Raw genomic sequence first — 53,054 nt, forward strand, 5'->3', positions numbered from 1 at the left:
TCGAACGGGATCCCGAGGGCGGCGAACTCCTGCCGAGCCCAGCCCACCCCCACCCCGAGGACGAACCGCCCGCTGCTGAGCTGGTCCAGATTGGCCGCCATCCGGGCGGTGAGCAGCGGGTGCCGGTACGGGGCGATGAGCACGGTCGTGCCGAGCCGGATCCTGCTCGTCAGGCCGGCGAGCCAGGACAGCGTGGTGAAGGGCTCGTAGAAGGGGGCGGGATAGCGTTCGGCGACGTCGGGCGTGACGGCGATGTGGTCCGAGACCATCAGCAGGTCGAAGCCCAGACCTTCGACGGTCAGGGCCGCTTCCCGAAGGGCTCCGGGGCCGGCACCCGGGCCGAAGTTGAGGATGTTGACTCCGATCTTCACACCGTCGAGCCTAGCCAGCGGGCCCGTCCCGCCTGAAGGGATTCCTCCCTGTTCAGAGCCGGTTCGGCCGTGGATCCCCCGGTAATCTCGCCGGATGACCGAGAATCTCGACGCGACGGACTGGGCGATCCTGAACGAGCTCCAGCAGGACGGCCGGATCGCCTTCACGGAGCTGGCGCGCCGGGTCAACCTGAGCCCGTCGGCGACGACGGAGCGGGTACGCCGTCTGGAGGCGGCCCAGGTGATCACCGGCTACCGCGCGGAGGTCGATCTGGAGCGCACCGGCTACATGGCACTGGCCGTGGTCCGCCTGAAGTACCCGGGAACCCGCCACGAGCCGCTGCACCGGCTGCTCGCGGAACGCCCGGAGATCCTGGAGTGCCTGCGCACCACCGGGGACGACTGCTACGTCCTGAAGGTGGCGGCGACCTCGATGGGCCAACTGGAGCAGATCGTCGACGCCCTGGCCCAGTTCGGCAGCACCACCACCAACCTCGTCCTCAGCCGCCCCCTCCCCTTCCGCGGCCCGAGCGCCGTTCCCGGTCCCGGGCTGGTCCGATCGGTCGGATCTGCTGGTGGGTCGCGCCGGGACACCCCGTAGGGAAGCAGAGCCGAGGCTATGCATGGGTCATCTGACCATCCGTGAGTCTCAACCTCTGGAGCCACACGATGCGCCCCATCAGAGCGGCCTGTCTCGGCACGGCCACTGCCCTGGTTGCCCTGCTCGCCTGCGCCCCCATCGTGTCCGCCGTCGCGACGGACGCCGATTCCGCCGGCGACAAGGGCAAGGGCAAGGGCCAGGTCATCACCCTGACCGGCAGGCTCGCGGAGCAGTCGCGCTTCCCCGTCAACCCGGGTGGCGCCGCGGCCCAGGGCGACCGGACCGTCTTCCGCTCGATCCTCTTCGGCAAGGACGGCCAGCAGGTCGGCGAGACCGGCGGCACCTGCACGACCACCCGGGTCGACAACGGCGGAGCGGAGACGTGCGCCGTGACCTACACCCTCCCGGGCGGCCAGATCACCGCACAGGGAATGGTCTTCGGCCACCTCGTCCCGGGCCCTCCCCCCGCTTTCGACAACGCGATCACCGGCGGCACCGGGAAGTACGACCGTGCCCGCGGCTCGATCCACGCCGAGACGACCGCTCCGGGCGAGAGGCGCTTCACGATCGACCTGGAGCGCTGACGCGCGTGCCCTGACGGCTCGGTTCGCGCGCGAGGACGTCGCGAACCGGGCCGAGGCCGCGCATCGCCGCAGGTCAGGCGGGGGCAGCAGCCGCGCTCGCCCCCGGCGGGCGGACCATGAAGACGTCGATCGGGTCCTGGGCTTCCACGACGAATCCGTGACGCTCGTAGAGCCGACGGGCAGCACTGCCTTGCAGGACGTTCAGGCCCACGGTCAGGCCCCGAGCGTCCGTCCGCTCCAGCACCGTGCGCAACACGGCGGAGCCGAGCCCCCGTCCCTGACAGTGCGGAGCCAGGTAGAAGTGCTCCAGCCACTGCCTTCCTTCGGCGGGCCGGACCGTGACGCACCCTGCCGTTGCGCCGTCGATCTCGATGACCGACGTGTGCTGCAGGGAGAAGGAATCCCGCAGCCGCTGCCGCACCCGGTGCTCGTCGTAGCGCCCGAGACGTTCCAGATCCTCCCGCATGACCGTGGCCCGCAACTCCGCGATCGTCTCGACGTCCGCCGTCACCGCGGAACGCAGCACCCAGCCCGCCGTGTCCACCCGCGTACCGCTCATCCCCCTGGCATCCATGGCCGGAGTATCTCAACCCACCCCCTCCGACCAGGCACACGGGCCCCGGTCCGATCCCGACCTCAGCCTCTCTCCGGGCCGGAAGGGGAGCTACAGCCCTTGCACTTGCCGGGCGTCGGGCAGCGGAAGGCGCGCTCGCACTCCGGGCAGATCACGAAGGGATCCGGAGCCACGAAGGCGGGCGCGCGGGGCAGCGGCGCCAGTGGCGGTGGCAACTGGGCCGTGAGCCGATGGGCGATCAGCCCGGCCGGATTGCGCAGCCCTTCCGGCAGCCGGGCGGACAACGCGCCGACCAGCGCCTGCACCCCCGCCCCGCGCTCCAGCCAGGCTTCGACCCCACCCGCGAGGTACCGGATGTCCCGCTCCCCGAGCAACAGCCGCGGATCGACCCGCCGCAACTCCGCGAGCACGTCACGGGCGAGCCGCCGCCGCCCGGGGTCGTCGGGGTCCCGGGGCCGGGGCAGCCCACTGGTGGGTACGGGGGCCGCCTCGGGCTCGTGGTCCGGTTCCGGTTCCGGTACTGCCTCCGGCGGTGCCGCGACGGGCGCCGGCTCGACCGGATCACTGGCCTGAGGGACAGGAGGCGCCTCATCCGAGGGAACCGCCGGTACGGACTGAGCAGCAGGGGCGCGATCGGTACGGCAACGCGCCATGGCGGCGGCCCGGGGATGGTTGAAGGACACCGTACGGGTGGCGATCCGCCCACCCGGCAGGCTCTCCAAGGACCGCTCCAGGTACCCGAACCGCACCAGTTCCCGAAGTGCCTTGCCGATCGAGATCTCCCCGATCGAAAGCCGTTTGGCCAGGTCCTTGATGCCGATGGGAGTCCCGGGGGGCATCGACTGGATGAAAATCCCCAACATCCGTGCGATGAAGGACATTTCGGGATGCTGAATGAGATCGTTGCTCACGACGGTGAACCGGCCGGTGAGCCGGATGTTGGAGTGCCGAACGCCGTATGCCGCGCGCGAGGGCGCGGTAAAGTGCACCGAAGCCATAGGGAAGCGTCTACTTCCTCGTTGGTCAGGCCCTCGATCGGGATTCGTAGTCCCGGCGGGGGCCGTCTCATGTCCAAGTCGTCGGGCCGAGCATATGCCAGACAACCACGGTGAAATCCAACCCAGTTGGCCGATTCACCCGTGTGAGTGAGTGCCTGCGCAGCGGGAGGCTGGTGGGGTTTGGAAAGAGGTCTTTCCCCAGGTACTCAAGCCAAAAGAAGCATCGCGCCCCACCGGGACGCGCCCGGCCGCGACCCGGTGATCATCCGCTCCCGCACCCGCGTTCAAATAGGGTGAACCCATGGTGACCATTGGAGAAGAGTCCGCATTCGACCCGCAGGAGATGTTCGAGCTCTACGACTCGGTCGACTGGGCGGGTTACACCAGCGACGTCGACAAGCTCTGCCGCGGTCTGGCGAACTCGCACTTGGTGATCACCGCGAGGGACGAGTCGGGCACGCTCCTCGGACTGGCCAGAACGATTTCCGACGACGAAAGCGTCTGCTACGTCCAGGACTTGCTCGTCAACCCCAAGTTCCATCGGCAAGGTATAGGCCGGCGGCTGTTGGAGCACCTGAAGCAGCGGTACGCGCACTGCCGCTTCTTCCTCCTCTCGACCGACCACGAGTCGACCCCCGAAGGCCGCCGCAATCACGCCTTCTACCGCTCCCTCGGATTCCTCTCCTACGAGGAGAAGCAGATGTCCGCCTTCGGCCTGCCCAGGGTCCGCTGAGCCACCTCGCCGGAGTCACCGAACGACAGGCCCGCGCCCGGCCCGCCAGTCGTCGATGCGCTTGCGGATGCTCGGCACCATCGGAAGGCCGTCCACGGCTTCCGGCGCGAACCACGCGACCTCGGTCGACTCGTCCGACACGCGCAGAGTGCCGCCAATGGGCCGGGCGAGGAGACAGATCGAGAACTCCTGCCGCACCTCGCCGTCGTCGTAGGAGAAGACGTGGCCGGGGTTGCTGTACGTCCCGACGATCCCGGTGATCTCGACCGTCACGCCCGTCTCCTCGAACGTCTCCCGGACGGCACACTCCCCGAGGGACTCACCCACCTCCATCTTCCCGCCGGGCAGCGCCCACATCCCGTTGTCGGTCCGGCGCTGCAGGAGGACCCGTCCGGCCTCGTCCACGACCACGGCAGATGCGGCCGGTACGAGGCTGTTCGCCTTGGGGGCTTGCGGGTCGTCCTCGTAGTCACGCCTGGGCATCGCGGCCCACCTCCCGAATGTCGCGTCCCCGACCCCACAACTCCTCGACGTGTACCCAACTCGGCGAGCCGGAACCGGGGTCAGCCCGTGAAGGGCTCCGGGACGAAGCGGCCCCAGGCTACGAAGGCGGCCAGGAGGACGTAGGCCAGGTCCACCGCCATGTATGCGGGCTCGTGGCGGCGGTAGCGGGTGAGGGTGGCGCCCAGCATGAGGAGGACCAGGCCGACCGCGGCCAGGGGGACCAGGACCGGGGCGGTGTGCAGGACGGCCGGGAGGATCAGGCCTGCCGCGGCCAGCATCTCCACGGCGCCTATCGCCTTCACCGCACCGGCGCCGAAGTCCTCGACCCACTTCGCGCTGGCGCCGCTGGCGGCGATCTTCTCCTTCGGCGTGAACACCTTGAAGGCGCCGCCGAGCAGGTAGGCGACGGCTAGCAGTCCGGTGACGATCCACAGCGCGATGTTCATGGGGGGTACTCCTCGGTCCTTGGAGGGGGAGGGGCGGGGAGGGGGCCGGGCGCCGGCTCCGGCGTGGGGGCCGGAGCCGTGCTGCGCGTGGGGTCAGTGCTGGAGCTGGCCGGGCTGGTAGTCGCCCGCCGGGGTCTGGACCATGACGTTGCCGCGGTTGAAGGCGTTGATCAGCGCGATCTGGGTGACCAGGGCGGCCAGCTGCTCGTCGTCGAAGTGCTTGGCGGCGTTCGCCCAGACCTCGTCGCTGACCCCGCCGGCCGCGTCCGCGATGCGGGTGGCCTCCTCGGTCAGGAGCAGGGCCGCGCGCTCGGCGTCGGTGTACACGGTGGCCTCGCGCCAGGCCGCGACCAGGTTGAGGCGCACCGCGGTCTCCCCGGCCGCCGCCGCGTCCTTGGTGTGCATGTCGATGCATCCGGCGCAGCCGTTGATCTGGCTGGCACGGAGCATCACCAGTTCGCGGGTCGAGGCCGGCAGGGTCGAGTCCCCGAGCGCCTTGCTCGCGGCGATGATGTGCTTCCACGCCTTGACGGCGACCGGGTCGGCGAAGAGGTTCAGGCGAGCGGTCATGGCGGATTCCTTTGCTGTGATGGAGCGTTCGGTGTGTGTCTTGGTGTTCTCCCTCTAAGACACGGCGCCCCCGCGCCCTGTGACAGATGGTGGATGTGACCTGGGTCACTGATGCATTTCATGATCGATAAGGTGGATGCCCTCCGATAACCTGCCGGACGGCGCGCAGCGAATCGGGGGAGGGTTTCGTGCAGGGATCAACGGCGCAGGGATCAACGGCGCAGGGATCGACGGGCGTGGCGGACGCCGTGGTGTACCGGCCGCTGCTGTTCTCCATCGCCTACGGGATGACCGGGTCGGTGGGTGACGCGGAGGACATCGTCCAGGACGCGTTCCTCGGGCTCACCAAGGCCCATCGGGCCGGGACCGAGATAGCGGCGCCGAAGGCGTACCTGACCACGTCGGTGACGCGGCTCGGGATCAACCACCTGAGCTCGGCGCGCGTGCGGCGGGAGACGTACGTGGGGGAGTGGCTGCCCGAGCCCGTCGTGGTGTCCGGCGAACGGCCGGGGCCGGTCGAGCACGCCGAGCTGGCCGACTCCCTGTCGATGGCGTTCCTCGTCCTGCTGGAGGCCCTGTCCCCGGTGGAGCGCGCGGTGTTCATGCTCCGCGAGGTGTTCGGGTACGAGTACCCGCAGGTGGCCCGGAGCACCGGCAAGTCCGAGGCGAACTGCCGCCAGATCTTCGCCCGCGCCAGGAAGCGCATCGCCGCCGGAGGGTGGGCGGATGGAGCGGGGCCCGCCGCCGACGGTCCGCCGCCCCCGGCCCGGCGTGCGGAGGGCGAGGAGCTGGCCCGTACGTTCTTCGAGGCCGCGGCGGGCGGCGAGATGGACGCACTGCTCGACATGCTCGCGCCCGACGTCGTCTACCACGGGGACGGCGGCGGCAAGGCGCGGGCGGTCGCGAAGTCGGTGACCGAGCCGCACCGCGTCGGACAGCTGCTCATCGGCGGACTCCGCCGGCTGCGCTCCCTCGGCGCCTCGCTGCGCCCGGCCCTGATCAACGGCCGGCCGGGCGCACTGATCGTCGACGCCGAGGGGCGGGTGGCCAGCGTGGTCGAGCTCGACATCGCCGACGGCGTGGTCCGGGCGGTCCACACCGTGTCCAACCCCGACAAGCTCGGCCACCTCGGCCCGGTCTCCGACATCGGCCGCCTGCCGGAGAAGTAGGAGAGGGGGCCCTGGGGCTCAGCCCTCCTTGCGCGCCAGCACCAGCCGCCACCTCGGCGTCCCGTCCGGCCGGCGGCCGAAGTGGTCCAGGGGGAGCGTCTCCACCGTGAAGCCGGCCGCGCGCAGGTCCGTACGGACTCCGCCCAGCGGGAAGGTGCGGTAGTACATGACGAACGGCGGGCGCCAGACGGCATTGCGCACGCGCATCGCCGCGTCGAAGCCGGACACGACCCACCACGCCGGGCGGCTCGGCGGGATCGGAGCCCCGATCGGGAAGGCGAACACCCCGCCGGGGCGCAGGGCCGCGTGGACCCCGGAGAAGACCGCGGGCCGCTCCTCCGGGAGGAAGTGGCCGAAGGCGCCGAAGCTGACCGCCAGGTCGTACGAGTCCTCGAGCGCGGCGGGAAGGTGCCGCGCGTCGGCCCGCAGCAGGTCCGCCTCGGGGTGGGCGAGCCCGGCCTCGGCGAGCATGCCCGAGCTCAGGTCGACCCCGGTCACCCGCCCCGTGCACAGCCGGCGCAGCATGCCGAGGCCCGCGCCCGTACCGCAGCACACGTCGAGCCCGGCATCGAAGGGGGCCTCGTGGCGGGCGAGCGTCTCCTCCACCGCGTCGAGCATCCGGTCGGGGGTGCGGAAAGGGGTCTGGTCGAACTTCGGGGCCAGCAGGTCGTAGCCCCGCTCGATGGAGGACATGCCCTGTACGGCAAGTTCGCGGAGGGTCGGGCCCTGGGAGGTGAACACACGGTCAGCCTAGTCAGCGCGGGCGCGGGCGCCCGGCATTTCGGGCCCTTCGGCCCCGGGCAAAACGGGCATCGCGTGACGTAGGGTGAAGCGATGTGTTTTGCCAACCCTTGGGGATTCCGTGGTCAATGCCATACGAAGTGAGGTGCCGGGCCAGCGCGTGGGCCGGAGCTCCACGAGCGGCAGCGCCCTGGAGAAGACCCTGCGGATCACGGAGGCGCTGACCGCGTTCGGCGGCCCGCACCGGCTCGCGGAACTGTCGGCCGCCGCCGGGGTCCCCAAGTCCAGCACGTACCGGATCCTGGTCTCCCTCGTCGAGCAGGGCTACGCCGTCACCGACGGGGAGGGCAGCTACGGCGTCGGCCTGCGGCTGCGCACCCTCGCCGCCGAGATCGGCGCCGACCGGCCCGAGGGCATCGTCGAGCTGCTCGAATTCCTCCAGAAGTGCACCGGCCAGACCGTCCACCTGGCCCTGCGCGGCGGCAACGCGCTCACGTACATCCGCAAGATCGAGGGCGCCGTCCGGTCCCACCCGACCTCTTCGCGCGTCGGCCTGCGCATCCCCCTGCACGCCACCGCGATGGGCAAGGCCGTCCTCGCGCACCTGCCGCCCGAGGAGACCGAGGGCATCCTGCGCGCCACCGGGATGCCGGCCCTGACCCGGCGGACCCTCACCGACCGGGAGGGCCTCGCGGACGAACTGCGCACGGTCCGGGAGCGCGGCTACGCCGTCGACGACGAGGAGCACGAGCCCTCGGTCCGCTGCCTGGGCGTGCCCGTCTTCGACCGGGCGGGCGTGCCGGTGGGCGGGGTCGGTCTGACCGCCTCCGCCTTCCTGACCACGCGGGCGGAACTGGAGCGGTTCGCGCCGGCGCTGCTGGAAGCCGCGCGGGGCGTACAGCGGCGGCTTCAGCTCGGCGGGTGAGGCGTCCCGCCGACCCGCCGCCCCCACATGCACGTACGGCGGCCGCGGTGGTCCCCCTCCTGGCCACCGCGGCCGCCGTTCCCCCGTGCACCTCCGGTGGTCCCCCCGCGACCCCCGGTCCCCCCGTGGTACGTCGTGCCGTACGACCCGGGCCCCTGGCCCCCCGGCCCCCCCCGGTCCGGGTCGTACGCGTCTCAGTGGTCCGGCTTACGGGCGCGGCGGCCCGGACACGTGGTTGTCCAGCGTCACGATGTCCTCGTCGGAGACGTGGTTGTCGAGCGGCTTGGCCGGCGTGCCCGAGGTGAGGTTGTCGGCCGGCTTGGGCGCCGTGGCCGGGACGGCCGGGTCGTCGAGCGACGCGAGGTCGGCGGCGGTCGGCAGGGTGTTGTCGTTCGTCGTCATCGGATCTCCTGATGGGTGGGTCGGGCCCGTTCGGCGATTCCCCCGCGGACCGCCGAACGGGTGTCTCCAGCCGACCCGGTCTGCCCCCCGACACGCCGAGTCGATGAACACCATCCTGGCCGGTGGCGATAAACGAACGATGAACGTGCCGTTCAGCTGATGAGGAGCCCTACGCGGCGATCTCCGCCGCCAGCAGCGCCCGTACCTCGTCCAGCTCCGGCGAGCCCAGCTGCGTGAACACCACCTCGGCGTCCCGCCAGCACACCCGCGCCCGGTCCCGCTGCCCCAACTGGCGCAGCGCCCGGCCCAGTACGGTCAGCACGGTGGCGCGGCGCCACTCGCCGCCGATGCCGCGCAGCGCGATGGCCTGTTCGGCGTGCGAGGCGGCCAGCGTCGGGCGGCGCGCGGCCAAGTGGACCTTGGCGAGCCGGAAGTGCGTCACTCCCTCCCACAGCGGCTGCCGGTTCTCGTGGAACAACGAGAGCGCCTTGCTGAGCTGGGAGTGCGCCTCGGAGAGCCGGTCGGCCTGGGTGAGGGCGATGCCCAGCGCGTAGCGGCCGTTGGCCAGGCGCAGGGTGAGCCCCATCCGGTCGTAGATGTCGATGCCCTGCTGCGCGAGCTCTATGGCACTGCCCAGCCGGCCCTGCTCCACGTGGATGCGGGACAGGTTGCACAGGGCGCTCGCCTCGCCCACGTGGTTGGAGTCGGCCCGGAAGTTGTCGATCGCCTCCAGGAGGTACCGTTCGCCGTCCTCGTAGCGTCCCTCGTAAATGGCCGCGATGCCGCGGTCGTTCGGTGCCCAGCAGCTGGACAGCGGGTCTCCGGCGGCGCGGGCCAGCACGGTGGCCTGGCGGGCCTCGTCATCGGCCTCGGCGAACCGGCCCGCGACCAGGTGGGTGTTGGTCAGCGTGGTGCGGGCCCGGCCCTCGGCGTACAGGTCCTGCGCGGCGTGCGCGGCGTCCCGGACGGCGGTGGCGGCCGACTCGTACTGCTTGGAGTTGGCCCCCGACTCCGCGAGGTCCTTGGCGGCGAGCAGCAGGTCGACGGCCCGGCGCAGCAGGTCCTCCCGGCCGGGGCTGCGCACGGCGGCCTGCCGGACGCACGCGAGCAGCGGGTCGGCCTCCGCGTAGAGCCAGTCCTGCGCGGTGCGCGACTCGGTGAAGACCAGCCCCGGGTGGCGGGTGGCCGACAGGTGGGCCACGAGCCGGTCGCCCGGCCGCTCCAGGCCGTACACCCCGGTGGCGGTGGCCAGGTAGAAGTCCAGCACCCGGTCGAGGGCGGCGTCGCGCGCGCTCGGCGGCTGCTCGTCGCGCTCGGCGCAGGCACGCGCGTAGAGGCGTACGAGGTCGTGGAAGCGGTAGCGGCCGGGCGCGGCCGATTCGAGGAGCGAGCAGTCGACTAAGGCTTCGAGCAGGTCCTCGGTGTCGTGCTCGGCCCGGTCGAGTACGGCGGCTGCCGCCGCGAGGGAGATGTCCGGCCCGTCGGCGAGCCCCAGGAGCCGGAACGCCCGCTGCTGCGCGGGCTCCAGCTGCCCGTACCCGAGCTCGAAGGTGGCCTTGACGGCGAGGTCGCCGGCCTGGAGCTCGTCCAGGCGGCGGCGCTCGTCGGCGAGCTTCGCGGCGAGCACGGAGACGGTCCAGGTGCGGCGGGCGGCGAGCCGGGAGGCGGCGATGCGGATGGCGAGCGGCAGGAAACCGCAGGCGCCGACCACGTCGAGGGCGGCCTGGCGCTCGGCGCCGACCCGCTCGGCCCCGACGATCCGGGTGAACAGCTGGAGCGCCTCCTCGGGGCTCATCACGTCGAGGTCGACGAGGTGCGCGCCGGCCAGGCCCGCCATCCGGACCCGGCTGGTGACGAGGGCGGCGCAGCCCGCGGTGCCCGGCAGCAGCGGGCGGACCTGGGCCGCGTCGCGGGCGTTGTCGAGGAGGACCAGGACGCGGCGCCCGTCGAGGGTGGAGCGGTAGAGCGCGGCCCGTTCGGCGGGGGAGTCGGGGATCGAGGCGTCGGGTGTTCCGAGGGCGCGCAGGAAGGAGCCGAGGACGGCTTCGGGCTCGGCGGGGCGGGCCTCGGTGCCCTGGAGGTCCACGTAGAGCTGACCGTCGGGGAAGTGCGGGCGGGCGGCGTGCGCGACGTGCACGGCGAGCGTGGTCTTGCCGACGCCGCCGATGCCGGCGAGGGCGGAGACCGCCATCACCTGGCCCTCGGCGCCGGAGAGGATCTCCCCGAGGTCCCGGACGAAGCTGGAGCGGCCGGTGAAGTCGGAGACGGTGGCGGGCAATTGGGCGGGCCTCACGTGGACGGGCGCGGCGGCCGGTGCCGGGTCCTCGGCGCGGGCCAGCTCGGAGTCGGCCCGCAGGATGCGCTGTTGGAGCTCGGAGAGTTCGGGGCGCGGGTCGACGCCGAGTTCGTCGGCGAGGAGCCGGCGGGTGTCGGCGTAGACGGCGAGGGCCTCGGCCTGGCGGCCGCTGCGGTAGAGGGCGAGCATCAGCAGCTCGCGCAGCCGCTCCCGCAGCGGGTGGGCGGCGGTGAGGGCGGTGAGCTCGGAGACGGCCTCGGCGTGGTGGCCGAGCTCCAGGTCCAGGTCGAGGCGGGTCTCCAGGAGCTGGAGGCGCCATTCGGCGAGCCGGGTGCGCTCGGTGTCGGCGTGCGGCCCGGGTACGCCGGCCAGCGGTTCGCCGTCCCAGACGTCCAGGGCGCGGGCCAGCAGGGTGCGGGCGAGCTCGCGGTCGCCCTTGTCCGCGGGGGCGGCGGGGGCGCCGGGGGTACCGGGGGCACCCTTCCCGGTGGTGTCGTCGCCCTGCGCGGGGTCGTGTGGCCGGCCGTGTGCCCGGACTTGTGCCCGGCCGTGTGCCTGCGCCCGGGCCTGCGTCCGCCCCTGCGGCTTGGGCTTCCCGGCGCGCGCGGCCTCGGCGTCGGCGGCGAGGGCCCGGGCGATGCCGAGGTCGAGGGCCTCGGGGTGGGGCAGGCGGATCGCGTAGCCGCCGGACTCGCTGACGAGGAGCCCGGGTTCGAGGATCTTGCGCAGGCGGGAGGCGTACGTACGGATGGTCGCGAGGGCCTGCTGCGGCGGGTCCTCGCCCCAGATGGCGTCGATGAGCTCGGGCGCGGTGGCGGTGCGGCCCTCGCGGAGCAGGAGCACGGCGAGCAGGGCTCGCTGCTGCGGGGTCCCGGAGCTCAGGGCCTCGCCGCCGCGCCAGGCCCGGATGGGGCCGAGCACGGCGAACCGGTTGCCTCCGGCGGAGGAGGGGGTCGGGGTCCCGTTGACGGCTTCGCCGGCTCTGGCTTCCGCGGCGGGCGCTGCGTCGACTCCGGGTCCGGGGGCTGCGGCCATGGCGGTGTCACCGGACTCGGGGTGGTTCCGCTGGTGCGGGATGGCCGGTGTGCCGTCCATCTGGTCTCCCCCCTGCCTTCCATAGGTGTAAGGGTCAGTCTGCCCTGTGTTGCGCGTACACGTCAGTCCGTAACGGACCCAGTCCTTACGGATCCGACGCCCGGTCCGTACGGATCAGGCGGCCGATCACCGCGGATCCGGTATCCGGCAGCGCTCAACTAGCTGACGGTTCGTCAGATTGACGCTACCGTGAGGGCATGGAGACCTTCCCGAAGATCATCTCGGTGGACGACCACACGGTTGAGCCCCCCAACGTCTGGCGGGACCGGCTCCCGTCCAAGTACCACGACGTCGGCCCCCGCGTCGTCCGCGCCCCCCTGAAGGAAATGACCTTCCTCGGAGGCAAGTTCGCCCCCGTGATGGGAGCCAAGGGCGACGACGGACCGATAGGCGACTGGTGGGTGTACGAGGACCTGCATCGACCCCTCACCCGACTCGACACGGCCGTCGGCTACGACCGCGACGAGATCAAGCTCGAAGTCATCACGTACGAGCAGATGCGCCCGGGCTCCTTCTCGGTTCCCGACCGGCTCGCCGACATGGACGTCAACCACGTCCAGTCGGCCCTCTGCTTCCCGACCTTCCCGCGCTTCTGCGGCCAGACCTTCACCGAGGCCAAGGACCGCGAACTCGGCCTGCTCGGCGTGCGCGCGTACAACGACTGGATGGTGGAGGAGTGGTGCGGCCCCGACGCCGCCGGCCGCCTCATCCCGCTCACCCTCATCCCGCTCTGGGACGCCCGGCTGGCCGCCGCCGAGGTCCGCCGCAACGCCGCGCGCGGGGTCCGCGCGGTCGCCTTCTCGGAGATCCCGCCCCACCTCGGGCTCCCCTCCATCCACACGGACGAGTGGGACCCCTTCCTCGAGGCGTGCAACGAGACCGGCACGGTCATCGCCATGCACATCGGCTCCTCCTCGCGCATGCCCTCCACCTCGGCGGACGCCCCGCCGGCCGTCGGCTCCACCATCACCTTCGCCAACTGCTGCTTCTCGATGGTGGACTGGCTGATGAGCGGCAAGTTCGAGCGCTTCCCGAACCTCAAGATCATGTACGCGGAGGGCCAGATCGGCTGGATCCCGTACATCCTGGAGCGCGCGAACGTGGTCTGGGAGGAGAACCGCGGCTGGGGCGGCGTCGCCGACAAGGTGCTGCGCCCGCCGTCGGAGCTCTTCGCGGAGCACGTCTTCGGCTGCTTCTTCGACGACGCCTTCGGCCTGAAGAACCTGGACTCCATCGGCGTCGCCAACGTCCTCTACGAGACGGACTACCCCCACTCCGACTCCACCTGGCCCAAGTCGCGCGAGGTCGGCGAGGCCCAGATGGGCCACCTGGCCCCGGACGTGGTGGACCGCATCGTCCGCGGCAACGCGATCGACCTGCTGGGCCTGACCCCGGAAGGCCTCTGGCCGGGGGCGTAGCGGGCAGTGGCCGACGGCCCCGGGGGAGTTCCCCCGGGGCCGCCGCGTGAATATGCCCGCAGAAACGATATCTCTTGACGTCGATCTTGATATCGTTTAAGTGGACAGGGGGCGAGCGGCCCCCGCTGAGGAGGCTCACGATGGCCAGAACCGTGATCGACGTCGATGACGCCCTGCTGGCGGAGGCCGCCGAGCTCTTCGGTACGAAGACGAAGGTGGCGACGGTGAACGCCGCCCTTCAGGACGTGGTCAACCGGCGCAAGCGGGAAGACTTCCTGAACTGGATCGCCGAGGGCGGGCTGCCCGACCTGACGGGCCCGGTCGATCCAGCCGAGGAGACCTTCGCGGATGCCGAGCACGTGAGGGACAGGGCGGCATGACCGAGCGCTTCCTGATCGACAAGTCCGCGCTGGCGCGCTACCCCAAGCCGACTGTGCACAAGGTCGTCTTCCCCCTCCACGTGGCGGGAGTCCTCGCCGTGTGCGGCGCCGTGGAGCTGGAGGTCATGTACAGCGCCCGCTCGAAGGCCGATGCGGACCGGGTCCGCAAGGGCATGGGCGCCTTCGACTGGCTCCCCACTCCCGATGAGACGTGGGACCGGGCTTTGGATGTGCAGAGGAAGCTCATCGAGGGGGGGCAACTGGAAGGCGCTCTCCCTTCCGGACCTGATCATCGCGGCGACCGCGGAACGGCACGGAGCCACCGTCCTGCACTACGACGGCGACTACGACATGATCGCCGAGGTCACGGGCCAGCCGATGCGCTGGGTCGTTCCCCGGGGTACGGCCGACTGAGGGCGGACCGCCCCCCCCCCGTCAGGCGTCCGCGCCGCGCTTGCCCGCGACCACCGGGCGGACGTGGGTCTGGAGGAGTTCCAGGAAGCGGTCCGGGCGGGCGAACGAGGCGAAGTGGCTGCAGTCCTCGATGAGGGCGAACCGCTTCACCGGGGCCTCGACCTCGTCGAAGAAGGCCTTGGCGGAGGCCGTCGGGGTGAGGACGTCGTGCTCGCCCTGGAAGAGGAAGAACGGGATCTCGAAGCGGGTGCCGTCCGCCCGGTCGTCGAGCCCCGCGGTCCCTTCGGTGATCCGCTCGGAGAAGGACTGCCCCCGGAAGTAGTCCCGCAGATCGCGCAGCGAGTGCAGCGGTGACAGCCACATCGAGCACATGACCACCTTCTTGAGCGTGGCCAGCGTCAACGGGTCGCTCTGCGCGCTGAGTTTGGCGTACGTCGCCCGCTGCTGCGGCGTCCACGCGTGCGGGTCGGCCCCGATCGCCTCGACCTGGGCGAGCCGCTTCGCCTTCCCGGCGGTGCGCAGCCGCTCCCGCAGGGCGTCGTGGGCGGAGGTGTCGCGGCCGCCGGTGTGGATGTTCTGGTCGGTGCCCACGTAGGCGGAGTAGAGCTCGGGGTGGTTGCGGGCCAGGCGCAGCCCGAAGACGCTGCCGTAGGAGTTGGCCAGGAGGATCACCCGCTCGGCGCGCAGCAGGTCCCGGGCGTACCGGGTGACCTCCAGGGCGTCCTCGTAGAGCCGCTCGAAGGTCGCCTCGCCCTGGCCCTCCGGGCCGCCGCGTCCGAAGGTCTTGCCGGCGCCGCGCATGTCCCAGCGGACGATCGTGAAGTGCCGCTCCCAACTGCGGGTGCGGGCCGTGTAGACGGAGTTGGCGGCGCCGGGGCCGCCGTGGATCTCGACGAGGACCGGGTTGGTCCGGTCCTCGCCGCGGACCGAGATCCACTGGTCGATGCCGCCGATGCGGACGAAGCCCTGCTCGTCGATGCCGTGCGGGGAGTCGATCCGCAGGGTCTTGGCGGCCTGCGCGCGGCGCAGGGCGCGGTGGGTGAGGAGGGTGAGGAGGGCGGCCGTGGGGGTGGCCAGGACGGTGATGGCAGCGGCGGCGATCATTTTCGTGTCCTCCGTAAACTGTTTCCAGTGGATGCAGATGAGTGTGGAGGGTGATCGGGGCGCTGTCAACGGCTGCGGGCGGGGGTCCCCCTTGCGAGGGTCGCTGCGCGCGAGGCATGCTTCGCCGGAGCAAATCGGGGAGGGTTGTCGGTGATGGACAAGCGGGCCGTGGTGACAGCGGTGCTGTGTGTGATGGCGGCGCTGGGTGCGTCCGCTGCCATGACGAAGGTGGTTCCGGCCGACGACGGCAAGGCCCCGGGGCAGGCGAAGGCGGGACCTCGTGGGGCATCGCCCACTGCAACTCCGTCGCAATCGCAAGCACAGTCGCGTTCGCAGTCGCAGGCGCCGGAAGGGTCTCGGTCGTCCGCCGCTCAGACCCCCGGCGCGCCGGCTTCGCCCTCCGCGAAGGGCGGGCCCACCGCCTTCGCCGGGGCGCTGTTCGAGGGCGATGTGACGGGCGACCACTTCTGTACGGCGACCGTCGTGCACAGCCCCGGGCGGAACCTGATCGTCACCGCCGGCCACTGCCTGCGCGCCGGCCGGGCCGGGGAGGGTGGAGCCTCCTTCGCACCCGCGTACGCGGACGGGCGGGCCCCGTACGGCACCTGGAAGCTCGCGGAGGTCTTCGAGGACCCGCGGTGGTCGGACGGGACGAACGACGACTACGACCTGGCCTTCGCCCGCCTCGCCCCCGACGCCTCGGGCCGCAACATCGAGGACGTCACCGGCGCCGCCGTCCTGGACACCACGGGCCGCACGGACGAGCAGGTCACGGTGACGGGCTACCCGTCGGACCGCAAGGTCCCGCGCACCTGCCTGTCCCGCGCGGTGCGGCTCAGCGCCACGGAACAGCGCTTCGACTGCGCGGACTTCCCCGGGGGCACGAGCGGCAGCGCGTGGATCGCCGCCGACGGGAAGATCATCGGCATCCTGACCGGCGGGGACACGGACGACGTCTCGACGAGCACGATCCTGACCGGCTACGCGGCGGAGCTGTACGCGCGCGCGACGGCCGCGGGGACCGGGGCGGCCGGCGGCGGCCGGTGAGCCAGTACTACGACGTCGGGGAGGAGACCCTCTGGAACCCCTCCAACGGCGCCGCCCGGCTCTTCCACCGCCAAGTGGCCCTCTTCGAGGCGGAACTCGGCCTCCCGTCGGGCATCGGCCCGATGGAGATGGACGAGTGCCAGATCGACCCGGCCGCTCTCTGCGTCTTCACCGAAGCCCTCGTGGCCCGCCACGGCCACGCCGGCCACGCCGTCATCCGCGCCCTCTCGGAGGGCTTCGTCGCCACCGTGCTGGTCCTGGCGGAGCGGGCGGGGGTGGGCGACCTTCGGGTAGCGCCGCTCCCGGGCTCTTACGAGGCCTTCGCGGAGGACGCGCTGCGCGCGGCCGCCCGGGAGCTTTCCGGGAGGATGCCGCGCTGAGATCAGGCGAGCAGGCCCAGGTGCACGGGCTCGGCGGGGGCCTCGTCGAGCAGCTCCGCCAGGCGCGGGGGCCACAGCGGCTCGCCGAGGGTGGCGAGGTTCCGCGGCGACAGCCACCGCCAGTGGGCCTCGGGGTACTCCGGGACGGGATCGCGGTGCGGGCCGCTGGTCACGTAGATGTGCTCGTACTGGCGTACCGGGATGCCCTGGTGGGTGAAGTCGTGCTCCCAGGTGCAGAGCAGCCGCTCCGGCTCCAGGTCGGTCCACCCCGTCTCTTCCCGCAACTCCCGCCGCACGCACTCCTCGGGCGTCTCCCCGGGATCGATGCCACCGCCGGGCGGCAGCCAGTGGATGCCGACTTCCACGTTGTTCTCGCGGAAGAGGAACACGGATCCGGCGGGGTTGAGGACGACGATTCTGGCTGCCTGCCGAGGAGTTCGCGGTGAAGTGTGCATCAGACCAGCGTACGACGGGGGGTCCGGGGGCGGGAGAGGTCGGAGGGATCAGGGCCGGCGGAACGCAGGAGCTCCGTCCCAGGCGGGGGAGCGTTTCCGGGTGAAGGCCCGGGCGCCTTCCGTGGCGGCGGAGGTGGTGAACGCGGTTGCGCTGAGAGGGTCTTGGACGGCGTGGGGGAGTGGGCGCGGGCGCTCAGGGCGAGGGCCGCTCCCAGGGCCCCGCCCTCGGGGGCGAGGCGGTTGACCGGTCCGTAGCGGGCCGCATCGGCGGCGGACAGGGTCCGCGGTCGGGGAATGCCCCATCACGGATGTTCTGCAACAACCTTCAGGTCCGGTTCGTGGGGCCGTCTGTCGTGGGGGCGGGTCTCAGGGCGGTGTCGAGTGCGCGGATGAGCTCTCCCACGCGGCCGCCTCCGGCGGGTGGGGCGGGCATGCGGGCCAGGACGCGGGAGACGGCCGGGGGTGCGTGACGGCTCGCCCACGCGAGGGTGCGCGCGGCGGTCCGGGTGGTCCCTTCCGCTGCGGGTTCCTCCGCTGCCCGTGCTTCCGCCGACAGTTCTTCCGCGCGTGCCGCGTGCGCTGCCGCGCCCAGGATGTGCTTGATCTGATGGGCGCTCGCCTTCGGGTGGAGGTAGGCGGCGCCGGCCGCGTGGCTCGCCGCGCGTGCCGCGTCGATCGCCGCGGGCGAACCGGTTTCCTGCGCCGCCTTGTAGGCCGTCCACGCGCACTGCCGCAGAGCGGCCGTGCGCCGGCCGCCCCCGGCGAACGCCTCTGCCGCCTCGATGGCCTCGCGAGGGCGGGCATCGCCGGGGCGGTCCTGCTCGAAGACCGGCAGGACCCTGCGCGCACAGTCGGCCGCGTAGCCCGTGATCTCCCGCAGCTCGTCCTCGCTCAGTTCGATCGTGTCCGACGTGCTCGCCATGCCCCGATCCTCCCGTCTCGTGTGTCGGCGCGCGCCCGGTGCCCGGTGCTGCGCCCCCCGGCACCGCCCAGGCCCGGAGCCGCCTACCCCGCCTGCAGTGCCAGTGTCGGGGACAGCTTCGCTGCGCGGACCGCCGGGTAGAGGCCTGCCACCGTGCCGATGGCGAGGGTGGCTGCGAAGCCGCCGGTGACGGCCCAGAGGGGGACCACCCAGGGGAGGTCGCCGGCTCGGGCGTACACCGCCGTGGCCGCGCCGCCCAGGGCGATGCCGGCCAGGCCGCCCAGGCCCGACAGGAGCAGGGACTCCGTGACGAACTGGATGCGGATCTGGCCCTTGGTGGCGCCCAGGGAGCGGCGCAGGCCGATCTCGTGGCGGCGTTCCAGGACCGAGATGATCATCGTGTTGGCCACGCCGACCCCGCCCACCAGCAGGGCGATGCCGCCCAGGCCGAGGAGGAGGGTGCTGAAGGCGCCCTCGGTGGCGGCCTTCGCCTGCAGGGCCGCCGAGGGGTCCGTGACCGAGACCGTGGTGGGGCTCTCGGGGTTGGCCGTCTTGGCGATGAGGTTGCGGACCTGCTGGACGCGGTCGTCGGCGGAGCGCTCGTAGACGGACGTGGGATGGCCGTCGAAGCCCAGGAGGCTCTGCGCGGCGTCCCAGCCGATGAGTGCCGAGCGTTCGATCTCCGGCGCGAGGGGGATCGGGTCGAGGATGCCGATGACCGTGAAGTACTGGCCGGCGATGAACACCTGCCCGCCCGGTCCCGTGATGCCCAGGCGCTCGGCGGAGACGTGGCCGAGGACCACGGACGGGTAGCGGCCCGTCGCGTCGTTGAGCCAGGTACCGCTCCGCATCCGGGCGCGGAGGGTCTTCAGGAGCTCGTCCTTCGCCGCCTTGAGGGCGATGCCGCCCGTCTCCTCCTTGGGGATGTTCTCGCTGCGGCGGATGGACTCCTTCACGTCGCCCGTCGTGCCGACCGATTCGACCCCGTCGATCCGGGCGATCATGCCGGGGGCGTCCTTGGGGAGCGTGGTGTCCTGCCCCGAGAACATCGACTGGCCGGGCGTCGCGACCAGCATGTTCGTGCCGAGCTTGTCGAGCTCCTGGAGCAGCTTGGCCTGGCTGGACGAGGAGATCCCGACGACCGCGATCATCGTCGCGATGCCGATCGCGATCCCGAGCGCGGACAGGAACACGCGCATGGGCCGCGAGCGCAGCCCCGCCGATCCCACGTGGAACACGTCCCGGGGGCCGAGCCGGGGAGGGGACAGCTTGCGCGCCTGCTTGCCGGCCGCGCGGGACTTCGTACGGGCACCCATTACGCGCCCACCCCCAGCGCGTCCGCGTTCCACACGTCGGCCACGATCTCGCCGTCGCGGATGCGGACCTGCCGGGGCAGGCTCGCCGCGATCTCGTTGTCGTGGGTGATCACGGCGATGGTGGCCCCGTCCTGGTTGAGCTCGTGCAGCAGTTCCATCACCGACTCGCCGGACGCCGTGTCGAGGGCGCCCGTCGGCTCGTCGGCGAGCAGCAGGTCCGGTTCGCCCGCCACCGCGCGGGCGATCGCCACGCGCTGCTTCTGCCCGCCGGACAGTTCGTGGGGACGGTGGTCCATGCGGTCGCCGAGGCCGACGCGCTCCAGGGCGCGTTCCGCCCGGCGTCCGCGTTCGGCGCGGGAGAGGCCGGAGTAGAGGAGGCCCTCGGCGACGTTGGCGCGGGCGCTGAGGCCGGGGACGAGGTGGAAGGACTGGAAGACGAAGCCGACGTGGCGGGAGCGCAGGGCGGAGAGGGAGCGGTCGGAGAGGCTCGCGATGTCGTACCCGGCGATGGCGACGCGCCCGGCGGTGGGCCGGTCGAGGGTTCCGACGATGTGCAGGAGCGTGGACTTTCCGGAGCCGGACGGGCCGACGATGGCGAGGAGTTCGCCGTTCAGGACGGTGAGGTCGACTCCGCGCAGGGCCGCGACCCCGCCGGGGTACTCCTTGGTGACGCCGGTCAGTTCGACGACCGCGTGGGCGTGTTGGTTCATGACGCGGGGACTCCTACGAGCATGCCCTCCTTGAGGGCGTCCCCCTTCACTTCCACCCGGCCCTGGCCGAACATGCCGAGTTCCACCTTGGCCTCGCGGACCTTGCCGTCCTCGACGACCTGGACTCCGAAGCCGCCTTCGGCGAGGGCGAGGAGCGCGTTGACCGGTACGGAGAGCACTCCCTTGCGGACCTCGCCCGTCAGGCCCACCGAGACCGGGGACTGGTCGGGGCCCGTGGCCTCGGCGGGGTTGTCGAGGGTGATCTCGACGTCGACCTTCGGCTTCTTGTCGCCGCCACCGCCACCGCCACCGCCTCCGCCTCCCGAGGACGGGTCGTCGCCGTTGGCGGTGGTTCCTATCGAGCTGATCTTGCCCTTGGCGGTGCCGCCGCCGGGCAGGCTCACGGTCACCGGGTCGCCGGTCTTGACCTTGCCCGCCTTGGCCACGTCGAGCTGCAGGCGGACCATGCGCTCGGTGCCGGTCAGGGTCATGACGGGCTTGCCGGCGGCCGCCTCGTCGCCGACCGCCATGTCGCTCTTCTGGATCCGCTGGGGTCCGGAGGCGAAGGCGATGTCGCCCTTGCCGACCTCGCCGGTCTCCTTCACCTTGTGGGACTTCTGCCAGCGCTTGACGGCGGTGGCCGTGCCGTCGGTGAAGGTGCCGTCCGAGGTGTCCAGACCGGTGCCGAAGCCGAGGGCCTGGAGGTTCTGCTTGAGCTGTTTGACGTCCTCGCCCTTGTCCCCGGACTTCAGGGACCGGTACATGGGGGTCGAGCCGTACATCAGGCGCACCGGCTTGCCGTTGACCTCGTAGAGCTTGCCGTCGCGTTCGACGGAGGAGCCGGCGGGCGCCACCCAGGTCAGGGTCGCGGAGCCGGAGCCGGAGCCGGCCCCCGCCCCGCCGCCTCCCGGGGCGCCTCCCGCGCCGCCGGCCCCTCCCGTCCCGCCCGCCCCGCCGGGCGCGTCCGCGCCCACCGCGTTGAGCTTGCGTTCCTTCGCGAAGCCGAGCGTTCCGTCGGCCTTGAACCCGGAGCTCAGGTCGCCGCGCGTGACCGGCGAGGTGGCACCCGGCAGCCCGTCCGAGCGGTCCTGCTTCGAGCCGCTGCCGTCGGTCGCAGGCTGGGCCACGACCGCGTACCCGCCGCCGGTGACGGCGAGTACGACGAACAGCGAGCCCAGGACCCATTTCCTGCGCTTGCTCACTTGTCCGCGCCGCACTTGTTGAGCTGGTCCATGAACTTGTCCTTGTCGGCCCCCTCGGGCAGGGAGAACCCGGTCCGCGCGTTCCCGTTGAACTCCGGGTCCGGCATGTCGAAGCCGTGGTCCCGCATGCACTTCGCCTGGGCGAGGGCCTTGTCCTTCTCGGCCTGCGGTACCTCGCCACCGCCGCCGGGCGCCGACATCCCGCACTTCTCCATGGCCTTCTTCAGCGCCTCCTGGTCCGCACCCGCACCCACCGTCATGCCGCGCGGGTCCTCGCCGGGCTTCGGGTCGGGGGCGTCCACGCCGTTGTCGCGCAGGCACTTGCGCAGCTTGAGGGCGTTGTCGGCGTCCGTGCCGCCGCCCGAGCCGCCGGATCCGCCGGACTGCGAGGAGCCGTCCTCCTTCTTGTCCGATCCGCCGGTGCCGCCCGTGCACGCGGTGACGAAGAGGGTCAGGCCGGTGAGGAGCGCGGCCGCGGTCATGGTCGTAGATCGCTTCATGGGCCGGATCCTGCGCGAACAGCGGGTTTCGCTTCTCTAACGGCTCGTGCTTACAACGGCGAAATGCGCCGCTCCGGTAAAGAGGACGCCATGCGAGTTCTGGTGGTGGAGGACGAGGCGTTCCTGCGGGAGATGATCGCCGAGGGGCTGCGCGGCGACGCGCTGGCCGTCGACGAGGCGAGCGACGGCCTGGAGGCCCTGCGCCGCCTGCGCCTGGGCGCGTACGACGTCCTCGTACTGGACCGCGACCTGCCGGGCCTGCACGGCGACGAGGTCTGCCGCCAGGTGGTGCGCGAGCGGCTGCTGACCCGCGTCCTGATGCTGACGGCCTCCGGGACCGTACGGGACCGGGTGGAGGGCCTCGGCCTCGGCGCCGACGACTACCTCACCAAGCCCTTCGCCTACGACGAGCTGCTCGCCCGGGTCCTGGCGCTCGGCCGGCGCGCCCAGCCGGCCCTGCCGCCGGTGCTGGAGCGGGCGGGGGTGGCCGTGGACGTCGCGCGGCGCACCGCCACCCGGGAGGGGCGCCGGCTGGCGCTCTCGCGCAAGGAGTTCGCCGTCCTGGAGTCGCTGCTGCGCGCGGAGGGCGCGGTCCTCAGCAGTGACGACCTGATCGAGCAGGTGTGGGAGGAGGACACCTCGTACAGCACCAATGCGGTACGGGTGACCCTGAGCAAGCTGCGCGCCAAGCTGGGGGAGCCGCCGCTGATCGAGACGGTCCCGGGTGCCGGATACCGGATCGGTGATCCGCGATGAGAGCAGTGCTCCATTCCGAGCGCGCCCGTCTCACCGTCCTCTACGGCTCCCTGCTGCTCCTCGCGGGCGGCGGCCTCATCGCACTGATCAACATCCTGCTCCGCAACGGCCTCTACACCCGCATCAGCGGGGCCGTCACCACCACCGTCCCGGCCTTCGAAGGCACCCCGCCGCCCGCGGTCCCGGGCCAGCGCGTGCCGGTCCCCGCCGAAAGGCTCGACCCCGGAGCCACGCCCTCCCCCGAGCAGCTCGCTCAGTGGCAGGCCACCAAGAACCTCACCACCGCCGTCGAGCAGGCCACCTTCCACGAGCTGCTGGTCGTCTCCCTCGTCGCCCTCGCCGTCTTCGCCGTCCTGTCCATCTGGCTGGCCTGGTGGATGGCCGGCCGCGTCCTGCGCCCCCTCGGCGTGATCACCGAGACGGCCCGTCGGCTGTCCGGAGCCAACCTCCACGAGCGGATCGGCCTCCAGGCCCCGCCCGGCGAACTCAAGCGGCTGGCGGACACCTTCGACGGGATGCTCGACCGGATGGAGGAGCTGGTCGGGGCGCAGCGCCGGTTCGCCGCGAACGCCGCCCACGAGCTGCGCACCCCCCTCGCCGTCCAGCGGGCTGCCGCCGAGATCGGGCTGGCGGGTGACCCGCCGCCGGAGAAGGTGGCCCGGATCCGCTCCAAGCTGATCGAGGTCGCCGACTCCAGTCAGCACCTCGTCGAGTCGCTGCTCCTGCTCGCCGTCTCGGAGGAGGGCTTGGAGGCGACGGAGCCGGTGGACCTGACGGGGCTCGCGGAGGCGGAGCTGGCAGGACTCGAGAGGACGGAGGGGACGGCCCCTCAGGACCTGGTGGTGGTACGGGACCTCGCGCCGCTGACCGTCGCGGGCGACCGGACCCTCCTGGGACACCTCGTACGGAACCTGCTGGCCAATGCCGTACGTCACAACCGCGCGGGCGGCCGCCTGGAGGTGGCGACCTCCCGGGAGGGGGTGCTGACGGTCTCCAACACCGGTCCGGTGATCGAGCCGGGGGACGTGCCGCGGCTGCTGGAGCCCTTCCGGCGGCGGGCGGAGCGGCAGCATACGGCGGGCGAGGGGGCCGGGTTGGGGCTTTCGATCGTCGCGTCGATCGCGCGGGCGCACGGCGCGGAACTGACGGCGCGGGCCAACCCGGCGCCGGGCGGCGGGCTGATGGTCCGGGTCTGGTTCCCGGCCGGGTCACCGGCTGCGCCACCCGCCGGGGAAACGCCGGGCGCTTGACCGGTCAACCAAAATGAAGATCGGCTGTGTACGGTCGGGTCAATGAGCAAGCACGCCCGAGCCGGCTCCCGCGCGACCCGCCCGTCCCGCACACCCGGTACGACCCGCCCGTCCCGACGCTCCCGCGCCGGCGGTACGCGGCGCGCCGACGGGGGCTCCCGGGGATCTCGGGGCTCCCGCGGCTCGCGCCCGCTCGCCTTCGCGGCCGCCCTGGGGCTGCTCGGTTTCGGCGCGGGCTGGGTGTACCTGGCCCACGACCCGCCGGCCAACGCCGCGGCCCGCGTGGCGGCCGACGCCCGGCCGCCGGCGCAGGAGCGGGCCGCGCGGGCGGCCGAGCGCGACCCCCTCCAGGGCCTGCCCGAGGTCAGCGAGCAGACCCGGGCGAAGATCCCCGCGGACGCCCGCCAGCTCATCCTGGTCACCGGCAAGGCGAAGGACTCCTCGGAGTCCACCGCGGCCCTGTACACCCGCCCGGCGGCCGGCGCCGACTGGGCGAAGAGCGACAGCTGGCCCGCGCGCAACGGAGCCAAGGGCTGGTCCACGGAGCGTACGTACGGGGACCTGACCTCCCCCGAGGGCGTGTTCGCGCTCACCGACGCGGGCGGGCTGCTGGCGAAGCCGCCGGGCACGAAGTTCCCGTACGACCAGGACCGCTCCTTCGTGGCGACGGGCCGCGGGGTCAACGGGGAGTCGCTGCGCGGCTCCTTCGACTATGTCGTCGCCATCGACTTCAACCGCAAGACGGGGGTGAGTCCGCTCGATCCGACGAAGCCCGAGGGCGAGGAGAAGGGCGGCAACATCTGGCTCCACGTGGACCACGACGGCCCCTCGCAGGGCTGCGTGGGCATCCCGAAGGCCGCGATGCAGAAGGTCCTGGAGACCCTCGACCCGGCGGCCAAGCCGGTCATCGTGATGGGGCCGAAGGGCTTCTGACGGGCTCGCTCGCGGCAGGCACCTCGCCCGCCGTCGCCTTCCCGCCCGCCGGGTCGCGGGCCAGCAGGGCGATGTACGCCAGGTCGAACACGGCGCACAGCAGCCCCAGCCCGAGGATGAACGGTGCGTCCTCGATGACTCCGAAGAGCAAGGTCGGCGCGAGCGTGCCCAGCCACTTGGCGACGGCCATCACGAGCGACTGCCCGTGCCGGCCGCCCCGGCTCGCGTAGAGGGCGATGAACAGGCCGGACATCAGCAGGTTCTGCAGGAACGCCGAGTACCGGCTCGAGTCGTGCGTGCCGAAGTGGGCGACGAAGAGCCACTGCACGGCGAAGGCGCTCGCGAAGACGAGCACGCTCCAGACGGCGAACAGCGGCCGGGTCACGAAGCCGGGCAACTCGGCCCGCCCGTAGCGCAGGTACGTGTACACGATGACGATGTCGGCGACCGCCCACACCACGTTGACGACGGCCTGCGCCGTGACTCCGGAGTTGTGGAACTCGTAGTAGGCGTAGGTGGTTTCCCACGCGAAGTTCAACGCGAGCGCCGCGACCGGCATCGCGTACGTCCGGTCGCGCAGCCCCACCCGGATCGCCTCGACGTACACGAGGGTCCAGGCCAGCCCGCTGATCAGCGTCAGAAAAAGATCCACGGGCGGCACCCTAGCGGGGTACCCGGGATTCAGACATCCCTTCGGGCTCGGCCGCGGTCACCCGGCTGCAGTCCTGCCGCGCAAGACGGCTCGCTTCGCCTCGACCGCAGCCGGGTCGGCCGGCCCGTTCACGGCCTCGGAATCCTGGATCGGTTCGCGGAGACGCTCACGCTCCAGCTGCCTCTGGCGCGTGTCCTCGGACGCCGTCATACGCGCACCCACTGGACCGGAGACGGTCGCCCGAGGGAGGCCGCGGTGCAGAGTTTCGGGACGTGGGACCCGTCGGAGGACGCCACCTTCGCCGGACCGGTCGAGAGCGCTGCGGTGGCCACGACGAGCGCGTCCACCACGCACTCGTGTCCGTCGAGCCCGGCCGCCTCAAGTAGCTCGGCGGCCTTGTCGGCGATCTGCTCCGTGACGGGAATGACCGTGAGCCGGGACCTGAGCCAGGCCAGGCGCTGGCCCGCCTGGCCGTGGCGGCGTACCTCCACGAGGGTGGCGGCGCTGATGGCCGGGGCGTAGCCGTCACGGCGCGCCACCTCGATCAGCACCGTCGTGCGGGGGTCTTTCTCGGCGAGCAGGGACAGTGGCTGGGCGTCGAGAATGAGCGTGGCGCTGACGCTCAGGGGCTCAGGCCTCGGTACTACTCGCCGTGCCATTCGCGACGGACCTCCTCCAGGAGATCCTCGGGCAGCGGCCCGTTCGCCTGCTCGTAGTCCTCGACGATCTCCCGCGCCTTCAGGAGCGCCAGCCAGTGCTCGGCGGCCGCGTCCACGAAGCTCGAAAACCCGCCGGCGCCCGCCCGCTCTTCGATCTGCTCGGCGATGGAGCGCCGTATGGTCACCGACTTCTTCACCGTGATCTCGGACATGCGGGCCTCCGTGGGTGTGAGCGCTCTGGTTCCCATGCACCTACGATCCCACTATTGGTAGTACCCCGCAACACCCGATCGGGTGCATCGCACCCACCCCTTGCCTGACGACCCGTCAGCTACGACGATGGCCCCCGCACCGGTATGACGAATCGGCAGTCGAGGACGAGGCGGGTACGGCCCATGGCGCGCGTTTTTCCGGAAGGTCGGCTGGTCTACGGGATGCAGCTCCCGATCCAGTCGCAGAGCACCATCTATGCCGAGCCCTGGGAGGCGACGGCCGGCGCGGCCGATCTCGCCGCGGTCGCCCGCGCGGCCGACCGGGCCGGCTTCGGCTACGTCGCCACCTGCGACCACGTGGCCATCCCGCGGCACATGGCCGGCCCCATGAGCACCATCTGGTACGACCCGATAGCCACCCTCTCGTTCCTGGCCGGGATCACCGAGAACGTGCGGCTGCTCAGCCACGTCGCGATCCTCGGCCTGCGCCACCCGCTGCTCAGCGCCAAGCAGTACGCCACCGTCGACCACCTCTCCGGCGGCCGGCTGATCCTCGGCGTCGGCGCCGGGCACGTGAAGGAGGAGTTCGAGGTGCTCGGCGTGGACTTCGCGCGCCGCGGCGCCGTCCTCGACGAGACCCTCGACGCGCTGCGCGCCGCCCTCGGGCCAGAGGAGTACCCGGAGTTCGAGGGCGAGCTCTTCTCCTTCAAGGACCTCGGGCAGCTGCCCCGCCCCGTCCAGGAGCGGATCCCGGTCTGGGTGGGCGGCTCCTCGCCCGCCGCCGTCCGCCGGGCCGCCGTGCGCGGCGACGGCTGGCTGCCGCAGGGCGACCCGCTCGACAAGCTCCCGGCGCAGATCGCCCGGATCAAGGAGCTCCGCGCCGAGGCGGGGGTCGCCGGGCCCGTGGAGTTCGGCGCGATCACCGCGCCGCTGTACGTCGGCGAGCCCGGCTGGGACACCGGCCGCCGGACCCTCACCGGCAAGGCGGAGGCGCTCGCCGAGGCGCTGCGCGCGTACAAGGCGATCGGCATCGACCAGATCCAGGTCCGCTTCCGCAACCGCGACCGGGCCGAACTCATCGACCAGATCACTGCTTTCGGGTCCGAAGTGGGCCCTCTCCTCAACGATTAGGAGCTACGGGCATGGGCAAGCTGGACGGACGCGTCGTCATCATCACCGGTGCCGCGCGCGGCCAGGGCGAGCAGGAGGCCCGCCTCTTCGCCGCCGAGGGCGCCAAGGTGCTCCTCGGCGACGTACTGGACGAGCAGGGCGCGGCGGTCGCCAGGGAGATCGGCGAGGACCGGGCCCGGTACGTACGGATGGACGTGAGCCGGGAGGAGGACTGGGCGGCCGCCATCGCGGCGGCGAAGGAGGCCTTCGGCGAGGTCAACGGCCTGGTCAACAACGCGGGCATCCTGCGCTTCAACGAGCTGACCGCGACCCCGCTGGAGGAGTTCCAGCACGTGGTCCAGGTCAACCAGGTCGGCGCCTTCCTCGGCATCAAGTCGGTGGCCCCGGAGATCGAGGCGGCCGGCGGTGGCACGATCGTCAACACCTCCTCGTACACGGGCCTGACGGGCATGGCGTACGTGGGCACGTACGCGGCGACCAAGGCGGCGATCCTGGGCCTGACCCGGGTGGCCGCGCTGGAGCTGGCCGCGAAGAACATCCGGGTCAACGCGATGTGCCCGGGGGCCGTGGACACCGCGATGGCCACCCCCGGGAACACGAATCCGGCCGACCTGCCCCAGGAGGCCAGGGACGCCATGGCGGAGCTCTACCAGCGCGTGGTGCCGATGGGCCGGGTGGGTCAGCCGGAGGAGATAGCCAAGCTGGCGCTGTTCCTGACCAGCGAGGACTCCTCCTACATCACCGGCCAGCCGTTCGTGATCGACGGGGGCTGGATGGCGGGCGTCAGCATCCTCTAGCTCCGCCCGACCGTATCTGATGGAGCGTCAGGTATTGACGCTCCCGCCCCCGCGATGGAACAGTCGTGACATCGAATCTGACGCAACGTCAGAAACAGAAGGACGGTGAATCCCCTTGGAATTCGGGCTCTTTGTGCAGGGATACGTGCCTGAGGCACGGTCCAAGGTCGACCCCGAGGCAGAGCACAAGGCGCTGATCGAGGAGACCGAGTACGTCATCCAGGCGGACAAGTCCGGGTTCAAGTACGCCTGGGCCTCCGAGCACCACTTCCTGGAGGAGTACTCGCACCTGTCGGCGAACGAGGTGTTCCTCGGGTACCTCGCTCACGCCACCGAGCGCATCCACCTCGGTTCCGGCATCTTCAACCCGCTCGCCCCGGTCAACCACCCGGTCAAGGTGGCCGAGAAGGTCGCCATGCTCGACCACCTCTCCAAGGGGCGCTTCGAGTTCGGCACCGGCCGCGGCGCCGGCAGCCACGAGATCCTCGGCTTCCTTCCCGGCATCGAGGACATGAACGGCACCAAGGAGATCTGGGAAGAGACCATCGCCGAGTTCCCCAAGATGTTCCTCCAGGAGGAGTACGAGGGGTTCCAGGGCAAGCACTGGTCGCTCCCGCCGCGCAAGATCTTCCCCAAGCCGTACGGCAAGGCCCACCCGGCCATGTGGTACGCCGCCGGCTCGCCCTCCTCGTACGCCATGGCCGCCAAGAAGGGCCTCGGAGTCCTCGGCTTCAGCGTCCAGAAGGTCTCCGACATGGCCTGGGTGCTGGAGCAGTACAAGACCGCGATCCAGGAGGCGAAGGCCATCGGCGCCTTCGTCAACGACAACGTCATGGTCACCTCGACCGCGATCTGCGCCGAGACCCACGACAAGGCCGTCGAGATCGCCGTCAACGCCAACATGAACCGCTTCCAGTCGCTGGTCTTCCGCTACCACGACACCTTCCCGCGCCCCGAGATCATCCCCGAGTGGCCCGAGATCCTCCCCGAGTACAACGCGGAGATCGTCGAGCTGCTGATCGAGGAGGAGCTGCTCATCTGCGGCGACCCGTCCGAGGTCCGCGCGCAGTGCAAGCGCTGGGAGGAGGCCGGCGCCGACCAGCTCTCCTTCGGTCTGCCGACCGGCGTCTCGCCCGAGGACACGATGACCACCATCAAGCTCATCGGCGAGCACGTCATCCCGCACATCGACACCGACCCGGTGCACCGCACCACGCGCTTCCGCGAAGGCGCGTAGCCCCGCGGGGGAACGGGGGCGGCGTCTTCCCGGACCGCCGCCCCGAAACCGGCCCCGGCCGGGGGTTGTACGGAGGCCGCGGCCGGCCGAAGACCCCCGACCGGGGCCCTGGGCGGTCACCGTGCGGCGCCGCTGCCGGGGACCAGCCCCCGGACCTCCGCTCCTCAAACGCCGGAGGGGCTGGATTTCGGCGGACGTCAGCCCGTATGTGACCGCCGGCGGTCTGGAAAATTCAGCCCCTCCGGCGTTTGAGGAGCGGGGTCTGGGGCGGAGCCCCAGGACGCGGACCGCAAGACGAATCACCGGCAGAGAGGACGTCATGCTCGACCACCTGATCAAGGGCGCCACCGTCGTGGACGGGACCGGCGCCCCCGCCCGCATCGCGGATGTCGGCCTGCGCGACGGCCGGATAGCCGTCATCGCCGAGCCGGGAACCGTCACCGAATCCGCGGCGACCAGCGAGGACGCCACCGGCCTCGTCCTCACCCCCGGGTTCATCGACCCCCACACGCACTACGACGCCCAGCTCTTCTGGGACCCGTACGCGACCCCCTCCATGAACCACGGAGTGACCACCGTCGCGGGCGGCAACTGCGGATTCACCCTGGCCCCCCTCAACCCGGCCCGCCCCGAGGACGCCGACTACACCCGCCGTATGATGAGCAAGGTCGAGGGCATGGCGCTCAAGGCCCTCGAAGAGGGCGTCGACTGGACCTGGTCCACCTTCGGCGAGTACCTCGACGCGCTCGACGGCCGCATAGCCGTCAACGCCGGCTTCATGGTCGGCCACTGCGCGCTGCGCCGGCACGTCATGGGCGAGGACGCCGTCGGCGGCCAGCCCACCGAAGAGCAGATGCAGGCGATGCTCGACCTGTTCCACGACGCCATGAACGCCGGCGCCTGGGGCCTGTCGACCACCCAGTCCTCCACCCACTCCGACGGCTCCGGCGCCCCCGTCGCCTCCCGGCACGCCAAGCCCGAAGAGCTCCTCGCGCTCTCCCGGGCGGTCGCCGAACACGAGGGGACCCAGCTCGAAGCGATCGTCGCGGGCTGCCTGGACCAGTTCGCCGACGAGGAGATCGATCTCTTCGTCGAGATGAGCGCGGCCGCCGGACGGCCCCTGAACTGGAACGTGCTCACGATCGACGCCTCCGTCCCCGAGCGCGTGCCGCGCCAGCTGATCCCCAGCGAGCGCGCCCGCAAGGCCGGCGGCCGCATCGTCGCGCTGACGATGCCGATCCTGACGCCCATGAACATGTCGCTGGGCACCTTCTGCGCCCTCAACCTCATCCCCGGCTGGGGCGAGATCCTGGGCCTGCCCGTCCCCGAGCGCATCGCGAAGCTGCGCGACGCCGAGGTGCGCGCCGAGATGCTGCGCCGCGCGGCCAGCAAGGAGGCCGGGGTCTTCCGGCGCCTGGCCAACTTCGGCCGCTACGTCATCGGAGACACCTACAGCGAGGCGAACGAGGGCCTGTCCGGCCGCGTGGTCAACGACATCGCGGCCGAGCGCGGCCAGGACGCCTTCCAGTGCCTGGTGGAGATCTGCGCCAACGACGACCTGCGTACGGTGCTCTGGCCCATGCCGACCGACAACGACCCGGCGAGCTGGGCGCTGCGCGCCGAGACCTGGCAGCACGAGGACGTCATGCTCGGCGGCTCCGACGCCGGCGCCCACCTGGACCGCATGTGCGGAGCCCCGTACACGACCCGCTTCCTCGGGGACTGCCTGCGCGGCCGCAAGCTGGTGCCGCTGGAGCAGGCGGTACGGATGCTCACCGACGACCCGGCCCAGCTGTTCGGGCTGCGCGAGCGCGGCCGGATCGCCGAGGGCTTCCACGCGGACCTGGTGCTCTTCGACCCGGAGCGGATCGAGGCGGGACCGGCCACGCTGGTGCACGACCTGCCCGGGGACAGCCCGCGGCTGGACGCGCGGGCGATCGGCATGGTGTCCGTACGCGTCAACGGCGTGGAGACCATCCGCGACGACGAGGTCACGGGGGCGATCCCGGGGATCGTGCTCCGTTCGGGCCGGGACACGAGGACGGTGAGCACGCGATGAGCTCCGAGACGCCCCAGAAGCTCTACATCGGCGGCGAGTGGGTCGAGCCGGCGGGCGGGCACTACGAGGTGGTCAACCCGGCCGACGAGTCCGTCGTCGGCCTGGCCCCCGAGGCCTCGCGCGGCCAGGTCGAGGACGCGGCGCGGGCCGCGGCCGCGGCCTTCGAGGGCTGGTCCCGTACGAAGCCGGAGGAGCGGGCCGCGATCCTGGACCGGGCCGCGGACATCATCCAGCGCGAGTACGAGCCCTGGGCGGCGCTCGCCCAGGCCGAGACGGGCGCCCCCACCGGGATCGCGCGCGGCATGCAGGTCGGGGTGGGCGTGGCCCGCTTCCGGCGGTACGCGAAGGGCGCGCTGGAACCGGTCGAGCGCGGGCTCCCGCCGCAGGTCACCGAGGCGGGCCCGATGGGTGCGGCGAGCATCCTCGGGGCGCTGGAGGTGCGCCAGCCGGTCGGGGTCGTCACCTGCATCACCTCGTACAACAACCCGTGGGCCAATCCGGCGGGCAAGGTGGCCCCGGCGCTGGCCATGGGCAACACGGTGGTCGTCAAGCCGGCTCCGCAGGACCCGCTGTCGGTGTTCCGGATGGCGGAGGCGCTGCACGAGGCCGGGGTCCCGGCGGGCGTGGTGAACGTGGTCTCCGGCACCTCGGTGGAGGTCGGCGAGGCGGCCGTGGACTCCCCGGACGTGGACATGGTGTCCTTCACCGGTTCCACGGGCGTCGGGCAGCGCATCGCCGAGGTCTGCGGCCGCACGATGAAGCGGCAGCTGATGGAGCTGGGCGGCAAGGGTGCGGCGATCGTCCTGGCGGACGCGGACCTGGACGCGGCGGTGATGGGGATCGGCACCACCTTCTCCTTCTACTCCGGGCAGATCTGCACGGCTCCGACCCGGGTGATCGTGCACCGGTCGGTGTACGAGCAGCTGGTGGAGAAGCTGCAGGGGTACCTGGCCTTCATGAAGGTCGGGGACCCGTCGGTGCGCGGCACGGTGGTGGGCCCGGTCATCTCGGCGGCGCACCGGGACCGCGTGGAGTCGTACGTCGAGCTGGGCAAGAAGGAGGGTGCCCGGATCGCCTTCGGCGGCGAGCGTCCGGTGGTGGGCGAGGGCGCCGCGGCGGGCAAGGGGTTCTACGTGGCCCCGACGCTGCTCGTCGACTGCACGAACGACATGCGCGTGGTGCGGGAGGAGATCTTCGGGCCGGTCGTCGTGGTGGTGCCCTTCGACGGAGCCGCTGGGGATGAGGACGAGGCGGTGGCGCTGGCCAACGACAGCGACTTCGGCCTGATCAGCTACGTGTGGTCCGCGGACGCGGCGCGCGCCTTCCGGGTGGCGCGGCGGCTGCGGGCGGGCGGGGTCGGCGTGAACACCATCGGGCGGAACATGGAGGCGCCCTTCGGCGGCTTCAAGCGCTCGGGGGTCGGCCGGGACGTGGGCTCGTACGCACTGCACGCCTACAGCGAGATGCAGTCGATCGTCTGGGCTTGACCGAAAGCGCATGGACTTGACCAAAAGTTGACCCGGAAAGTTTGAAAAGGGTCAAAACGGACAGTGCTGCGGTTTCCGCATCGCGAAACCGAAGGTCCAGGTCCGCCGAAACGATGATCGGCGGGCCTGTGAACCTTGTATTACATCCTCGTGGAGAGTCTGGATCTCGGGATTCGAAGGGCTTTCGGCGTGTGCCGGACTGGACTTTTGTCCTCCGCATGTGGAAAACGCAGCGTCTAACGTCCTGACGTATGACACAGCTGGACGTTCGGCCCCAGGCCGGAGACACGGTAAGCGGAGCCACCCCCCGGGGTGGCTCCGATGGTGACGTGCGCGGCAAGGGCCTCGGCAAGGGCTCCGTCGGCCTCGTGGGAAGCGCCGTCATCGGCATCTCCACCGTCGCCCCCGTCTACTGCCTGACCTCCACCCTCGGCTCCACCGCCGGTGAAGTCGGCATGCAGATGCCGGCGATCTTCCTGGCGGGCTTCCTGCCGATGCTCCTGGTCGCCTTCGCGTACCGCGAGCTCAACAAGGCCATGCCGGACTGCGGCACCTCGTTCACCTGGACCGTGAAGGCCTTCGGCCCGCGGATCGGCTGGATGTGCGGCTGGGGCCTGGTGATCGCCACGATCATCGTGCTCTCCAACCTGGCCGGCGTCGCCACCTCCTACTTCTGGCTGCTGGCCGGCGAGGTCACGGGCAACGAATCGATCGCCGCCCTGGACGACAACAAGCTCGTCCACATCGTCACCTGCCTCACCCTCATCGCCGCCGCGACCGCCATCAGCTACCGCGGCATGACGGCCACCAAGGGCGTCCAGTACGCGCTGGTCGGCCTCCAGCTCGCCGTCCTCGCCATCTTCGTCGCGATGGCCTTCCAGAAGGCCTCGGCGGGCACCTTCGACACCGGCCTGGACTTCTCCTGGTCCTGGATGAACCCCTTCGCGGTCGAGTCCATGGCGGCCTTCACCGCCGGACTCTCGCTGTCGATCTTCATGTACTGGGGCTGGGACGCCTGCCTGGCCACCAACGAGGAGACCACCGGCTCCACCAAGACGCCGGGCCGTGCCTCGCTCATCGCGATGGTCGTCCTCGTCGGCTCCTACCTGGCCACCGGCATCGCCGCCCAGATGGCCGTCGGCTCCGGCGGCGAAGGCCTCGGCCTCGCCAACGAGGAGACCTCCGGCAACGTCTTCGCCGCCCTCGCCGGCCCGGTCATGGGCCCGGCGCTCGGCGTCCTGCTCTTCATCGCGGTCCTGGCCTCCGCGGCCGCCTCCCTGCAGACCACCTTCATCCCGGTGGCCCGCACGGTCCTGGCCATGTCCACGTACGAGGCGCTGCCGCCCTCCTACGCCAAGGTCCACCCGAAGTTCAAGACCCCCGGCCGCGCCACGATCATGGCGGGTGTCGCCACCGGCGCCTTCTACACGGTGATGACCTTGGTCAGCGAGAACGTCCTGACCGACACGATCTTCGCGCTCGGCCTGATGATCTGCTTCTACTACTCGCTGACGGCCTTCGCCTGCGTCTGGTACTTCCGCGGCGACCTGCGCAGGTCCGCCCGCGACCTGTTCTTCAAGGGCGTCTTCCCGGTCCTCGGCGGCGTGCTGCTGGCCTCGGTCTTCTTCAAGACCCTGTACGACGCGTGGGACCCGTCCTACGGCTCGGGCTCCACGCTCCCCGGCCTCGACGTCGGCAACGTCTTCGTCATCGGCGTCGGCCTGCTGGCTCTCGGCCTGGTCGTCATGTTCGTCACCGAACGCCGCAGCCCCGCCTTCTTCCGCGGCGAGGTCCTGACGAAGTCCACCCCGTCCCTGGTGGTCGAGGACTGACCCCGGGGCCCCGGCCCCTCCCCCCCCGCTGTGTCATGCACGCCCGCGGCCCCGGATCGATCCTCCGATCCGGGGCCGCGGGCGTTGTCAGTGACCAGGGGTCGGGCGAGTCGTTGGGCCGGGCATGAACGCCATCAAGCGCAGCCTTGCCGCCCTCGTCCTGTCCGGAGGGGCGGCCCTCGCCCTCAGCCCCGCCGTCGCGCACGCCGCCGACGAGCCCGCCATCCAGGGGCCCCCGATCACCCAGCGCGTCGGCGAGATCGTCGACCACCCCGGGGGCGCCGTCAAGGACGCGAAGACGGCGGTGGAGATCACGGCCTCGGCCGCCGGGTCCGCGTCGAAGGCGACCGACGCCTCCCTCGGCGGAGCCGGGACCGCGCTGTCGTCCGGGCTGCCGAAGCCGCCGAAGGTGCGTGCCTGAGCGCTCGCCGCGCGAGGTTCAGCCGCCGGTGCGGGTGACCGTGCGGGTGACCAGGACCAGCGGGATGTCACGGCCGGCCGTCCGGGCGGCCGTGTCCCGGTAGGCCGCGTACGAGGGCATCGCGGCCACCACCAGCGGCCACAGCCGCTCCGTCTCCGCCGGGCTCGCGGGGCGGGCCAGCGCCGGGAAGGCCTCGGTGCCGACCTGGAGCGTGACGGCCGGGTCGGCGCACAGGTTGAGGTACCAGGCCGGGTGGTGCCCGGCCCCCGCGTTGGACGCCGTGAGGACGTACGCCGCGTCGGCGGCCTCCCCGTCGGGAACGTAGGCCAGCGCGGTGCGCCGCGGCACCCCGGAGCGGCGCCCCCGCGTGGTCAGCAGCAGGTCGCGGATCCCGGGCCGCGGCACCCCGCCGGTCTCCTCGAAGCGGCGGATGTGGTCCGCCACCCAGGGGTTCGGGCTGTCGGTGGGGGCCGGGCCCTTCGGCGCGGGCATCGCGGGCAGGGTGCCGGTCATGCCCCCGTCACCCCCGCGTGGGTCCGGTGCACGGTCGGGGCCAGCAGCTCGTCCAGGACGGCCCGGGCGAAGTCCGCGTGCCGGATCCGGGCGTCGGCGTTCGCCGGCGCGAAGGCGTAGCCGCGCCCGGCGGCGGTCGCGGTACCGGTCGCGGTCCCGGCCTCGGCTCCGGTCGCGGTCCCGGCCTCGGCTCCGGCGGCGGTCGTGGTCCCGGCTTCGGCTTCGGCGGCGGTCCCGGCTTCGGCCGCCTCCGTCGTGAAGTCGCCCGACGGGCTCAACACCGCCCAGTCCAGGCCCGCCGGTGCGGCCGCCCGCAGGGCCTCGGTGCCGGCGCCGTGGCCGACGTAGAACTCCCGCCACTCCTGCGGGTAGCCCGGGGTGTCCATCAACGGCTCCCCGGACCCCGTGGGGAGTACGGACGCCAGCCCGACGGACACCAGGCGTCCGACCCCGGCCCCGCCCAGCCCCGCCGCCAGCGCGCGGGCGGCCGCCGGGAAGAAGGCGCCGGGGACGGCCCCCGTGTCGTACACCGCCGCCACCGCCGCGTCGTGCCCGGCGGCGAGCCGCTCCACGTCCGCCGCCGAGGTGACGTCCCCGTCCGCCCGCCCGGCCGCGGTGACCTCGTGCCCCCGCCCCCGCGCCCGCGCCTCGGCGACGACGGCCCGGCCGACGCGGCCGCCCCCGCCGAAGACGATGATCTTGATGGTGGTCCCCTGGTTCGTCATGTCACGGACCCTAGGGGGAGGGGTGGTTACCGATCGGATACCGCCCTACCGTGTGGATCATGACCGAGAAGCAGGTGTCGCCGCAGCCGCAGCCGCCGCCGCCCCCACCCCTCGACCCCGAGATGTTCGACCCCGTCTGCCCCTCGCCGCTGGTGCCGTTCCGGATCGGCGACAAATGGGCCACGATGATCCTGCGCTGCCTCCAGGACGGCCCCCGCCGCTTCTCGGAACTCAAGGTCCCGCTGCGCGAGATCACCGCCAAGTCCCTCACCCAGTCCCTGCGCGGGCTCGAGCGCGACGGCTTCGTGGTGCGCACGGAGTACGAGGCCCCGGCGCGCCGGGTCGAGTACGCCCTCACCCCGCTCGGCCGGGGCCTGCTGGGCCCCCTGGACGCGGCGTGCGAGTGGACGCGGGAGCACTGGGACGAACTGCTCGACGCCCGGGAGGCGGGGGGCTCGTTGGGCAGGACATGATCCTCTGGTTGCTCAATCACCTCAGCACATTCGTCCTCGGCGTCCTGCTCGTCGGCGGCTTCGTCGCCCTCGCCATCGGCGGCAGCCTGGCCGCCCGCCGCCGCTTCCCGCACCTCGCGGACGGCGACCACAACGAGATGGTCGGGGTGGCCCTCGGGATGTTCGGCGCGATCTACGGCATCATCCTCGCCTTCGTCGTCGTCACCCTGTGGACGCAACTGGAGAACACCCAGACCATCGTCGCGACCGAGGCCACCGACCTGGCCCTCGTCGTCCGCAGCGCCGAGGCCTTCCCGCCGGCCGAACGCGCCCGCGTGGACCGGGCGGTGGGGGAGTACGTCCACGCCGTCGTCGAGATCCAGTGGCCCCTCATGCGCGAGGGCCGCCCCAGCTACGAGGCCACCGCCGACCAGACGCACGCCCTGTACACCGCCCTCCAGGCCTACGAGCCCTCCGGCCCCCGGAGCGAGACCTTCTACGGGGAGGCCGTCGTCCGCCTCAACGACGTGGCCGCGCAGCGCCGGGCGCGCGTGACGATGGCCGAGACCTCGCTGCCGCCGCTGCTCCAAGTGCTCGTGTACGGCGGAGCGTTGGTGATCCTCCCGCTCACCTTCCTCTTCGGGCTGCGGAGCCTGAAGATGCAGCTGCTGTTCGTCTCGGCGGTGGCGGGGCTGATCGGCTTCAGCCTGCTGCTGGTGATGGCCCTCGACCGGCCCTTCGCCGGAGAACTGAGCGTCAGCCCGGCGCCGTACAAGGAAGCGGCGCTGGCGCAGTTCTGGCGGTAGGGGCGGATGCGCGCAGCCCCGCCGCCGCCCCGCGTTCAGCCCCAGGTGCGGGAGGACAGGACGAGCTGATAGCCGTCGGGGTCGGTGACGGTGACCCCGTAGGTGTCCCAGTACGGGTTGTGGGCGGGCGTACGGGTCCCGCCGTGCTCCACGAGCCGGGCCACGAGGGCCTCGTCGGGGGCCTCGCCGAGGTAGACGACGAAGAGGTCCTCGGGGGTGGGGGAGGGGGCCACCGGGTTCTCCGGGTCGCGGGTCAGCTCGAAGTGCCAGCCGCCCCCGAGGGGCCCGACCATCAGCAGGTCGTGCTTCCCGGAGACCCGCTCGGTGGAGCGCCACTGCACGGCGAGCCCGAGCCCTCCCACGTAGAACCGCTCGGCGGCGGCCAGGTCGAGCGAGGGCCGGGCGATCCGGACGTGTGCACGTGAGTCGATCATGAAGGAGAGGGTACGGGTGCGTCAGGTGAGGGGGCCGAGGTCGACGAGGTCCAGCCGGTCGGGATCGGTGAGCACGTCGATGGCGGTGATCCGGCCGTCGGTGACCGTGAAGGCCATCACCGACATCAGCCGGCCCTCGACCACGCACAGCACGCCCGCGGCTCCGTTGACGAGCACGGGGCGGACGAACGGCGCGAGGGCGCTGTAGAGGGCCGCCTGGGACCCCACGATCCGGGCGCCGTTCAGGACCACCGACTGGCCGGCACGGGCCACGCCGCCGTCGGACCGCAGGACGACGTCCGGGTGGAGCAGGGAGAGGAGCGCGTCGAAGTCCCCGTCGCGGGTGGCCGCGAAGAACGCGCTGACCGCCTCGCGCTGCCGGGCCAGGTCCGGATCCGGCGCGGGAGCCCGGCCCTGGACCCGGCGCCGCGCACGGCTGGCGAGCTGCCGGGTGGCCGCCGGCGTCTTGTCGATCATCAGGGCGATCTCGTCGAAGGGCACGGAGAACATGTCGTGCAGCACGAACGCCAGCCGCTCCGCCGGAGCGAGGGATTCGAGCACCACGAGCAGCGCCAGCCCGACGGAATCGGCGAGCAGCACCTCCTGCTCGGGGTCGACCACGCCGCCCTCCCGGGCGAGGACGGGGTCGGGCATCCGCGGAGCACGGCCGGCCCCGTCCAGCCGGTCGTCGAGGGAGTCCTCCCGGCGGGTCGCGCGGGCGCGCAGCCCGTTCAGGCAGAGCCGGGCCACGACCGTCGTCAGCCAGCCGCCCAGGTTCTCCACGTCACCGACGTCGGAGCGGCTCAACCGCAGCCAGGCCTCCTGGACCGCGTCCTCGGCCTCACCGATCGACCCGAGCATCCGGTAGGCGACGGCCCGCAGATGGGAACGGTGCTCCTCGAAACGGAGGGTGAGGAGGCGCTGCGCGTCCGGGTCGGCGTGCACGTCGGCTTCGGCGTGCGCGTCCGCGTGCCCGTCGCCGCCCGCGTTCGTCTCCACGTCCACGTCCGCGCTCACGTCCACGTCCGCGTTCACGTCCGCGTTTCCGTCCGCGCCCACGCCCATACCCCCGTGCTGAGTCCCCGACCGGTCGTCGGCTCAGTAGATCATCCGGCCCTGCCGAAACTCCGCTACTTCCAGGGGTCCTTGGTCGGCATGCAGCCCAGCGCGCGGAGCCGGTCGTCGGTCTCCTTGAGCCCCTGGATCCCCTCGCCGATCTCCGCCCAGCCGATGGCGGCGGCCTCGGCGGCCTTCTCCTTGTTCGTCGGCGAGACGGCGAGGCCCGACGCGTTCAGCACCGTCGCCATGCCGGAGGAGAGGCGCTCGCGGGCCTTGGTCCAGGTGTCCTGGGTCTTCTGCTCGGGGATGTAGGCGACGGTGTACCCCCGGGCCTCCTCCAGCCGGGCCGACAGGGGGCCCAGGTCGATGACGATCTTGCCGTCCTCGTGCTGGCCCTGGGCTCTGAGAGCCTCGAAGATCAGCCCGTGGAGCAGCTTCTCGCCGCCGGTGCCGTACCACTGGATCACGCCCGGGCCGGGGTCCACCGGCCCCGTGGCGCTGGGGGTCGGGGCGGTGAAGGTAGGCGCGGGCTTGAAGCTCACGTTCGTCTTCGGCGGGGTGATCTCGGGCTCCCCCGCACATCCCGTGAGCAGGGCGGCGCCGACGGCGCCGACGGTGACGAGCGGCACGAGCGGTAAGCGGACGCGCATGCTTCCCCCTGGGAAGGTTTCGGGTCGGGCTCCGGATCAGTCCTTGCGCCCGGTCGCGGCGACGGTCACACCCAGACCGATCATCGCCAGCCCGCCGGCCCCGCCGACGGCGGAGAGCCGCTGCGGCGACCGCGAGAACCAGCTCCGGGCGGTTGCGGCAACCATGCCCCAGGCACTGTCGCAGACTACGGCGATCAGGTTGAACACGAGGCCGAGCGTGAGCATTTGGGCCGTCACGTGCCCCTGATCGCGGTCCACGAACTGCGGCAGGACGGCCGCGAAGAACACGATCGTCTTCGGATTGGCCACCCCGACGGCGAACCCCTCCCACAGCGACCGCCAGCTCCCGTACGCGGCTGCGCCCGCCCCGAACTCCGCGCGCAGCGCATGCCGCTGCCGGAAGGCCTTGATCCCCAGGTAGACGAGGTACGCGGCCCCCGCGAGCTTGAGCGCCGTGAACACGAGCACGGACCGCTCCACGACGGACCCCACCCCGAAGGCAACGGCGACGACGAGCACGTACGCCCCGAGCGTGTTCCCGGCCACCGTGATCAGCGCGGCCCGCCACCCCTGGGACAGCGCCCGACCGATGACGAAGAGCACGCTCGGCCCGGGGATGAGGATCAAGAGCAACGACATGGCGGCGAACGCCAGCAGCCGGTCAGTGGACACCATGCGCGTCATCGTTCCGGACGGGTGGGGGGAGGGGAAGGGATTATTGGACGGGCGGGCGGGCAGGCGAGCAGGCGGGCGGGCGGACGGGGCCGCTCCGGCAACAATCGAGTTGCCGCCGACCGGACGGTCGGATAGGAAGCTCGCATGCTAAAAGGCAACACCGTGGGGCTCAGGGCCCGCCACGAGGACGACATCCCCCTCCTCCATGCCGGTCTGCACGACGACGTGGTCACCGCTTCGCGGGCCACCGCGAACCCGTGGCGGCCGCTCACGGCCGGCTCGGAGGCCCTGCCGTTCCAGGTGGACGACAAGGAGCAGGGCCACGTGCCGTTCTCCGTGGTGGACCTGGAGAGCGGAGCGCTGGTCGGCACCGCGACGCTGTGGGGCATCGACAACCACAACCGTTGCGCGCACGTCGGCCTCGGGCTGTTGCCGTCCGCGCGCGGCAAGGGCTACAGCACCGACGTGGTCGCGGTCCTGTGCCACTACGGCTTCGTCGTACGCGGCATGCACCGGCTGCAGATCGAGACGCTGGCGGACAACATTCCGATGATCCGCGCCTCCGAGCGCAACGGCTTCGTCCGCGAGGGCGTGCTGCGCTCCTCGGCCTGGGTGATGGGCGAGTTCCTGGACGAGGTCCTGTACGGCCTCCTGGCCCGGGACTGGAAGCCGGCCGTCACCGTCTGAGGCGGTCCAGGCCGGGCAGGTCGGCCAGCGCCTCGCGTACGCGGCTGCCGAGGTCGGCTTCGCCCAGCTCGTGATGGGCGACGGGGAAGGACAGCGCGGGCGGCTTCTCGTACCAGCCGATCCTGTCCCGGTCCCCGCGGCGGACGAAGACCAGCGCGCCGACCTGGCTGTTGAGGACGGTGGCCTCGATCTGGGCGAGGTCGTCGGCCTTCCGCCCGGAGTCCTCCAGGTAGTACGTCTGCAGGTAGCTGCGGCGCTGCTCGACGTACGGGACGGAGTCGCCGATCAGCTCCGCCTCCACGCGGTGGTACCCCTCGGCGAAGAAGGCGTCCATCACCGCCTCGTGCAGCGGCGGCGCCGCCACGTGCAGGAAGTCGATGTCCCGCACCACGTCGGCTCCGCCGGCTTCGACCGTGGTCACCACCGAGAGGTCGACGCCCGTGGACCGGCCGCCGAGTTCGGTGATCGGGCACTCCCAGGGCAGCCGTCCGCGGAACCCGATCCGGTGCTCCGCGCCGGGTGCGACCTCGGCCGAGGTCTCGTAGGCGACGGGCGTCAGCCGGGCCACCTCGTCCTCACGGGAGATGCCCTGCCAGGTCATGTACTTGGCCATGACCCGTACGTCGAACCGGTCGACCTTCAGCCCCGTACCACCGCCGCGGAACGCCACCTCGCCCCTCAGCCACTGACCGGGCTGCGCGTCCACCGTGGTGATGACGGCGTCGATCTCGGGCGGTTCGACGTCACCGGAACCGGAACCGGAACCGGAACCGGACCTGGCACCGGTACTGGCGCCGACACCGGCACTCCCGCCGCCACCGCGCCCGAAGCCGAAGAGCCTGCGCAGACCCACCTGTTCCTCCCCCGGAAAGTCAGGCACAGCCTAACCCCGGGCGGCTGAACGGCCTCCGGCTAGGCTCGTGCCACGTGGCGTGGGGGAGGGGGCCGACGATGGCGTTCCGCAAACTGTTCGGGACGGTTCGGGACGAGGGTGGCGAGGGCACGGAGCCCGTCGAGCCGCCCGAGATCGACACCCGGATCAGTACCCTCACCCTCCGGCCCGGCACGGAGGTCAGCGGCCGGCTGCTGATCCGCGCCGGCGGAGCCGACCTGCGGATCGCCGACATCGTCCTCCGGCCGGTCGCCACGATGTACCGGTCGGACGGCGAGGTCATCACCGACCACCTGGCGTACTTCCACGCCGGGGTGTCCCGCTTCGACGTGCCGGCCGGCACCGAGCGGCAGGTGCCGGTCACCGGACGGCTGCCCTGGAGCGTCCCGTTCACCGACTTCGCCGGCCGGGCCCTCGGCATCGACCTCTCGCTGCGGACCAGGATCGTCCTGGGCGACGACGCGAAGGACGGCGCGAAGACCGTGCTCACCGATACCGACTTCCTGCACGTGGACCCGCTGCCCGCCGTCCGTGCCGTGCTCGACGCCTTCGGCGAGCTCGGCTACCTGGAGCGGCACTCCCACCTGGTCAAGGACCAGATCAAGGACTCCGAGCAGATCGCGGAGGAGTTCCAGCCCGTCTTCCTCACCGACCCCAGCGGCGGCCGCACGGACTTCCCGGAGCTCGAACTCGCCTTCGACACCAACCCGGTGGGCACCATCTGCCACCTCCGCCTGCCCGCGCCGGACGTCTTCACCTGGGACGCCAAGCCCGGCACGGTCTGGTTCCCGGCAGCCCACCACGAGGTCTCCTACGCCGACCTCACCGCCCGCGCCGCCCGGGCCCTGGAGGACCTCGCGGAGTTCTACCGCCGCCGGCCGAAGAAGGCCCGCGCACGGAGGTAGGCCGCTCCGGATCAGTGACGGTAGGCGGTTGCCGCGATCCCGATGAAGGAACGGATCAACGGGTTGGTGTCGTCCTCGTTGCACACCACCACCACGCGGCTCGGCGCCATGTCGACCAGCGGCACCACGGCCAACTCCGCGGGCAGGTCGTGTCCGAGGGGGGCCAGGCCGACCGTGCCGTTCCACAGCACGGCGTGCAGGCATTCCTGGACGGCGCGCACCACGGGGCCCTCACGCGGCGTGCTGCCGTTCCAGTACGACTGCCAGACGGGGTCGGTGCCCCGGGGGAACTGGAACCAGCGGCGGTCGCTCAGATCGGCCAGCCGCAGCCGGTCGCAGCGGGCCAGCGGATCGTCGGCGCGCAGCACCACGCCGACCGGATCGGCGCGCAGCGTACGCACGGTCAGGGCGGTCTCGTCGAACGGCGCCCGGGTCAGGGCGACATCGACCAGTCCGGAGCGCAGCCCGCACGTCGGGTCGGTCAGATCGGTCTCGCGGATGCGGATGTCGATGCCGGGGTGGGCTCGGCGGTAGGCGGCGGCCAGCCTGGCCACTCCCGGGTCGGTGCCGTCACCCAGGATGCCGACGGTGAGGGTCGCGCCGTCGGCCGCCGCGCTCACGCGCGCACGGACGCGGTCGGCGTGGTCGAGCAGGGCCCGTGCCTCGTCGAGCAGCACCGCGCCCACCGGAGTGAGCGTGACGCCGATGGGCGAGCGGGCGAACAGCAGGGCCCCGACGTCGCCCTCCAGCCGCTTGATCGCACGGCTCAGCGGCGGCTGACTCATGTGCAGCCGGGTGGCCGCCCGGCCGAAGTGGAGTTCCTCGGCGACGGCCACGAAATAGCGCAAGGTCCGTAGCTCCACGCTGCAACGATACCCATCGGGTATCGGCGCGGCGCGATGGGTCTTGGACGCGGCCCTGCCCCCGGCGGTGCACTGGTGGGCATGACCGCCGCCATGAACATCGCCTACTGGATCCTCGCGGGATCGCTCGCCCTCTTCTACCTCTACGCGGGCACGCTCAAGGTGATCCGAACCCCTGATCAGCTCCGGCCCATGATGTCCTGGGTCGACCGCATCCCCTTGCCCGCCCTCAGGGCCCTCGGCACGGTCGAAGTGCTCGGCGCGACCGGCCTGATCCTGCCGCCGCTGACGGGGATCGCGCTCCCCCTGGCAGCGGCAGCGGCCGGCGGCTTCGTCCTCCTCCAGGCAGGGGCGATTGCCGTCCACCTGACGGGCGAAGACCGCCGGATCGCACTCAACGTCGGGCTCGTCACCACCGCTGCCGTGACCCTCTGGCTGGCCACCGGGCTGTGAGGGAGCGCGGCCCGCGTCCGGCCGTCAGGACCCTCAGCCGGCCTTCTTGATCAGTTCGACCTGCAGCGTGGACATGCGGTTCCTGTTGTTGGTGTCGTAGATGCCCGCCTGGACGTACGCCACGACATTGCCGACGCGCATGACGGTACGGGCGCTGGACTCGCTGATGGCGAACGACTCGGTTTCGTCCGCGCCGGTTGTGAGCTTGGTCGGTTCGGGTGCGGGCTCAAGGCTCGCTATCTTGGCTGCCATGCCCTTCACCGCGGCACTCGCGGCCTGCTTCGAATCGAACGAGAAGAGGGTGAACTCGACCTCGTCGTCGTCGGCATTGCCCCTCACGGCGGCCTCCTTGTGGCCTGCGGCCACCAAGCCGGTGCAGGGAGTGTTGGTGTCCTTCTCGCATTGCTTGCGCGCCGGTTCTCCCTCGATCGCCGCCAAGTCGTCGCCGACGAAGACGTCGCCCAGCACCTCGTTGGTCGGCAGCGCCGCCCGCACCTGGTCCACCGACAGGGTGCCGGACTTCTTGCCCTTCCCGTCGCCGCTTCCGATCCCGACGACGCCCACGGGCGAATCCGCGGCGTCCCCGTCACTCCCACAGCCGGTCAGCGCCGCCACCAGCGCCACGGCACACGCGGTCCCCCGCACAACGGACTTCACTCTGAACTCCCCATCATTCTCCACACCTTGAAGATCCCTACTTAATCACCCGGCGCGTGTTCGGCTTGTATCGGGATGGGGATGGGAGCGGAGGGGGCTCTACGGAGTATCCGCAGCTCAGGGCCCGCGTACGGGGCCGAGGCGGGCTACGGCATGCGCATCGTGGAGGCCGTCGCCGCCGACTCGGGGGTCAGGGACCGGCTGGTCGGGAAGACGGTCTGGGCGGAGCCGGCGGTGCGGGCGCCGTCAGTGGCCCCCTGGACGGTGGTGATCGGAGGCGAGCACCCAGATGAGGAGCCGGCCGTCCTCGATCGTGTAGACGGCCTGGTAGTCGCCGACGTGGAGGCGGAGCCACCGGCGTGAGGGGTTCCCGTGCAGGGCCCTGGTGTCGAAGGCCGTCGTGTCCCCCGCCGTGAGGGCGTTCTGGAACTCCGTCAGCCGTTGCAGGATGCGCAGGGCGTCAGGGCGGGGGACTCCGAGCAGGTCACGCTGTGCGTGGCGGGTGAGGCGGGCGACGTAGGCGATCGATCCCATCGGTCAGCACTCTTCGTGGCGGAGGACGGCGGCCATCTCGTCGAGCGTGGCGGCCCCTGCGGCCCCTGCGCGCTCGGCTTCGTCGGCCAGTCTGTTCAGCCACGCGTCCTCGGCCTCGTCCGCGAGCCGGCGGAGCTGCCGGTACTCCTCGATGCCGATCACGACGGCTTCCTGCGTGCCGTCGCGCGTGATGATCGTGGGGACGCCTTCGCGGTGCGCGCGGTCCACGGCGCCCGCCAGGTGGCTGCCCACTTCGATCATGGACTCGATCACAGGCTCACTCATGCAGTGAATGTACCGAATGTGCATGAATGTGCCTGTGTGGCTCTCACAGGTACTGGGCGAACTCGTCCAGGACGCGCAGGATCGCGGGCTCGCCCTCCGAGGGGAGCTGGAGGACGACCTCCTCGATGCCCAGGTCGGCGTAGTGGGACATTTTGCCGGGGGTGGGCTGGACGGCGTACGGGACCACCTGGAGGGACTTGGGGTCCCGGCCCGCGGCCTCCCAGACCTGGCGCAGCGCGGGGAGGGACTCCGTCAGGCCGCCGCCGCCGATCGGGAGCCAGCCGTCGCTGTGGTCGGCGATGGCCGCGAAGAGCTTCGGGCCGGCCTGGCCGCCGATCAGGGTGCGGGGGCCGTACAGGGGGACGCCCGGGGCGAGTTCGCGCGGGGGCTGGACCGGCTTGGGGTGGGCCGAGCTGGCCTGGACGGAGGAGAACTGGCCCACGTACGCCGTGGGGTGCGGGGACCACAGGGTCCGCATCAGGGCCATGCGGTCGCGGACCAGTTCGCGGCGGGTGCGCCACTCGACTCCGTGGTCGGCGGCCTCCTCGACGTTCCAGCCGTAGCCGATGCCGAGGGTGACGCGGCCGCCGGACAGGTGGTCCAGCGTGGCGACCTGCTTCGCGAGGTCGATGGGGTCGTGTTGGGCGACGAGGGTGATGCCGGTGCCGAGGTGGAGCCGCTCGGTGACGGCGGAGGCCTGGCCCAGGGCGACGAAGGGGTCCAGGGTGCGCCCGTAGCAGTCGGGGAGCTCGCCGCCCATGGGGGCGGGGGTCACGCGGCTGACCGGGATGTGGGTGTGCTCGGGGAGGTAGAGGCCGGAGAAGCCGCGTTCCTCCAGTGCGCGGGCGAGCGGGACGGGAGCGATGGTGCGGTCGGTCAGGAAGACGGTCGTGGCGATCCGCATGTGCGCTGACACCTCCGTGGTCTGGGGAGGGCCAAAGTACGGCTTCGCGCGTGCGGAGGGCAGGGGCGTGCGTCGGCCACGGCCGTGGCGGTGGTCACCCCCGCGGGTACCGGGTCAGCCAGTTGGTGGAGGTGGCGGTCGGGCCGTGGAGGGCGGGGCCCTGGGTCATCTCCAGGGCGAAGTCGTCGGCGAGTTCCAGGACCGTGGCGCGGCCTTCGAGGCCGGCGAGCCAGGCCGCCGGGAGGGCCGTCTCACCGTGCTGGGCGCCGAGCAGGGAGCCGCACAGGGCGGCGGCGGCCGCGGAGTCGCCGCCGTGGTTCACGGCGAGGCGCAGGCCGTGGGCCACGTTCTCGGCGACGAGGGCGCAGTACACGGCGATGGCGAGGACCTCCTCGGCGTAGCGGCCGTAGCCGGGGGACAGGCCCTCGACCGTCTGCGGCGACGGGGCGCCCGTGGTGACGGCGCCGAGCGCGCGCTGCAGGGCGTCCGTGACGGGCTGGTGGCCGGGGCGGACGCCGAGCAGGCCCAGTGCGCGCTGGACGGCGGCGTCGAGGGACTCGCCGCGGGTCAGACCGTGGACGATGACGGCGTGGGCGCCGGCCGACAGGTACGCGGTGGGGTGTCCGTGGCTCTGCGCGGCGCACTCGATGGCGAGCTGGAGGACCAGGGCCGGCTCCCAGCCGACCAGCAGCCCGAAGGGGGCGGAACGGGTGGCGGCGGCCGGGTCCAGGGCGGTCGGGTTCTTCGGCTGGGCGAGCGTGCCGAGGACTCCGTCGGCGAAACCGGTCAGGCAGGAGCGGTCGGGGGAGCGCCGGGCGTAGAGCCACTCCTCCTGGGCGAGCCAGCCGTTGTCCTCGCGGCGCTCGTCGGGGCCCCAGTCGCTCTGGGTGAGGGCCCAGCGGAGGTACGCGCGGTGCACGTCGGTCGGCGGGTGCCAGGCGCCGGTGTCCCGGCGCACGTGGGCCCGTATCAGGCCGTCCACGGTGAAGAGGCCGAGCTGCGTGGCGGCGGTGACCGTGGCCCCGGGGGTCGGCTCGGTCAGGCCCGCCGGGCCGTGGGCTTCGAGGAGCTCGGGGAGGGAGAGCGGGGCGACGGGCGAGCCGAGGGCGTCGCCGATGGCGGAGCCGAGGAGGGTTCCCCTGACGCGGCTGCGGAAGTCCTGCTGCTCGGTGCGGCCCCACAGGCCGGTGGTGACGGCGGCGCGGCCGCCGATGGTCGCGCCGGCGGCGGGGCCGGTGGCGGGGCCGAGGCTGGTGGCTCCGCCGGTGGGGGCGGGGGGCAGCGCCGGCTGGAGGGGCTGGGCTGCCCCGGGCCTGCTCTGTTGCTCCCCGGACGTTTCCGTCGTCGCCGTGTCCATTTCGATCCCCCCGGACTGCCCGCGCGTGTTCTGGCGGGCACTGTAGTGGACAGTACCGATCGGGTCCGGAAGTAGTCGGTCACGGGGGCCGTATGGAGACGCGGAACGGCCGGATTCCGCCGGTGGCCGGTCGGGGTGCCCGCCACTGCCGTCCCGGCGGGGGGCCGGTGGGCGGGTGCGGGTGGTCCGGCCCTGCGGGGCGGGGTCCCCTACCCGCCCTTCCACCGTTCCCCGGGCTCTGCCCGGACCCCCTGGGGCTCCGCCCCAGACCCCGGTCCTCAAGCGCCGGACGGCTGGAAGGGCCCGGGCCGGGGCAAATCCAGCCCCTCCGGCGTTTGAGGAGCGGGGGTCCGGGGGGCTGGTCCCCGGCGACGGCGCCGCGCTGCAAAGCGGCGGGTACGGGGCGCGGCCCGGTTCCCCCGTTCCCGCGCCGGCCAGGCGGGTGGCACGTTTTGACAGTTGCCTTCCCGCCGGGCGGTTTCGGCCATGCCGTGTTCACGTGGCGTTCGTCGGGGGCCAAGAGCCTCGGGGCATGAAGAAGGCACTGCTCGCCGCGACCGTCGTCGCCTCCACGCTCACCGTCGCCCTCGTCGCGGCCCCCACCGCCTCCGCTTCCGCCTCCGGGTGGGACCTCCCCTGGGGCGGCCGGCACCACGGCCACTCCTCCATCCCCTTCACCGAGGCCACCGTCACCGCCGGTGCCGACGGGGCGTACACGCTGAAGTGGAACGCCAAGGGCACCAAGCGCGTGGAGATCAAGGCGAACGGCAAGGTCGTCGCCAAGGGCGGCGCCCAGGGCGAGGCCGTGGTCGGCGGGCTGCCCGCCGCCGACCGGCAGTGGTTCGACTTCGAGCCCGAGCGTGGTGAGGGGCTGCGCCTGGCCGACCGGCTGATCACGCTCGAAGGCACTGTCAACTTCCGTGACGCGGGCGGCTACCGCACCACCAATGGCCAGTGGGTCAAGATGGGCGAGATCTACCGCTCCGACGCCCTGAACAAGCTCACCGACAACGACCTCGCCAAGCTCCAGCGCCTCCGGGTCAAGACGATCTTCGACCTCCGCATGGAGAGCGAGCGCACCAAGGACGCCGACAAGGTCCCGGCCGGCGCGCACTACGTCGTCGCCGACGTCTTCGCGGGCTCCGGCTCGTTCCAGGCCATGCCCAGGACCCCCGACGAGGCCGTCAAGGCCATGGTCGACGCCGAAAAGGCGATGGTCAGCGGGGAGGGCGGCAAGAAGGCGTACACCCAGGTCTTCGAGGGCTTCGAGCGCGACCGCGACCGCGGCGTCCTGTTCCACTGCACCGCGGGCAAGGACCGTACGGGCTGGGCGAACGCCTCCCTGCTGACCGCCCTCGGCGTGCCGAGCGAGACCGTGATGGCCGACTACCTGGCCAGCAACGACTACCGCAAGGCCGCCAACGACGCGATCCTCTCGCACCTGCCGGCCGCCCAGGCCGCCGTCTACAAGCCGATGCTCGACGTGCGCCCGGAGTACCTCAACGCCGGTTACGAGGAAGTCCGGTCGAAGTTCGGCAGCTTCGACGAGTACCTCGAGAGCGGCCTCGGCATCGACGGCCGCGAGCTGAAGCAGCTGAAGAAGGACCTCCTGGTCGGCTAGGAAGCCCTTCCCGGACGGGCGCGGACCCCCGCGCCCGTCCGGCGTGGGTCACGGGGTGACGACGACCTCGTCCTCGCGGCTGCTCGAGTAGAAGTGGGGCGTGGTGACGTACACGTACCGGGTGATCCAGGTGCCCGTCACGTTGGCGGGGAACTTCCTGGAGAAGCTGCCGTCCGCAAGGGTCCTGGTGGAGCCCATGGCCTTCCACGCCGTGGTTCCGGAGGCCTTGAAGTAGTAGTGGACGGTCGCGCCGACCACCGGCTTCCGGGCGGCGTCGGCTTCGGTGAGCTTGCCGGTGACCGTGATCGGCTGGCCCTTCTTGACCGGCTCGGGCGCGGCGTTGAAGTCCGAGATGGCCGTCGCCTTCCGGTCGAGCAGCCGGACGGCGGGCGTGACCGAGCCGCGGATGTCCGGGGTGTCGGCGAACTGCAGTCGCAGGAAGCCCGGTCCGGGGTTGCGGATGGTCGGGTTGAGGTACTCCGTGCTGTTGCCGGACTCGACGCGGACCGAAGCCGAATTGATCGTGGTCCAGCCGGTCTTGCCGTCCGCCGAGTGCTGGATGTCCACGTCCGCCCACCTGGCGGTGCCCGACGGGATCTCGACGAGGTTGAGCTTGGCCCTCAGGAACACGGCCCCCGACGCGTACAAGTTGGCCGTGAAGTCGGAGAAGGAGGTCCCGCCCGTGGTGTTCACCGTCAGGCTCTGTTCGGGTGCGGACGCCCAGGGCGAGTCGGTGCGGACCCGCCACGGGTCGTCGTCGTTCGCGGGGAAGGGGAAGGACCCCTCGAACCGGCCCGCGCCGTCCGTCGTCACGTACGCGGCCGGCGCGGAGCCGCGGTCGACGGCGATCCTCATGCCGACGGGTGCCGGCTTCCACGTGCCGTCGGGGGCCTTCCAGGTGACGGTGCCGCCGACCTTGGCGTTCGTGCCGAAGGGGCCGGTCAGGTCCGGGGAGTCCGGGGTGATCCGTGCCGTCGCGGCCGACGTCACGGCCACCGGCAGGGACTCCTGGTCCTTGATGCCGTTCGCCTCGCCCGCGAGGTGGACGTACGTGGCGTCGTGGTCGACCGCCTTCGCACCGGACTCGGCGCCGTTGACCGTGATCTTCGACGCGAAGTGTCCCTGGGCGTCGGGCGTCACCGGTGTGGTGACCGTGCCGGTCCGGGCCGTGAAGGTGCCCGGATAGGGCTTCAGCGCGCCGTTGCGGGGGTCGTAGAGCTTGATGTCACCCGAGACCACCGTCTGCGGGTCCGCGAGGGACACCGGCTTCGAGGCCTTCAGGTTCGTGAAGGACGGCCGCACCTGGTAGTTCAGGCTGGTCTTGTCCTTGTGGGAGACGGGTTCGCCCTGGGGGCCGTCGTACTCCACGTCGACGGCGTACTCACCGAGCGCGGCGAGCTTCAGCGGGGCGGTCTGGACCCCCTCGGGGGCGGCGGTGAAGCCCGTGACGGTGGCGACCCGCGCGGTCGTGCCCTTCTTGCGCAGGTGCACCTTGAGGTCCTTGGGCAGCGGCTCGGTGCCGAAGTCCAGGATGACCCGCTCGTGCACCACGCTTGCGCTGAACTGCAGCGGTTTGAAGGCGGCGGCGGCCTGGGCGGCCGTGGTGGGCACGGCCAGCGCGGCGGCCCCCAGTCCCAGGACGGTCGCTGTGCAGAGCACGGCGTTGATGCGGTTGTTCATGAAACCCCCGGAGATGCGTTCGACGATCTCTGATGAGACCGCCGAACGCGTCCCAGGGTTGTACGGGGACGTACGGAAGCCGGAAGCCCTGGTGTCAGTCCAGGACCGGCAGCAGCTCCGGCAGGTGCCCGTCCGAGGCGCGGGCCGCGGCCTGGCGTTCCTCCGGGACCTCGCCGTAGAGGGTCGTACGGGCCCTCGCGGGCCGCCCGGCCGCCTCGGCGACGGCGATCAGGTCCTGGACGGACTTGTACGAGCCGTAGCTCGACCCGGCCATCCGGGAGATGGTCTCCTCCATCAGGGTTCCGCCCAGGTCGTTGGCGCCCGAGCGGAGCATCTCGGCCGCGCCGTCCGAGCCCAGCTTCACCCAGCTGGTCTGGATGTTGGTGATGTGCGGGTGGAGAAGGATGCGGGCCATCGCCGTCACCGCCCGGTTGTCGCGCACCGTCGGGCCGGGGCGGGCGATGCCCGCCAGGTAGACGGGGGCGTTGGTGTGGATGAACGGCAGCGTCACGAACTCCGTGAAGCCCTCCACCCCCTTGGCCCGCGCCTCCTGCTGCATGCGCGCCAGGGTGCGGAAGTGGCCCAGCCAGTGGCGGGGCTGGTCCACGTGGCCGTACATCATCGTGGAGGAGGAGCGGATGCCGAGCTCGTGCGCCGTCGAGACGACGTCGATCCAGTCGGCCGTCGGCAGCTTGCCCTTGGTCAGGACCCAGCGGACCTCGTCGTCCAGGATCTCCGCCGCCGTTCCGGGGATGGAGTCGAGGCCGGCCTCCTTGGCCGCCGTCAACCAGTCCCGTACCGACATTCCCGTGCGGGTCGCGCCGTTGACGACCTCCATCGGGGAGAAGGCGTGCACGTGCATGCCGGGGACGCGCTCCTTCACCGCCCGCGCGATGTCGAAGTAGGCCGTCCCGGGCAGGTCCGGGTGGATGCCGCCCTGCATGCACACCTCGACCGCGCCCACGTCCCACGCCTGGGCGGCCCGGTCGGCGACCTGGTCGAGCGAGAGGGTGTACGCGTCCGCGTCCGTGCGGCGCTGCGCGAAGGCGCAGAAGCGGCAGCCGGTGTAACAGACGTTGGTGAAGTTGATGTTGCGGGTCACGATGTACGTGACGTCCTCGCCCACCACGGACTTGCGCAGGTCGTCCGCGATCCGGCAGAGGGCGTCCAGCGCGGGGCCGTCCGCGTGCAGCAGGGCGAGCGCCTGCTCGTCGGTGAGCCGCGTCGGGTCGTCGGCGGCCTGCGCGAGCGCCGCCCGTACGTCCGTGTCGATGCGCTCGGGGACCATGCCGGGGGCCGCGGCCTCGCGCAGGGCCTCCCAGTCGCCGTAGACCTCGTCGAAGTCGTCGCGCCGGTCGGTGGTACGGCCCTGCGTGTCGATGGTGGTGTGCAGGTCGGTGCGCCCGAACGAGGCGAAGCCCTCGTCCGGCTCCTGCCACGGCCGGCCCTCGACGCTCGCGGACTCGTCCGCGAGCCCGGTCTCGGGGTCGGCCAGTGCGCGCACGTGGGGCAGCAGGCGCGGGTCCAGCCAGGGTTCGCCGCGCTGGAGGAACTCCGGGTAGATGGTGAGGCGTTCGCGGAGCTCGAAGCCGGCGTCGGCGGTTCGCCGCGCCAGCTCC

59 protein-coding genes and 1 pseudogene (2 of these 60 only partly in view) are annotated in these 53,054 nt (G+C 71.9%); 26 read left to right on the forward strand and 34 right to left on the reverse strand.

The window, feature by feature from the left end; all coding sequences use genetic code 11:
- A protein-coding gene (locus ACE1OC_RS23535; RefSeq protein WP_407838669.1) for an LLM class flavin-dependent oxidoreductase crosses the window boundary here: on the reverse strand, positions 1-371 show its 5' end (the start). Its footprint begins 505 nt before the window's first position; 371 of the gene's 876 nt are visible here — the first part of the coding sequence; it begins with the start codon at positions 369-371; its stop codon lies off the left edge, out of view.
- Positions 372-465: 94 nt separating this feature from the next.
- Here ACE1OC_RS23535 and ACE1OC_RS23540 point away from each other — a divergent pair, with 94 nt between their 5' ends.
- A complete protein-coding gene (locus ACE1OC_RS23540; RefSeq protein WP_407838670.1) occupies positions 466-972 on the forward strand; it encodes an Lrp/AsnC family transcriptional regulator in 507 nt (168 codons plus the stop codon).
- A 68-nt stretch (positions 973-1,040) separates the two neighbouring features.
- Positions 1,041-1,556: an allene oxide cyclase barrel-like domain-containing protein gene (locus tag ACE1OC_RS23545; RefSeq protein WP_407838671.1), complete on the forward strand. Its 516-nt coding sequence runs from the start codon at positions 1,041-1,043 to the stop codon at positions 1,554-1,556.
- A 73-nt stretch (positions 1,557-1,629) separates the two neighbouring features.
- Here the strand turns inward: ACE1OC_RS23545 and ACE1OC_RS23550 are convergent, their stop codons facing one another.
- Both ACE1OC_RS23550 and ACE1OC_RS23555 read right to left on the reverse strand, forming a co-directional pair.
- The gene (locus tag ACE1OC_RS23550; RefSeq protein ID WP_407838672.1) at positions 1,630-2,115 is read right to left on the reverse strand and encodes a GNAT family N-acetyltransferase; all 486 of its coding nucleotides are present in this window, start codon (positions 2,113-2,115) and stop codon (positions 1,630-1,632) included.
- 77 nt (positions 2,116-2,192) lie between these two features.
- Positions 2,193-3,011 (reverse strand): helix-turn-helix domain-containing protein, encoded by an 819-nt coding sequence (locus tag ACE1OC_RS23555; RefSeq protein ID WP_407838673.1) that lies wholly within the window; start codon positions 3,009-3,011, stop codon positions 2,193-2,195.
- Positions 3,012-3,429: 418 nt separating this feature from the next.
- Here ACE1OC_RS23555 and ACE1OC_RS23560 point away from each other — a divergent pair, with 418 nt between their 5' ends.
- Positions 3,430-3,861 (forward strand): GNAT family N-acetyltransferase, encoded by a 432-nt coding sequence (locus ACE1OC_RS23560; protein WP_407838674.1) that lies wholly within the window; start codon positions 3,430-3,432, stop codon positions 3,859-3,861.
- Positions 3,862-3,876: 15 nt separating this feature from the next.
- On the opposite strand, the gene ACE1OC_RS23565 is transcribed toward ACE1OC_RS23560, so the two are convergent.
- The 3 genes from ACE1OC_RS23565 to ACE1OC_RS23575 form a co-directional block, all read right to left on the reverse strand.
- Complete coding sequence (locus ACE1OC_RS23565; protein ID WP_407838675.1) at positions 3,877-4,344, reverse strand: NUDIX domain-containing protein; 468 nt, start codon at positions 4,342-4,344, stop codon at positions 3,877-3,879.
- A gap of 80 nt (positions 4,345-4,424) precedes the next feature.
- Positions 4,425-4,811: a DoxX family protein gene (locus ACE1OC_RS23570; protein WP_351376417.1), complete on the reverse strand. Its 387-nt coding sequence runs from the start codon at positions 4,809-4,811 to the stop codon at positions 4,425-4,427.
- Between the two features lie 93 nt (positions 4,812-4,904).
- The gene (locus tag ACE1OC_RS23575) at positions 4,905-5,381 is read right to left on the reverse strand and encodes a carboxymuconolactone decarboxylase family protein (RefSeq protein WP_250742663.1); all 477 of its coding nucleotides are present in this window, start codon (positions 5,379-5,381) and stop codon (positions 4,905-4,907) included.
- A 236-nt stretch (positions 5,382-5,617) separates the two neighbouring features.
- Here ACE1OC_RS23575 and sigJ point away from each other — a divergent pair, with 236 nt between their 5' ends.
- Positions 5,618-6,550 (forward strand): RNA polymerase sigma factor SigJ, encoded by a 933-nt coding sequence (gene sigJ / locus ACE1OC_RS23580; RefSeq protein ID WP_407838676.1) that lies wholly within the window; start codon positions 5,618-5,620, stop codon positions 6,548-6,550.
- 18 nt (positions 6,551-6,568) lie between these two features.
- Here sigJ and ACE1OC_RS23585 read toward each other — a convergent pair whose 3' ends face one another.
- Positions 6,569-7,291, reverse strand: a complete 723-nt coding sequence (locus tag ACE1OC_RS23585; RefSeq protein WP_407838677.1) for a class I SAM-dependent methyltransferase — start codon at positions 7,289-7,291, stop codon at positions 6,569-6,571.
- A 145-nt stretch (positions 7,292-7,436) separates the two neighbouring features.
- On the opposite strand from ACE1OC_RS23585, the gene ACE1OC_RS23590 reads away from it, so the two are divergent.
- On the forward strand, positions 7,437-8,216 hold the full coding sequence (locus tag ACE1OC_RS23590) for an IclR family transcriptional regulator (protein WP_407838678.1): 780 nt from the start codon (positions 7,437-7,439) through the stop codon (positions 8,214-8,216).
- A 207-nt stretch (positions 8,217-8,423) separates the two neighbouring features.
- On the opposite strand, the gene ACE1OC_RS23595 is transcribed toward ACE1OC_RS23590, so the two are convergent.
- Positions 8,424-8,618, reverse strand: coding sequence for a hypothetical protein (locus ACE1OC_RS23595; RefSeq protein ID WP_274548123.1), 195 nt, complete (start codon positions 8,616-8,618; stop codon positions 8,424-8,426).
- A 169-nt stretch (positions 8,619-8,787) separates the two neighbouring features.
- Positions 8,788-12,009: an AfsR/SARP family transcriptional regulator gene (locus ACE1OC_RS23600; protein ID WP_407838679.1), complete on the reverse strand. Its 3,222-nt coding sequence runs from the start codon at positions 12,007-12,009 to the stop codon at positions 8,788-8,790.
- 197 nt (positions 12,010-12,206) lie between these two features.
- Here ACE1OC_RS23600 and ACE1OC_RS23605 point away from each other — a divergent pair, with 197 nt between their 5' ends.
- From ACE1OC_RS23605 to ACE1OC_RS23615, 3 genes and pseudogenes are all read left to right on the forward strand, one after another.
- Positions 12,207-13,427, forward strand: coding sequence for an amidohydrolase family protein (locus ACE1OC_RS23605; protein WP_274548121.1), 1,221 nt, complete (start codon positions 12,207-12,209; stop codon positions 13,425-13,427).
- A 140-nt stretch (positions 13,428-13,567) separates the two neighbouring features.
- Positions 13,568-13,807, forward strand: a complete 240-nt coding sequence (locus tag ACE1OC_RS23610; protein WP_407838680.1) for a type II toxin-antitoxin system VapB family antitoxin — start codon at positions 13,568-13,570, stop codon at positions 13,805-13,807.
- A pseudogene (locus ACE1OC_RS23615) lies at positions 13,804-14,221 on the forward strand (PIN domain nuclease). Before ACE1OC_RS23610 ends, ACE1OC_RS23615 begins: the two are co-directional and overlap by 4 nt.
- Positions 14,222-14,242: 21 nt before the next feature.
- Here the strand turns inward: ACE1OC_RS23615 and ACE1OC_RS23620 are convergent.
- The gene (locus ACE1OC_RS23620) at positions 14,243-15,325 is read right to left on the reverse strand and encodes an alpha/beta fold hydrolase (RefSeq protein WP_407838681.1); all 1,083 of its coding nucleotides are present in this window, start codon (positions 15,323-15,325) and stop codon (positions 14,243-14,245) included.
- Between the two features lie 483 nt (positions 15,326-15,808).
- Here ACE1OC_RS23620 and ACE1OC_RS23625 point away from each other — a divergent pair, with 483 nt between their 5' ends.
- Together ACE1OC_RS23625 and ACE1OC_RS23630 are read left to right on the forward strand one after the other, a co-directional pair.
- Positions 15,809-16,372 carry a trypsin-like serine peptidase gene (locus ACE1OC_RS23625; protein ID WP_407838682.1) on the forward strand — a complete coding sequence of 188 codons (564 nt, stop codon included), beginning with the start codon at positions 15,809-15,811 and terminating at the stop codon, positions 16,370-16,372.
- A complete protein-coding gene (locus ACE1OC_RS23630; protein ID WP_407838683.1) occupies positions 16,369-16,752 on the forward strand; it encodes a DUF6086 family protein in 384 nt (127 codons plus the stop codon). Before ACE1OC_RS23625 ends, ACE1OC_RS23630 begins: the two co-directional genes overlap by 4 nt.
- A 2-nt stretch (positions 16,753-16,754) precedes the next feature.
- Here ACE1OC_RS23630 and ACE1OC_RS23635 read toward each other — a convergent pair whose 3' ends face one another.
- The 6 genes from ACE1OC_RS23635 to ACE1OC_RS23660 all read right to left on the reverse strand — a co-directional run bounded on the left by ACE1OC_RS23635 (position 16,755) and on the right by ACE1OC_RS23660 (position 21,857).
- Positions 16,755-17,207 (reverse strand): NUDIX hydrolase, encoded by a 453-nt coding sequence (locus ACE1OC_RS23635; RefSeq protein ID WP_250742649.1) that lies wholly within the window; start codon positions 17,205-17,207, stop codon positions 16,755-16,757.
- A gap of 325 nt (positions 17,208-17,532) precedes the next feature.
- A complete protein-coding gene (locus tag ACE1OC_RS23640) occupies positions 17,533-18,129 on the reverse strand; it encodes a putative immunity protein (protein ID WP_407838684.1) in 597 nt (198 codons plus the stop codon).
- Between the two features lie 83 nt (positions 18,130-18,212).
- On the reverse strand, positions 18,213-19,445 hold the full coding sequence (locus tag ACE1OC_RS23645) for an ABC transporter permease (protein WP_407838685.1): 1,233 nt from the start codon (positions 19,443-19,445) through the stop codon (positions 18,213-18,215).
- Positions 19,445-20,155: an ABC transporter ATP-binding protein gene (locus tag ACE1OC_RS23650; RefSeq protein WP_407838686.1), complete on the reverse strand. Its 711-nt coding sequence runs from the start codon at positions 20,153-20,155 to the stop codon at positions 19,445-19,447. Before ACE1OC_RS23650 ends, ACE1OC_RS23645 begins: the two co-directional genes overlap by 1 nt.
- On the reverse strand, positions 20,152-21,357 hold the full coding sequence (locus ACE1OC_RS23655; protein ID WP_407838687.1) for a peptidoglycan-binding protein: 1,206 nt from the start codon (positions 21,355-21,357) through the stop codon (positions 20,152-20,154). Before ACE1OC_RS23655 ends, ACE1OC_RS23650 begins: the two co-directional genes overlap by 4 nt.
- Positions 21,354-21,857, reverse strand: coding sequence for a hypothetical protein (locus ACE1OC_RS23660; protein ID WP_407838688.1), 504 nt, complete (start codon positions 21,855-21,857; stop codon positions 21,354-21,356). The genes ACE1OC_RS23655 and ACE1OC_RS23660 overlap by 4 nt, the downstream gene beginning before the upstream one ends.
- 90 nt (positions 21,858-21,947) lie before the next feature.
- On the opposite strand from ACE1OC_RS23660, the gene ACE1OC_RS23665 reads away from it, so the two are divergent.
- From ACE1OC_RS23665 to ACE1OC_RS23675, 3 genes are read left to right on the forward strand one after another with little or no spacing between them, the layout of a single operon-like run.
- Positions 21,948-22,613 (forward strand): response regulator transcription factor, encoded by a 666-nt coding sequence (locus tag ACE1OC_RS23665; protein ID WP_407838689.1) that lies wholly within the window; start codon positions 21,948-21,950, stop codon positions 22,611-22,613.
- The gene (locus tag ACE1OC_RS23670; protein ID WP_407838690.1) at positions 22,610-23,863 is read left to right on the forward strand and encodes a sensor histidine kinase; all 1,254 of its coding nucleotides are present in this window, start codon (positions 22,610-22,612) and stop codon (positions 23,861-23,863) included. Before ACE1OC_RS23665 ends, ACE1OC_RS23670 begins: the two co-directional genes overlap by 4 nt.
- Before the next feature lie 42 nt (positions 23,864-23,905).
- Complete coding sequence (locus ACE1OC_RS23675) at positions 23,906-24,796, forward strand: hypothetical protein (protein ID WP_407838691.1); 891 nt, start codon at positions 23,906-23,908, stop codon at positions 24,794-24,796.
- On the opposite strand, the gene ACE1OC_RS23680 is transcribed toward ACE1OC_RS23675, so the two are convergent.
- From ACE1OC_RS23680 to ACE1OC_RS23690, 3 genes are all read right to left on the reverse strand, one after another.
- Positions 24,768-25,448 carry a hypothetical protein gene (locus ACE1OC_RS23680; protein WP_407838692.1) on the reverse strand — a complete coding sequence of 227 codons (681 nt, stop codon included), beginning with the start codon at positions 25,446-25,448 and terminating at the stop codon, positions 24,768-24,770. The genes ACE1OC_RS23675 and ACE1OC_RS23680 overlap by 29 nt on opposite strands.
- A gap of 206 nt (positions 25,449-25,654) precedes the next feature.
- On the reverse strand, positions 25,655-26,107 hold the full coding sequence (locus tag ACE1OC_RS23685; protein ID WP_407838693.1) for a type II toxin-antitoxin system VapC family toxin: 453 nt from the start codon (positions 26,105-26,107) through the stop codon (positions 25,655-25,657).
- Positions 26,092-26,319, reverse strand: coding sequence for a hypothetical protein (locus ACE1OC_RS23690; protein WP_407838694.1), 228 nt, complete (start codon positions 26,317-26,319; stop codon positions 26,092-26,094). The genes ACE1OC_RS23685 and ACE1OC_RS23690 overlap by 16 nt, the downstream gene beginning before the upstream one ends.
- A gap of 183 nt (positions 26,320-26,502) precedes the next feature.
- Here ACE1OC_RS23690 and ACE1OC_RS23695 point away from each other — a divergent pair, with 183 nt between their 5' ends.
- The 7 genes from ACE1OC_RS23695 to ACE1OC_RS23725 all read left to right on the forward strand — a co-directional run bounded on the left by ACE1OC_RS23695 (position 26,503) and on the right by ACE1OC_RS23725 (position 35,283).
- A complete protein-coding gene (locus ACE1OC_RS23695; protein ID WP_407838695.1) occupies positions 26,503-27,450 on the forward strand; it encodes an LLM class F420-dependent oxidoreductase in 948 nt (315 codons plus the stop codon).
- An 11-nt stretch (positions 27,451-27,461) separates the two neighbouring features.
- Positions 27,462-28,247 (forward strand): SDR family NAD(P)-dependent oxidoreductase, encoded by a 786-nt coding sequence (locus ACE1OC_RS23700; RefSeq protein ID WP_407838696.1) that lies wholly within the window; start codon positions 27,462-27,464, stop codon positions 28,245-28,247.
- A 115-nt stretch (positions 28,248-28,362) separates the two neighbouring features.
- Positions 28,363-29,484: an LLM class flavin-dependent oxidoreductase gene (locus ACE1OC_RS23705; protein ID WP_250742633.1), complete on the forward strand. Its 1,122-nt coding sequence runs from the start codon at positions 28,363-28,365 to the stop codon at positions 29,482-29,484.
- Between the two features lie 319 nt (positions 29,485-29,803).
- Positions 29,804-31,543 carry an N-acyl-D-amino-acid deacylase family protein gene (locus tag ACE1OC_RS23710; protein WP_407838697.1) on the forward strand — a complete coding sequence of 580 codons (1,740 nt, stop codon included), beginning with the start codon at positions 29,804-29,806 and terminating at the stop codon, positions 31,541-31,543.
- Positions 31,540-33,030 carry an aldehyde dehydrogenase family protein gene (locus tag ACE1OC_RS23715; RefSeq protein ID WP_407838698.1) on the forward strand — a complete coding sequence of 497 codons (1,491 nt, stop codon included), beginning with the start codon at positions 31,540-31,542 and terminating at the stop codon, positions 33,028-33,030. Before ACE1OC_RS23710 ends, ACE1OC_RS23715 begins: the two co-directional genes overlap by 4 nt.
- Positions 33,031-33,281: 251 nt before the next feature.
- The gene (locus ACE1OC_RS23720; RefSeq protein ID WP_407838699.1) at positions 33,282-34,862 is read left to right on the forward strand and encodes an APC family permease; all 1,581 of its coding nucleotides are present in this window, start codon (positions 33,282-33,284) and stop codon (positions 34,860-34,862) included.
- A 124-nt stretch (positions 34,863-34,986) separates the two neighbouring features.
- Positions 34,987-35,283: a hypothetical protein gene (locus ACE1OC_RS23725; RefSeq protein WP_351376488.1), complete on the forward strand. Its 297-nt coding sequence runs from the start codon at positions 34,987-34,989 to the stop codon at positions 35,281-35,283.
- An 18-nt stretch (positions 35,284-35,301) separates the two neighbouring features.
- Here the strand turns inward: ACE1OC_RS23725 and ACE1OC_RS23730 are convergent, their stop codons facing one another.
- Together ACE1OC_RS23730 and ACE1OC_RS23735 are read right to left on the reverse strand one after the other, a co-directional pair.
- The gene (locus ACE1OC_RS23730) at positions 35,302-35,796 is read right to left on the reverse strand and encodes a nitroreductase/quinone reductase family protein (protein ID WP_407838700.1); all 495 of its coding nucleotides are present in this window, start codon (positions 35,794-35,796) and stop codon (positions 35,302-35,304) included.
- Positions 35,793-36,521 carry an NAD(P)H-binding protein gene (locus ACE1OC_RS23735; RefSeq protein ID WP_407838701.1) on the reverse strand — a complete coding sequence of 243 codons (729 nt, stop codon included), beginning with the start codon at positions 36,519-36,521 and terminating at the stop codon, positions 35,793-35,795. Before ACE1OC_RS23735 ends, ACE1OC_RS23730 begins: the two co-directional genes overlap by 4 nt.
- A gap of 59 nt (positions 36,522-36,580) precedes the next feature.
- Here ACE1OC_RS23735 and ACE1OC_RS23740 point away from each other — a divergent pair, with 59 nt between their 5' ends.
- The gene (locus tag ACE1OC_RS23740) at positions 36,581-36,994 is read left to right on the forward strand and encodes a winged helix-turn-helix transcriptional regulator (RefSeq protein WP_407838702.1); all 414 of its coding nucleotides are present in this window, start codon (positions 36,581-36,583) and stop codon (positions 36,992-36,994) included.
- Entirely contained in the window at positions 36,991-37,779 is a 789-nt protein-coding gene (locus tag ACE1OC_RS23745) for a DUF4239 domain-containing protein (RefSeq protein ID WP_407838703.1), read from the forward strand. Before ACE1OC_RS23740 ends, ACE1OC_RS23745 begins: the two co-directional genes overlap by 4 nt.
- A gap of 35 nt (positions 37,780-37,814) precedes the next feature.
- Here the strand turns inward: ACE1OC_RS23745 and ACE1OC_RS23750 are convergent, their stop codons facing one another.
- The 4 genes from ACE1OC_RS23750 to ACE1OC_RS23765 form a co-directional block, all read right to left on the reverse strand.
- Positions 37,815-38,213 carry a VOC family protein gene (locus ACE1OC_RS23750; protein WP_407838704.1) on the reverse strand — a complete coding sequence of 133 codons (399 nt, stop codon included), beginning with the start codon at positions 38,211-38,213 and terminating at the stop codon, positions 37,815-37,817.
- 21 nt (positions 38,214-38,234) lie between these two features.
- Positions 38,235-39,158, reverse strand: a complete 924-nt coding sequence (locus ACE1OC_RS23755) for a sigma-70 family RNA polymerase sigma factor (protein WP_407841657.1) — start codon at positions 39,156-39,158, stop codon at positions 38,235-38,237.
- 185 nt (positions 39,159-39,343) lie between these two features.
- Complete coding sequence (locus tag ACE1OC_RS23760; RefSeq protein WP_407838705.1) at positions 39,344-39,922, reverse strand: hypothetical protein; 579 nt, start codon at positions 39,920-39,922, stop codon at positions 39,344-39,346.
- A gap of 36 nt (positions 39,923-39,958) precedes the next feature.
- Complete coding sequence (locus ACE1OC_RS23765; RefSeq protein WP_407838706.1) at positions 39,959-40,597, reverse strand: LysE family translocator; 639 nt, start codon at positions 40,595-40,597, stop codon at positions 39,959-39,961.
- A 144-nt stretch (positions 40,598-40,741) separates the two neighbouring features.
- Between ACE1OC_RS23765 and ACE1OC_RS23770 the strand changes: the two genes are divergently transcribed.
- Positions 40,742-41,284: a GNAT family N-acetyltransferase gene (locus ACE1OC_RS23770; protein ID WP_407838707.1), complete on the forward strand. Its 543-nt coding sequence runs from the start codon at positions 40,742-40,744 to the stop codon at positions 41,282-41,284.
- Here ACE1OC_RS23770 and ACE1OC_RS23775 read toward each other — a convergent pair.
- Positions 41,274-42,137, reverse strand: a complete 864-nt coding sequence (locus ACE1OC_RS23775) for a sporulation protein (RefSeq protein ID WP_407838708.1) — start codon at positions 42,135-42,137, stop codon at positions 41,274-41,276. The two genes, ACE1OC_RS23770 and ACE1OC_RS23775, sit on opposite strands and share 11 nt — an antisense overlap.
- A gap of 98 nt (positions 42,138-42,235) precedes the next feature.
- Between ACE1OC_RS23775 and ACE1OC_RS23780 the strand changes: the two genes are divergently transcribed.
- Positions 42,236-43,081, forward strand: a complete 846-nt coding sequence (locus ACE1OC_RS23780; protein ID WP_407838709.1) for a sporulation protein — start codon at positions 42,236-42,238, stop codon at positions 43,079-43,081.
- 11 nt (positions 43,082-43,092) lie between these two features.
- On the opposite strand, the gene ACE1OC_RS23785 is transcribed toward ACE1OC_RS23780, so the two are convergent.
- Positions 43,093-43,944: a LysR family transcriptional regulator gene (locus ACE1OC_RS23785; protein ID WP_407838710.1), complete on the reverse strand. Its 852-nt coding sequence runs from the start codon at positions 43,942-43,944 to the stop codon at positions 43,093-43,095.
- Positions 43,945-44,037: 93 nt separating this feature from the next.
- Between ACE1OC_RS23785 and ACE1OC_RS23790 the strand changes: the two genes are divergently transcribed.
- Entirely contained in the window at positions 44,038-44,397 is a 360-nt protein-coding gene (locus ACE1OC_RS23790; RefSeq protein ID WP_407841658.1) for a DoxX family protein, read from the forward strand.
- 33 nt (positions 44,398-44,430) lie between these two features.
- Here ACE1OC_RS23790 and ACE1OC_RS23795 read toward each other — a convergent pair whose 3' ends face one another.
- The 5 genes from ACE1OC_RS23795 to ACE1OC_RS23815 all read right to left on the reverse strand — a co-directional run bounded on the left by ACE1OC_RS23795 (position 44,431) and on the right by ACE1OC_RS23815 (position 47,960).
- The gene (locus tag ACE1OC_RS23795; RefSeq protein WP_407838711.1) at positions 44,431-45,021 is read right to left on the reverse strand and encodes a hypothetical protein; all 591 of its coding nucleotides are present in this window, start codon (positions 45,019-45,021) and stop codon (positions 44,431-44,433) included.
- Positions 45,022-45,300: 279 nt separating this feature from the next.
- Positions 45,301-45,588 (reverse strand): type II toxin-antitoxin system RelE family toxin, encoded by a 288-nt coding sequence (locus ACE1OC_RS23800; RefSeq protein WP_407838712.1) that lies wholly within the window; start codon positions 45,586-45,588, stop codon positions 45,301-45,303.
- A 3-nt stretch (positions 45,589-45,591) separates the two neighbouring features.
- The gene (locus tag ACE1OC_RS23805) at positions 45,592-45,873 is read right to left on the reverse strand and encodes a type II toxin-antitoxin system prevent-host-death family antitoxin (protein ID WP_407838713.1); all 282 of its coding nucleotides are present in this window, start codon (positions 45,871-45,873) and stop codon (positions 45,592-45,594) included.
- 43 nt (positions 45,874-45,916) lie between these two features.
- A complete protein-coding gene (locus ACE1OC_RS23810; protein ID WP_407838714.1) occupies positions 45,917-46,777 on the reverse strand; it encodes a TIGR03619 family F420-dependent LLM class oxidoreductase in 861 nt (286 codons plus the stop codon).
- Between the two features lie 94 nt (positions 46,778-46,871).
- The gene (locus ACE1OC_RS23815) at positions 46,872-47,960 is read right to left on the reverse strand and encodes an ADP-ribosylglycohydrolase family protein (protein ID WP_407841659.1); all 1,089 of its coding nucleotides are present in this window, start codon (positions 47,958-47,960) and stop codon (positions 46,872-46,874) included.
- Between the two features lie 706 nt (positions 47,961-48,666).
- Between ACE1OC_RS23815 and ACE1OC_RS23820 the strand changes: the two genes are divergently transcribed.
- Positions 48,667-49,755 carry a tyrosine-protein phosphatase gene (locus ACE1OC_RS23820; protein WP_407838715.1) on the forward strand — a complete coding sequence of 363 codons (1,089 nt, stop codon included), beginning with the start codon at positions 48,667-48,669 and terminating at the stop codon, positions 49,753-49,755.
- A gap of 48 nt (positions 49,756-49,803) precedes the next feature.
- Here ACE1OC_RS23820 and ACE1OC_RS23825 read toward each other — a convergent pair whose 3' ends face one another.
- Both ACE1OC_RS23825 and ACE1OC_RS23830 read right to left on the reverse strand, forming a co-directional pair.
- Positions 49,804-51,435 (reverse strand): hypothetical protein, encoded by a 1,632-nt coding sequence (locus ACE1OC_RS23825; protein WP_407838716.1) that lies wholly within the window; start codon positions 51,433-51,435, stop codon positions 49,804-49,806.
- Between the two features lie 94 nt (positions 51,436-51,529).
- On the reverse strand, positions 51,530-53,054 hold the 3' portion of the coding sequence (locus tag ACE1OC_RS23830; RefSeq protein WP_407838717.1) for a bifunctional FO biosynthesis protein CofGH. It continues 1,067 nt past the right edge of the window; only the last 1,525 of its 2,592 coding nucleotides appear in the window; its start codon lies beyond the right edge, outside the window; its stop codon occupies positions 51,530-51,532.

Source organism: Streptomyces stoeckheimensis (genome assembly GCF_045822005.1).
Taxonomy (GTDB): Bacteria; Actinomycetota; Actinomycetes; order Streptomycetales; family Streptomycetaceae; genus Streptomyces; species Streptomyces stoeckheimensis.

Bases quoted from the DNA above. Each gene is read 5' to 3' on its own strand.
- ACE1OC_RS23710 (WP_407838697.1), top strand. From the start codon at position 29,804: ATGCTCGACCACCTGATCAAGGGCGCCACCGTCGTGGACGGGACCGGC.
- ACE1OC_RS23565 (WP_407838675.1), bottom strand. From the start codon at position 4,344: ATGCCCAGGCGTGACTACGAGGACGACCCGCAAGCCCCCAAGGCGAAC.
- ACE1OC_RS23610 (WP_407838680.1), top strand. From the start codon at position 13,568: ATGGCCAGAACCGTGATCGACGTCGATGACGCCCTGCTGGCGGAGGCC.
- ACE1OC_RS23800 (WP_407838712.1), bottom strand. From the start codon at position 45,588: ATGGGATCGATCGCCTACGTCGCCCGCCTCACCCGCCACGCACAGCGT.
- ACE1OC_RS23825 (WP_407838716.1), bottom strand. From the start codon at position 51,435: ATGAACAACCGCATCAACGCCGTGCTCTGCACAGCGACCGTCCTGGGA.
- ACE1OC_RS23560 (WP_407838674.1), top strand. From the start codon at position 3,430: ATGGTGACCATTGGAGAAGAGTCCGCATTCGACCCGCAGGAGATGTTC.
- ACE1OC_RS23555 (WP_407838673.1), bottom strand. From the start codon at position 3,011: ATGTCCTTCATCGCACGGATGTTGGGGATTTTCATCCAGTCGATGCCC.
- ACE1OC_RS23570 (WP_351376417.1), bottom strand. From the start codon at position 4,811: ATGAACATCGCGCTGTGGATCGTCACCGGACTGCTAGCCGTCGCCTAC.
- ACE1OC_RS23650 (WP_407838686.1), bottom strand. From the start codon at position 20,155: ATGAACCAACACGCCCACGCGGTCGTCGAACTGACCGGCGTCACCAAG.
- ACE1OC_RS23665 (WP_407838689.1), top strand. From the start codon at position 21,948: ATGCGAGTTCTGGTGGTGGAGGACGAGGCGTTCCTGCGGGAGATGATC.
- ACE1OC_RS23600 (WP_407838679.1), bottom strand. From the start codon at position 12,009: ATGGACGGCACACCGGCCATCCCGCACCAGCGGAACCACCCCGAGTCC.
- ACE1OC_RS23745 (WP_407838703.1), top strand. From the start codon at position 36,991: ATGATCCTCTGGTTGCTCAATCACCTCAGCACATTCGTCCTCGGCGTC.
- ACE1OC_RS23720 (WP_407838699.1), top strand. From the start codon at position 33,282: ATGACACAGCTGGACGTTCGGCCCCAGGCCGGAGACACGGTAAGCGGA.
- ACE1OC_RS23675 (WP_407838691.1), top strand. From the start codon at position 23,906: ATGAGCAAGCACGCCCGAGCCGGCTCCCGCGCGACCCGCCCGTCCCGC.
- ACE1OC_RS23645 (WP_407838685.1), bottom strand. From the start codon at position 19,445: ATGGGTGCCCGTACGAAGTCCCGCGCGGCCGGCAAGCAGGCGCGCAAG.
- ACE1OC_RS23765 (WP_407838706.1), bottom strand. From the start codon at position 40,597: ATGGTGTCCACTGACCGGCTGCTGGCGTTCGCCGCCATGTCGTTGCTC.
- ACE1OC_RS23685 (WP_407838693.1), bottom strand. From the start codon at position 26,107: ATGGCACGGCGAGTAGTACCGAGGCCTGAGCCCCTGAGCGTCAGCGCC.
- ACE1OC_RS23635 (WP_250742649.1), bottom strand. From the start codon at position 17,207: ATGCACACTTCACCGCGAACTCCTCGGCAGGCAGCCAGAATCGTCGTC.
- ACE1OC_RS23660 (WP_407838688.1), bottom strand. From the start codon at position 21,857: ATGAAGCGATCTACGACCATGACCGCGGCCGCGCTCCTCACCGGCCTG.
- ACE1OC_RS23735 (WP_407838701.1), bottom strand. From the start codon at position 36,521: ATGACGAACCAGGGGACCACCATCAAGATCATCGTCTTCGGCGGGGGC.
- ACE1OC_RS23740 (WP_407838702.1), top strand. From the start codon at position 36,581: ATGACCGAGAAGCAGGTGTCGCCGCAGCCGCAGCCGCCGCCGCCCCCA.
- ACE1OC_RS23545 (WP_407838671.1), top strand. From the start codon at position 1,041: ATGCGCCCCATCAGAGCGGCCTGTCTCGGCACGGCCACTGCCCTGGTT.
- ACE1OC_RS23715 (WP_407838698.1), top strand. From the start codon at position 31,540: ATGAGCTCCGAGACGCCCCAGAAGCTCTACATCGGCGGCGAGTGGGTC.
- ACE1OC_RS23640 (WP_407838684.1), bottom strand. From the start codon at position 18,129: ATGGCGAGCACGTCGGACACGATCGAACTGAGCGAGGACGAGCTGCGG.
- ACE1OC_RS23770 (WP_407838707.1), top strand. From the start codon at position 40,742: ATGCTAAAAGGCAACACCGTGGGGCTCAGGGCCCGCCACGAGGACGAC.
- ACE1OC_RS23760 (WP_407838705.1), bottom strand. From the start codon at position 39,922: ATGCGCGTCCGCTTACCGCTCGTGCCGCTCGTCACCGTCGGCGCCGTC.
- ACE1OC_RS23575 (WP_250742663.1), bottom strand. From the start codon at position 5,381: ATGACCGCTCGCCTGAACCTCTTCGCCGACCCGGTCGCCGTCAAGGCG.
- ACE1OC_RS23790 (WP_407841658.1), top strand. From the start codon at position 44,038: ATGAACATCGCCTACTGGATCCTCGCGGGATCGCTCGCCCTCTTCTAC.
- ACE1OC_RS23805 (WP_407838713.1), bottom strand. From the start codon at position 45,873: ATGAGTGAGCCTGTGATCGAGTCCATGATCGAAGTGGGCAGCCACCTG.
- ACE1OC_RS23670 (WP_407838690.1), top strand. From the start codon at position 22,610: ATGAGAGCAGTGCTCCATTCCGAGCGCGCCCGTCTCACCGTCCTCTAC.
- ACE1OC_RS23725 (WP_351376488.1), top strand. From the start codon at position 34,987: ATGAACGCCATCAAGCGCAGCCTTGCCGCCCTCGTCCTGTCCGGAGGG.
- ACE1OC_RS23750 (WP_407838704.1), bottom strand. From the start codon at position 38,213: ATGATCGACTCACGTGCACACGTCCGGATCGCCCGGCCCTCGCTCGAC.
- ACE1OC_RS23605 (WP_274548121.1), top strand. From the start codon at position 12,207: ATGGAGACCTTCCCGAAGATCATCTCGGTGGACGACCACACGGTTGAG.
- ACE1OC_RS23730 (WP_407838700.1), bottom strand. From the start codon at position 35,796: ATGACCGGCACCCTGCCCGCGATGCCCGCGCCGAAGGGCCCGGCCCCC.
- ACE1OC_RS23690 (WP_407838694.1), bottom strand. From the start codon at position 26,319: ATGTCCGAGATCACGGTGAAGAAGTCGGTGACCATACGGCGCTCCATC.
- ACE1OC_RS23820 (WP_407838715.1), top strand. From the start codon at position 48,667: ATGAAGAAGGCACTGCTCGCCGCGACCGTCGTCGCCTCCACGCTCACC.
- ACE1OC_RS23620 (WP_407838681.1), bottom strand. From the start codon at position 15,325: ATGATCGCCGCCGCTGCCATCACCGTCCTGGCCACCCCCACGGCCGCC.
- ACE1OC_RS23810 (WP_407838714.1), bottom strand. From the start codon at position 46,777: ATGCGGATCGCCACGACCGTCTTCCTGACCGACCGCACCATCGCTCCC.
- ACE1OC_RS23540 (WP_407838670.1), top strand. From the start codon at position 466: ATGACCGAGAATCTCGACGCGACGGACTGGGCGATCCTGAACGAGCTC.
- ACE1OC_RS23700 (WP_407838696.1), top strand. From the start codon at position 27,462: ATGGGCAAGCTGGACGGACGCGTCGTCATCATCACCGGTGCCGCGCGC.
- ACE1OC_RS23595 (WP_274548123.1), bottom strand. From the start codon at position 8,618: ATGACGACGAACGACAACACCCTGCCGACCGCCGCCGACCTCGCGTCG.
- ACE1OC_RS23695 (WP_407838695.1), top strand. From the start codon at position 26,503: ATGGCGCGCGTTTTTCCGGAAGGTCGGCTGGTCTACGGGATGCAGCTC.
- ACE1OC_RS23550 (WP_407838672.1), bottom strand. From the start codon at position 2,115: ATGAGCGGTACGCGGGTGGACACGGCGGGCTGGGTGCTGCGTTCCGCG.
- ACE1OC_RS23780 (WP_407838709.1), top strand. From the start codon at position 42,236: ATGGCGTTCCGCAAACTGTTCGGGACGGTTCGGGACGAGGGTGGCGAG.